Annotated in this window: 44 protein-coding genes and 1 pseudogene (2 of these 45 running past the window's edge); 31 read left to right on the top strand and 14 right to left on the bottom strand. The window is 72.0% G+C overall.

The genetic code is table 11. The features are described 5' to 3' along the window. The 9 genes from WME89_RS06815 to WME89_RS06775 all read left to right on the top strand — a co-directional run. On the top strand, window positions 1-2,224 hold the 3' portion of the coding sequence (locus tag WME89_RS06815) for a TonB-dependent receptor (protein WP_438008425.1). It extends 254 nt beyond the left edge of the window; the window shows 2,224 of its 2,478 coding nt (coding positions 255-2,478); its start codon lies beyond the left edge, outside the window; it ends in the stop codon at window positions 2,222-2,224. 227 nt (window positions 2,225-2,451) lie between these two features. After that, a complete protein-coding gene (locus WME89_RS06810) occupies window positions 2,452-2,961 on the top strand; it encodes a chemotaxis protein CheW (protein ID WP_438008424.1) in 510 nt (169 codons plus the stop codon). Beyond that, window positions 2,958-3,479, top strand: coding sequence for a response regulator (locus WME89_RS06805; protein ID WP_438008423.1), 522 nt, complete (start codon window positions 2,958-2,960; stop codon window positions 3,477-3,479). The genes WME89_RS06810 and WME89_RS06805 overlap by 4 nt, the downstream gene beginning before the upstream one ends. A 1-nt stretch (window position 3,480) precedes the next feature. Further along, window positions 3,481-3,864, top strand: a complete 384-nt coding sequence (locus WME89_RS06800; protein WP_438008422.1) for a hypothetical protein — start codon at window positions 3,481-3,483, stop codon at window positions 3,862-3,864. 53 nt (window positions 3,865-3,917) lie between these two features. Next, entirely contained in the window at window positions 3,918-4,499 is a 582-nt protein-coding gene (locus WME89_RS06795; protein WP_438008421.1) for a YfiR family protein, read from the top strand. Between the two features lie 283 nt (window positions 4,500-4,782). After that, entirely contained in the window at window positions 4,783-6,351 is a 1,569-nt protein-coding gene (locus WME89_RS06790) for a methyl-accepting chemotaxis protein (protein WP_438008420.1), read from the top strand. Beyond that, complete coding sequence (locus tag WME89_RS06785) at window positions 6,335-8,548, top strand: hybrid sensor histidine kinase/response regulator (protein WP_438008419.1); 2,214 nt, start codon at window positions 6,335-6,337, stop codon at window positions 8,546-8,548. The genes WME89_RS06790 and WME89_RS06785 overlap by 17 nt, the downstream gene beginning before the upstream one ends. Further along, a complete protein-coding gene (locus tag WME89_RS06780; RefSeq protein ID WP_438008418.1) occupies window positions 8,545-9,495 on the top strand; it encodes a chemotaxis protein CheB in 951 nt (316 codons plus the stop codon). The genes WME89_RS06785 and WME89_RS06780 overlap by 4 nt, the downstream gene beginning before the upstream one ends. Beyond that, on the top strand, window positions 9,485-10,639 hold the full coding sequence (locus tag WME89_RS06775) for a CheR family methyltransferase (RefSeq protein WP_438008417.1): 1,155 nt from the start codon (window positions 9,485-9,487) through the stop codon (window positions 10,637-10,639). Before WME89_RS06780 ends, WME89_RS06775 begins: the two co-directional genes overlap by 11 nt. Window positions 10,640-11,009: 370 nt before the next feature. Here WME89_RS06775 and WME89_RS06770 read toward each other — a convergent pair whose 3' ends face one another. Further along, entirely contained in the window at window positions 11,010-11,798 is a 789-nt protein-coding gene (locus tag WME89_RS06770) for a hypothetical protein (protein WP_438008416.1), read from the bottom strand. A 10-nt stretch (window positions 11,799-11,808) separates the two neighbouring features. On the opposite strand from WME89_RS06770, the gene WME89_RS06765 reads away from it, so the two are divergent. The 4 genes from WME89_RS06765 to WME89_RS06750 all read left to right on the top strand — a co-directional run bounded on the left by WME89_RS06765 (window position 11,809) and on the right by WME89_RS06750 (window position 17,486). Then, complete coding sequence (locus tag WME89_RS06765; protein WP_438008415.1) at window positions 11,809-12,798, top strand: GYF domain-containing protein; 990 nt, start codon at window positions 11,809-11,811, stop codon at window positions 12,796-12,798. Between the two features lie 945 nt (window positions 12,799-13,743). After that, complete coding sequence (locus tag WME89_RS06760; protein ID WP_438008414.1) at window positions 13,744-14,715, top strand: DUF1566 domain-containing protein; 972 nt, start codon at window positions 13,744-13,746, stop codon at window positions 14,713-14,715. Between the two features lie 206 nt (window positions 14,716-14,921). Beyond that, window positions 14,922-16,406: a serine/threonine-protein kinase gene (locus WME89_RS06755; RefSeq protein ID WP_438008413.1), complete on the top strand. Its 1,485-nt coding sequence runs from the start codon at window positions 14,922-14,924 to the stop codon at window positions 16,404-16,406. Between the two features lie 45 nt (window positions 16,407-16,451). Then, a complete protein-coding gene (locus tag WME89_RS06750; protein ID WP_438008412.1) occupies window positions 16,452-17,486 on the top strand; it encodes a hypothetical protein in 1,035 nt (344 codons plus the stop codon). 9 nt (window positions 17,487-17,495) lie between these two features. Here the strand turns inward: WME89_RS06750 and WME89_RS06745 are convergent, their stop codons facing one another. Then, window positions 17,496-18,515 carry a ricin-type beta-trefoil lectin domain protein gene (locus WME89_RS06745; protein ID WP_438008411.1) on the bottom strand — a complete coding sequence of 340 codons (1,020 nt, stop codon included), beginning with the start codon at window positions 18,513-18,515 and terminating at the stop codon, window positions 17,496-17,498. A gap of 609 nt (window positions 18,516-19,124) precedes the next feature. Here WME89_RS06745 and WME89_RS06740 point away from each other — a divergent pair. Then, window positions 19,125-21,401 carry a LamG-like jellyroll fold domain-containing protein gene (locus tag WME89_RS06740; protein WP_438008410.1) on the top strand — a complete coding sequence of 759 codons (2,277 nt, stop codon included), beginning with the start codon at window positions 19,125-19,127 and terminating at the stop codon, window positions 21,399-21,401. A 45-nt stretch (window positions 21,402-21,446) separates the two neighbouring features. Here WME89_RS06740 and WME89_RS06735 read toward each other — a convergent pair whose 3' ends face one another. Next, a complete protein-coding gene (locus WME89_RS06735; protein ID WP_438008409.1) occupies window positions 21,447-23,282 on the bottom strand; it encodes a sigma 54-interacting transcriptional regulator in 1,836 nt (611 codons plus the stop codon). A gap of 447 nt (window positions 23,283-23,729) precedes the next feature. On the opposite strand from WME89_RS06735, the gene WME89_RS06730 reads away from it, so the two are divergent. Continuing rightward, on the top strand, window positions 23,730-24,863 hold the full coding sequence (locus tag WME89_RS06730) for a hypothetical protein (RefSeq protein WP_438008408.1): 1,134 nt from the start codon (window positions 23,730-23,732) through the stop codon (window positions 24,861-24,863). Between the two features lie 580 nt (window positions 24,864-25,443). Next, window positions 25,444-26,901, top strand: a complete 1,458-nt coding sequence (locus WME89_RS06725; protein ID WP_438008407.1) for a glucose/sorbosone family PQQ-dependent dehydrogenase — start codon at window positions 25,444-25,446, stop codon at window positions 26,899-26,901. A gap of 144 nt (window positions 26,902-27,045) precedes the next feature. On the opposite strand, the gene WME89_RS06720 is transcribed toward WME89_RS06725, so the two are convergent. Further along, complete coding sequence (locus WME89_RS06720) at window positions 27,046-30,081, bottom strand: carboxypeptidase regulatory-like domain-containing protein (RefSeq protein ID WP_438008406.1); 3,036 nt, start codon at window positions 30,079-30,081, stop codon at window positions 27,046-27,048. Between the two features lie 335 nt (window positions 30,082-30,416). On the opposite strand from WME89_RS06720, the gene WME89_RS06715 reads away from it, so the two are divergent. Further along, window positions 30,417-31,772: an endonuclease/exonuclease/phosphatase family protein gene (locus tag WME89_RS06715; protein ID WP_438008405.1), complete on the top strand. Its 1,356-nt coding sequence runs from the start codon at window positions 30,417-30,419 to the stop codon at window positions 31,770-31,772. 62 nt (window positions 31,773-31,834) lie between these two features. Here the strand turns inward: WME89_RS06715 and WME89_RS06710 are convergent, their stop codons facing one another. Next, window positions 31,835-33,037, bottom strand: coding sequence for a lanthionine synthetase C family protein (locus WME89_RS06710; protein ID WP_438008404.1), 1,203 nt, complete (start codon window positions 33,035-33,037; stop codon window positions 31,835-31,837). Between the two features lie 81 nt (window positions 33,038-33,118). After that, window positions 33,119-33,745 carry a TetR/AcrR family transcriptional regulator gene (locus tag WME89_RS06705; RefSeq protein ID WP_438008403.1) on the bottom strand — a complete coding sequence of 209 codons (627 nt, stop codon included), beginning with the start codon at window positions 33,743-33,745 and terminating at the stop codon, window positions 33,119-33,121. 228 nt (window positions 33,746-33,973) lie between these two features. Between WME89_RS06705 and WME89_RS06700 the strand changes: the two genes are divergently transcribed. From WME89_RS06700 to WME89_RS06690, 3 genes and pseudogenes are all read left to right on the top strand, one after another. Then, window positions 33,974-35,173 carry a cytochrome P450 gene (locus WME89_RS06700; RefSeq protein ID WP_438008402.1) on the top strand — a complete coding sequence of 400 codons (1,200 nt, stop codon included), beginning with the start codon at window positions 33,974-33,976 and terminating at the stop codon, window positions 35,171-35,173. 72 nt (window positions 35,174-35,245) lie between these two features. Further along, the gene (locus WME89_RS06695) at window positions 35,246-35,443 is read left to right on the top strand and encodes a ferredoxin (protein WP_437624259.1); all 198 of its coding nucleotides are present in this window, start codon (window positions 35,246-35,248) and stop codon (window positions 35,441-35,443) included. Continuing rightward, window positions 35,440-35,712 (top strand): annotated as a pseudogene (locus WME89_RS06690) (FAD-dependent oxidoreductase); the annotation flags it as partial. The gene WME89_RS06695 and the pseudogene WME89_RS06690, both read left to right, overlap by 4 nt. A 122-nt stretch (window positions 35,713-35,834) precedes the next feature. Here the strand turns inward: WME89_RS06690 and WME89_RS06685 are convergent. Further along, a complete protein-coding gene (locus tag WME89_RS06685) occupies window positions 35,835-37,085 on the bottom strand; it encodes an alginate lyase family protein (RefSeq protein WP_438008401.1) in 1,251 nt (416 codons plus the stop codon). 1,046 nt (window positions 37,086-38,131) lie between these two features. Between WME89_RS06685 and WME89_RS06680 the strand changes: the two genes are divergently transcribed. Both WME89_RS06680 and WME89_RS06675 read left to right on the top strand, forming a co-directional pair. Then, window positions 38,132-39,466, top strand: a complete 1,335-nt coding sequence (locus WME89_RS06680; RefSeq protein WP_438008400.1) for a serine hydrolase domain-containing protein — start codon at window positions 38,132-38,134, stop codon at window positions 39,464-39,466. A 381-nt stretch (window positions 39,467-39,847) separates the two neighbouring features. Further along, complete coding sequence (locus WME89_RS06675) at window positions 39,848-41,344, top strand: serine hydrolase domain-containing protein (RefSeq protein WP_438008399.1); 1,497 nt, start codon at window positions 39,848-39,850, stop codon at window positions 41,342-41,344. Between the two features lie 54 nt (window positions 41,345-41,398). Here the strand turns inward: WME89_RS06675 and WME89_RS06670 are convergent, their stop codons facing one another. Next, window positions 41,399-41,974 carry a YceI family protein gene (locus WME89_RS06670; protein WP_438008398.1) on the bottom strand — a complete coding sequence of 192 codons (576 nt, stop codon included), beginning with the start codon at window positions 41,972-41,974 and terminating at the stop codon, window positions 41,399-41,401. A gap of 155 nt (window positions 41,975-42,129) precedes the next feature. Here WME89_RS06670 and WME89_RS06665 point away from each other — a divergent pair, with 155 nt between their 5' ends. After that, window positions 42,130-43,029, top strand: a complete 900-nt coding sequence (locus WME89_RS06665) for a LysR family transcriptional regulator (protein WP_438008397.1) — start codon at window positions 42,130-42,132, stop codon at window positions 43,027-43,029. Between the two features lie 196 nt (window positions 43,030-43,225). Here WME89_RS06665 and WME89_RS06660 read toward each other — a convergent pair whose 3' ends face one another. Then, window positions 43,226-45,628, bottom strand: a complete 2,403-nt coding sequence (locus WME89_RS06660) for a protein kinase domain-containing protein (protein WP_438008396.1) — start codon at window positions 45,626-45,628, stop codon at window positions 43,226-43,228. Next, window positions 45,625-46,374 (bottom strand): ECF-type sigma factor, encoded by a 750-nt coding sequence (locus tag WME89_RS06655; RefSeq protein WP_438008395.1) that lies wholly within the window; start codon window positions 46,372-46,374, stop codon window positions 45,625-45,627. Before WME89_RS06655 ends, WME89_RS06660 begins: the two co-directional genes overlap by 4 nt. Window positions 46,375-46,594: 220 nt before the next feature. On the opposite strand from WME89_RS06655, the gene WME89_RS06650 reads away from it, so the two are divergent. Together WME89_RS06650 and WME89_RS06645 are read left to right on the top strand one after the other, a co-directional pair. Next, a complete protein-coding gene (locus WME89_RS06650; RefSeq protein ID WP_438008394.1) occupies window positions 46,595-46,864 on the top strand; it encodes a hypothetical protein in 270 nt (89 codons plus the stop codon). Further along, window positions 46,861-48,180, top strand: coding sequence for a hypothetical protein (locus WME89_RS06645; protein ID WP_438008393.1), 1,320 nt, complete (start codon window positions 46,861-46,863; stop codon window positions 48,178-48,180). The genes WME89_RS06650 and WME89_RS06645 overlap by 4 nt, the downstream gene beginning before the upstream one ends. 9 nt (window positions 48,181-48,189) lie before the next feature. On the opposite strand, the gene WME89_RS06640 is transcribed toward WME89_RS06645, so the two are convergent. Then, a complete protein-coding gene (locus WME89_RS06640; protein WP_438008392.1) occupies window positions 48,190-48,408 on the bottom strand; it encodes an ester cyclase in 219 nt (72 codons plus the stop codon). A 290-nt stretch (window positions 48,409-48,698) separates the two neighbouring features. Between WME89_RS06640 and WME89_RS06635 the strand changes: the two genes are divergently transcribed. Continuing rightward, window positions 48,699-49,106, top strand: coding sequence for a hypothetical protein (locus tag WME89_RS06635; RefSeq protein ID WP_438008391.1), 408 nt, complete (start codon window positions 48,699-48,701; stop codon window positions 49,104-49,106). Between the two features lie 142 nt (window positions 49,107-49,248). Here WME89_RS06635 and WME89_RS06630 read toward each other — a convergent pair whose 3' ends face one another. Both WME89_RS06630 and WME89_RS06625 read right to left on the bottom strand, forming a co-directional pair. After that, on the bottom strand, window positions 49,249-51,129 hold the full coding sequence (locus tag WME89_RS06630; RefSeq protein WP_438008390.1) for a vWA domain-containing protein: 1,881 nt from the start codon (window positions 51,127-51,129) through the stop codon (window positions 49,249-49,251). Between the two features lie 183 nt (window positions 51,130-51,312). Continuing rightward, window positions 51,313-51,717, bottom strand: a complete 405-nt coding sequence (locus WME89_RS06625; protein WP_438008389.1) for a VanZ family protein — start codon at window positions 51,715-51,717, stop codon at window positions 51,313-51,315. A gap of 240 nt (window positions 51,718-51,957) precedes the next feature. On the opposite strand from WME89_RS06625, the gene WME89_RS06620 reads away from it, so the two are divergent. Both WME89_RS06620 and gspC read left to right on the top strand, forming a co-directional pair. Next, window positions 51,958-53,349 (top strand): glucuronyl esterase domain-containing protein, encoded by a 1,392-nt coding sequence (locus WME89_RS06620; protein WP_438008388.1) that lies wholly within the window; start codon window positions 51,958-51,960, stop codon window positions 53,347-53,349. 210 nt (window positions 53,350-53,559) lie between these two features. Next, a complete protein-coding gene (gene gspC, locus WME89_RS06615; protein WP_438008387.1) occupies window positions 53,560-54,519 on the top strand; it encodes a type II secretion system protein GspC in 960 nt (319 codons plus the stop codon). On the opposite strand, the gene WME89_RS06610 is transcribed toward gspC, so the two are convergent. Further along, complete coding sequence (locus WME89_RS06610) at window positions 54,473-55,825, bottom strand: DUF418 domain-containing protein (protein WP_438008386.1); 1,353 nt, start codon at window positions 55,823-55,825, stop codon at window positions 54,473-54,475. The two genes, gspC and WME89_RS06610, sit on opposite strands and share 47 nt — an antisense overlap. 189 nt (window positions 55,826-56,014) lie before the next feature. Here WME89_RS06610 and WME89_RS06605 point away from each other — a divergent pair, with 189 nt between their 5' ends. The 3 genes from WME89_RS06605 to WME89_RS06595 form a co-directional block, all read left to right on the top strand. Then, complete coding sequence (locus WME89_RS06605; RefSeq protein WP_438008385.1) at window positions 56,015-56,950, top strand: MarR family transcriptional regulator; 936 nt, start codon at window positions 56,015-56,017, stop codon at window positions 56,948-56,950. A 79-nt stretch (window positions 56,951-57,029) separates the two neighbouring features. Beyond that, a complete protein-coding gene (locus WME89_RS06600; protein WP_438008384.1) occupies window positions 57,030-57,284 on the top strand; it encodes a YdeI/OmpD-associated family protein in 255 nt (84 codons plus the stop codon). Between the two features lie 222 nt (window positions 57,285-57,506). Then, a protein-coding gene (locus tag WME89_RS06595) for a YkgJ family cysteine cluster protein (RefSeq protein ID WP_438008383.1) crosses the window boundary here: on the top strand, window positions 57,507-57,671 show its 5' portion. 765 nt of this gene lie beyond the right edge of the window; 165 of the gene's 930 nt are visible here — the first part of the coding sequence; its start codon is at window positions 57,507-57,509; the stop codon falls past the right edge of the window.

Here is a 57,671-nt window from a genome sequence, read left to right as displayed (position 1 = left end):
CCTCTCGCTGGAGCTCGAGGACCTGCTCAACGTGAAGGTCTCCTCCACCGGCTTCTTCGAGACCGAGAGCAAGACCACCACGGGCCAGGCCCGCGTCTACGACGCGCGCCTCCTCAAGCTCCACGGCGTCCGCTCGCTCGACGATCTCCTGCAGGCCCACCAGCCCGGCGTCGTCATCGGCGAGCACGACCGCACCTCGCGCCTCATCGGCGTGCGCGGGGTCCTCATCGACAACAACGCCAAGACGCTCGTCATGCACGACGGCGTGACGACGAACATGCGCGCCCACTTCGGCGCCATCGGGAGCACGCTCGCCGCGCCGCTCACCGGAGATATCGAGAAGGTCGAGGTGATCCTCGGCCCCGGCGCCATCGTCCACGGCTCCGGCGCGATCAGCGGCTTCGTCAACGTGCTGCGGCCGACCGGCATCACCCGCCCCGGCCTCTGGGGCAAGGCCTCCTACGCCTCCGGCGACACGCGCACCCTCGAGGCCAGCTACGGCGGCCTGCTCAGCGAGAAGCACAACGCCGATTACTTCCTCTACTTCGGTTACGCCGACAACGAGGGAGAGGAGCCCCCCGCCCCCCGGACGAACACCGGCGACATCTACGGCGCGGGCTTCGCCGGCGTCACCACGTCTCCCTTCCTGCACCACACGCGCGTCAACGCCCTCGGAGAGCCCAGCTACAAGGGGTTCGGCCGCTTCCGCTACGGCTCCGAGCGCAGCCCGGTCAGCGTCGATCTGCGGCTGGACTACGCGCAGACATCGATGATGGGCAACGCCCCGAACAAGAAGACGACCCTCGAGGAGTCGAAGGGGCAATGGGCCGACAGCAACAACGGCCACGTGCGGACCAGGATGGCCGCCGTCACGCCCGAGATCCACGTCCGCCTGTCCGAGGCGCACAGGATCGAGCTGACCCCGACCCTCTCGGCCTTCGAGACGACCCTCGTCCCGGCCGACTGGCTCGTCCGCGAGGTGGAGAGGCAGCCCGGCGCGGTCGCCGGCGAGGGCTCGATCTCGACCGCCGGCCTCGGCGAGGAGCACCGGGACCTCAAGGTGGTCTACAAGACGACGGCGCTGCCGCACAGCCAGCTCGCGCTCGGCGCCTCCGCGAGCCACAAGCGCTTCGATGGCCACAGGTCCCGCTGGGGGCGGCTCCACGGGATCGCCTTCGAGTCCCCCGAGCGCTTCTCGTGGACCGAGCTCGCCGTCTTCGGCGAGAACACCGTCACCGTCCGCGATCTCACGCTCTCCGCCGGCCTGCGCTTCGATCACACGACCTTCGGCGAGCTGCGCCTGCACGCGAACAACGAGGACCTCTCGCGCGAGATCGAGCCCGTGAGCAGCCCCTCGTACCGCGTGGCGGCCGCCTACGCGATCAGCGACACGCAGAACGTCAAGCTGTCCTACCAGACGGGGTTCCGCTTCCCGGACGCCGCCTACTTCAACTGGCTCGAGCAGTACAACGCCGCCTTCGAGGACGAGCCGATCGCGCCGCTGCCCTCGCTCCGGCCCGAGTCCTCTCGCCTGGCCGAGATCGACTATTTCATGGGCCTCTTCGACAGGCGCCTCGCCCTCGACGTCTCGGCCTTCTACGCCCGCTACGAGGACACCCTGGGCTGGGTGTCGTGGAGCGACGTGCGGCCGGACGACTACGAGGACCACGTCGCGGGCAACCCCAGGCACCCCTCCAGCGGCGACTGGTGGGGGAGCTTCACGAACAGCACCACCGACGTGAACGCCGTCGGCGGCGAGATCGGCGTGCTCGGCGACCTCGGCGGCGGTTTCGCGGGCGACGTCTGGTACAACGTGACGAAGCCGTTCGGCGCCGAGGGCCTCATCAACCTCCTGACCAGCTGGGACGCCGAGACCTGGGCCAACTACCCCATCCACCTCGTCAAGGGTCACCTGAGCTACACCGCGCTCGGGTTCACCGCGGGGGTCGCGGCGAGCTTCCGGACCGGCATGAACAGCCACGGCACCAGGGAAGCGCCCGCGGACGAGAGCGAGGACCTGTCGCCGAGAGACCGGCTGTACGCGCGCTCGGCGTTCAACCTCGACGCCTCGGTCTCCTTCTCGCCGCTCGAGCACGTCTGGGTCTCCGTGTTCGGCAAGAACCTGACGTTCAACAAGGTCCCTCCCCCCTCCTACGCGTCGCACCGGCTGATCCTCACGACGGGTCGCCCCTACGTGGGCGCCTCGGCCGAGGTGGCCTATTGAAGCCCACCAGAGCGCCCGCGGCAGCAGCGCAGGCGCCGGATCGGGCATGAGCTGCGGGCATGTAGGCCCGCGCGGCAGGCCCTCTGGCGCAACGCAGCAACCGGCCCGATCGAGCACGGCTGAGCGCGGAGCAGCGCGGCTGGTGCGGTGAGCGCTCTCCCGGATCCGCGCCACCGGCCGTGAAAGCACCTCGCCGACCTCAGCCATTGTGATAAATCCAGGCAACCTTGTCCGAAGCGCTCGATCAGGTTCAGGAGCTGCTCGACCTGCGCGGCGACGCCCCGGACAACGGCCCGCGCGAGAGGGCCGTTCTCGACCTCCTGCTCTTCGAGCTCGGGGCGGTGACCTTCGCGCTCCGCGCGCAGCAGGTGGAAGAGGTGATCGGGTGGCGCACCCCCTCGCTGCTGCCGCGCGCCGATGCGCGGGTGATGGGCATCCTCCAGGACCGGGGGAGGATCATCGTGATCGTGTCGGCGCCGCTCGCGGGGCCGGCGGCCGCGCCGCTCCGGATCGTCGTCTGCCGCACGCCGCGCGGCTACCTGGGATTGCCGGCGGGCAAGACGCGGTGTGTGGCCGCGGTCAAGGTGTTCGGGGAGCTCTTGCCGAAAGCTGTGGTCGACACGAGCGAGGGGGTAGTAACCTTCCTCGATGTGACCCACCTGCTCGACGCTTCCGAGGCCGCGCCGCAGCGGGTCGCCGCGCCGCGTGAAGACGAGGGCGCGGGGCCGGGGCGATGAGCGATCAGCCGAGCTCCCGTTCGCCCGCCTCGCCCGCGCCGAGGGGGGGCAAGCCGACGACCGATCCCCAGGTCGACGAGGCGGGAGGGCCGGTGAGCGCGGCGCCGCTGTCGCGGTCGCCGCTGAGCGCCTCGCCCGGCGCCGCGGCGAGCGCGCCTGTGCTGGTCATCGACGACAGCGAGATCGCCCGAGAAGAGGTGTCCCGCGTGCTGCGCTCGGCCGGCTATCAGGTCGTCGCGCTCCCGTCCCCCATCGGGGCGACGCAGGCCATCGTGCGGCACCAGGCGCGCATCGTCGTCGTCGACATCTTCATGCCCACCATCCGCGGGGACCGGCTGCTCACCCTGTTCCGGAAGAACCAGCGGCTCGGGCACCTCAGCGTCATCCTGATGTCCGGGCACTCCGAGCAGGAGCTCGAGCAGCTCCAGCTCGAGGTCCAGGCGGACGCGGTCCTCTCGAAGCGCCACCTCGACCGCCTGCCGGCCCTGATCAAGCGGCTCACCGGCAAGGATCGGTGACATGGGGACCGTGGTCGCCATGCTGCACGCAGGGCTGCGGTGCGCGTTTCCGGCGCGGCAGGTCCTCTCCGCCGAGGGCGGCCCGACGCCCGAGCGCGGCGCCCGCCTCTGGGAAGACGCCGGCCTCGATCGAGCGATGACCCGCGCGATGACCGCGGCGCCCGAGCCGGCCGCGCGGTGCGTGCGCGTGGCGACCGGCGGCGGCCCGAGGGCGATCGCCTGCGCGCACCCGAGGCTCGCGGAGGTCGACCGGGAGCGCGTGTGGCCGCTGCCGCAGCTCCTCGCGGACGTCCTGCGGCTGCCGCACGTCGTCGGGCTCGCCGAGATCGACGGCGCGCTCCACTGGGTGATCGACGCCCGCCGCCTCCCCGCCGACGGCGCCTGATGCGGCGCCCGTCGAGGATGCGGTCGGTGTCGTTCAAGGCTCGCCTGAGAAACATGGTGTCTCCGAGATCCTCGATTCGAGCGCTGCTGGCCCTGGCGCTCCTCACCACGGCGAGCGCCGAGAGCCACTCTGCCCCTTCCGTTCCGTACGAGCTGCGAGGCGCGATCATCCTGCGGTCGGTCGGCTACGAGAGCGGGTTCGCGGGCCGGACGGGCACGGCCGTGCTCGCCGTGGTCGGGGGCGAGTCGGGCGAGAGCGCAGAGGACGCGAGCGCGATGGCGGCCGTGCTCTCGAAGCTGGCGGCGAAGACCACCGTGGCCAGGCGGCAGGCGACGGTGCTGCGCGTGAAGTACAGCTCGAAGGCCCAGCTCGAGGAGGCGCTGCGCGCGGGCGGCGCCGAGGTGGTCTATGTGGCGCGCGGGCTGGCCGCCGCCATCCCGGACATCCCGCCGCGGGAGGGCGCCGTGGTCCGCATCGTCGTGTGCGGCGACGGCGACGACGCGAAGCGCGGCTGCGCCGTGGCCGTGGGGCTGGCCGGCGCCAAGCCCGAGCTCCTGCTCAACGTGAAGCACGCCAATGCCATGGGCCTCCGCTTCGACCCGCAGCTCCTCCGTCTCGCCCACATCGTCGACTGACGCTCTCGAGCCGCCGGTCACGGCTCATCCGCTCGCACATCGCACGTCGCACATCGCGCCCAGGACACCGAACAGGTCGAAATTCCGAGAAAAATGAACCACAGAGGCACAGAGGCACAGAGGGCACAGAGTTCTTCGTTGTTCCTCTGTGTCCTCTGTGCCTCTGTGGTTCAAATCTCCTCATTCCCGGGCGTCTCAAGCTGTTCGGTGCTCTAGGTCCACCTGGATAGCCGTCATTCATCGTCCCCGTCATTCATCGTCCCCGTCAGCCCGTCAGTTCCTCATGCGCAATTTCCGCTCCATCCGCTGGAAGATCGCTGCCCTCGTCGCGTCGGTGGCCATCGTGCTGTCGGCGCTGGATCTGTGGCTGATCCCCGACCGCACCGCGCGGGCGAGCGAGGCCGAGCTGCGCGAGCGCGCCGGGATCCTGGCCACGATGCTCGAGGAGCCCATCGGCGTGGCCATGGACCTCGAGCAGCCGCCGGAGACCTTCCCCGACACCCTGCGCACCGCGATGACCGATCCGCTGGTGAGCTGGGTCGCGGTGTACGACGCGAAGGGCGAGCGCACCGCCGCGATCGGCGCCGCGCAGGCGCCCGGGACCGCGCGAGGGGTCCAGGGCGGGGGCGACTCGAGCGTCGTCGTCAGCGAGGCCCCGATCCGCTCGCGGAGCAGCGATCGCCAGCTCGGGACGCTGGCCGTCGGGCTGCGGAGCGACCGCATCGCGCAGCGCCGCGCCGACTCGCGCCGGACCATGGCCCTTCAGTCGGCGGGGGTCGTGCTGCTCGGCCTGGGGCTCGCCTGGTTCGTCTCGGCGCGCATGACCCGCTCGATGGCGCACATCAAGGAGGCGGCGGATCGCATCGCCCGCGGCGACGTGTCGGCGCGGCTGTCGCTCAGGATCTCCGACGACGAGCTCGGGGACATGGCGAGCGCCTTCGAGCGGATGAACACCCAGCTGCGCGAGCTCCAGGAGACGGCGGCGCGCGTCGCGGGCGGCGATTTCACCTGCAAGATCACCGGCGACGGGGAGCTGTTCGCCGCGTTCCGGGCCATGGTGGCGAGCCTGCAGGAGCTCGCGACCCGCATCGGCAACACCTCGTCCGAGGTCGCGTCCGCCGCCGCCGGGATGTTCTCGTCGGTGCGCGAGCAGGAGACGACCGCCAACCAGCAGAACGCGGCGCTCGAGGAGATCCGGCGCACGGTGGAGGCGCTGACCGCCAGCGCGGATCACATCGCGAAGGACGCGGCCACCGTGCACGAGATGGCGCAGCGGAGCCTCGTCAGCGTCCAGCACACGGCGGAGCAGACGCGCCTCGTCAGCTCCCACTCGGGCCGGATCGGCGAGATCCTGTCGCTCATCCAGAGCATCGCCGACAAGTCGGACCTGCTCGCGCTGAACGCCGCGCTCGAGGGCACGAAGGCCGGCGAGGTCGGGCGCGGGTTCTCGCTGGTGGCGGCGGAGATGCGCCGGCTCTCCGAGCACGTCATGGACTCGGTGCGCGACATCCGCAAGCTGGTGGCCGACATGCACGCGGCCTCGCACGCGTCGGTGCTCGCGACCGAGGACGGCATCAAGCTGGCCCGCGACACGGCGGCCGCCGCCGCGAAGATCTCGGACGCGGTGGACCACCAGCGCGAGGGGACGGCGCAGGTGAAGACGGCGATCGTCGACATCGTCGGGGCGGTGAACGACACGCTGACGAGCAGCGCGGACGCGACCCGCTCGGCCGAGTCGCTGCTCCAGCTGTCGCACGCGCTCAAGACGACGGCGCGGGCGTTCCGCGTCAAGCCGGCCGGCGCGCGGGGCAGCGGGCCGGCGGCCGCGGAGGCGGATGAGGAGCCGGGCTGACCTCGTCGCCGCGTTCCACCGGGCCATGCCGGACCGCGTCGCCCAGGCGACCGACCTCTGGCTCGGCTACGAGCAGGGCCAGGCCGGCAACCTCCCGGTGCTGCGCCGCCTCCTGCACACGCTGAAGGGCGAGGCGCACATGCTGGACCTCCTCGCGTGCGGCGACCTGGCCGAGCTCACGGAGAGCGTCATCGACGCGGCGCGGGGCGGCGGGCGCCCGACGCAGCTCACCGGCGACAGCATCCTCGGCGCCCTGGAGGCGCTCGGGCTCCTGTCGGCGAGCCACGGCGAGGAGGCCGCGCTCGACCTGGAGGGCGTCGAGGCGACGCTCCGGGCCGCCCACGCGGAGCTCCAGGGCGGGGACGCGCGCCGGCCGACAGCCGACGAGCTCGCGCCGCCGCGGCTCGACCGGGCCGCCGAGAGCGTCGCGCCGCCGCGGCTCGACCGGGCCGCCGAGAGCGTCGCGCCGCCGCGGCTCGACGCAGAGCTCCGCGCGCGCAGCGCGCCCCCGGACCAGGCCGCGCCCGCGGCGCTCGACGCGGCGGCCGTCGGGGCGCGCTTGCAGGAGCTCCAGCGGCTGCACGGCGAGCGGGAGGTCCTCCAGCGCCGGCTCCGGGAGGCCCAGCGCATGCTGCGCGCGCTGCTCGTGGAGATCGACCCCCGGGGGGCGGGTGTGGATCGATTCGGGGAGCGCATCACCAAGACGCTCGGCTACGGCGCCGAGATCGAGCGCGCGCTCGGGGCCGTCCGCGCGGACTGGTCGAGCAACGAGTTCGCGGCCGGGCGCGCGCTCGGCGAGCTCGACGAGGTGGTCCGGAAGGCGTCCGTGGTGCGCACCGAGCGCCTGCTGGACCAGGTGTCGCTCGCCGCCCGGAGCGCGGCGCGCATGCTGGGCAAGGACGTCGAGGCGCGGGTCGAGGGGACGGGGCTCCTCGACGCGCAGGTGGAGCGCCGCCTCGAGCCGGCGCTGCTCCACCTCGTGCGCAACGCCATCGACCACGGCATCGAGCCGGCGGACGTCCGCGCGCGCCGCGGCAAGCCCGCGCGCGGGACCGTGGCGGTGACCGTGGTCCAGACCGACGCCGCCGTGCGGGTCGAGGTGAGGGACGACGGCGGCGGGGTCGACTTCGCGCGGCTGCGCGAGGTGCTCGCGCCGTCGGTCGAGGACGTCGCGTCCCTCGACGACGCCGAGCTCGTCCCGTACCTGTTCGCGCACGGGCTCACGACGAGCCGCAGCGTCGGCGCGATCTCGGGCCGGGGCGTCGGGCTCGACGTCGTGGCGCGCGAGATCGGCGCGCTCGGCGGGCAGGTCCGGGTCGACTCGCGGCCCGGGCTCGGGACCACGATCCTGCTCGTGGTGCCGAAGAGCCTCCACGGCGAGGAGGTCGTCCCCATCTCCAGCGGGCGCTTCCGGTGCGCGGTGCCGACGCACGCCGTGCGCTCGGTCGTGCTCCTCGACGAGGTGCTGCACACGTCGGACGGGCCGCGCGTGCGCCTCGCCGGCGAGCCCAGCGCCGAGCTCGTGCCGCTCTTCTCGCTCGCGGCGCTGCTCGGCGACGGGGGCCAGCCCGCGCCGGGGGACGCGGCGCTCGTGCTGCACCACGCCGCCGGCCTCTTCGCGGTGAGCGTGGGCGGCTACGAGAACCCGCGGCTTGTCTCGCTCGTGCGGTCGGAGGAGCTGCCGTTCACCTCGCCGCTCGTGCGCGGCGTGGCGCCGACGGCGGACGGCGAGGCGCTCCTGCTGCTCGACGTGGAGCGGCTGTTCGCGTGCGCCCGGCAGGCGCCCTGGGAGGCGCCCTCCGCCGCGGCCGCCGAGCCGAAGCGCGAGCCGCTCGCGCTCGTCGTCGAGGACGCGCCCGTCGCGCGCGAGCTGCTCTGCGGGATCCTCCGGGCGCTCGGGCTGCGCGTGGAGGAGGCGAGCGACGGGCGGGAGGGGCTGGCGCTGGCGCGGGCGACGCCGCCCGACGTGGTGCTGACCGACCTGGAGATGCCCTACATGGGCGGGCTGGAGATGGTGGCGGAGCTCAGGCGCTCGCCCGCGCTCGCCCGGGTGCCGGTCGTGGTGCTGACGACGGCGGCGGACGAGCCGAACGTGGCCGCGCTGCGCGGGCTCGGCGTGCGGGCGGTGCTGTCGAAGCAGCGGTTCGTCGAGGAGGAGCTGCGCCAGATCATCGCGACGAGCCTCGGGGGCGCGTGACGGCGCGGGTCCTGATCGCCGACGACTCGGACATCGCCGCGGCCCTGCTCGAGGCGATCCTGGAGGAGGACGCGGGGATCCGCGTGGTGGGCCGGGCGCGGACGGGGGCGGAGCTGCTGGCGCACCCGGCGGCGGCGATCGCCGACGTGGCGCTGGTGGACCTGCTGATGCCCGAGCTCGACGGGCTGTCGGTGATCCGGTCGGTCGCGGCGCGCGCGGGGGTCGTCGTGGTCAGCTCGCTGCCGCGCGGCTCGGCGGCGGTCCGCGAGGCGCTGGCGCAGGGCGCGAGCGACAGCCTCGAGAAGCGCGACCTCGCGAGCGCCCCGGCCCGCGCGCGGCTGCGCGCCGCGGTGCTGCGCGCGGCCAGGCGGCCGGCGCCCGCGGGGCGGGGCGGGCCGGTGCTGCTCATCGCGGGCTCGACCGGGGCGATCCCGGCGCTGGAGCAGCTGGCGCGGGGGCTCGGGGACGTCGACGTGCCGGTGCTGATCGTGCAGCACATGCCGGACGGGCGAGAGCGGGACCTGGCGCGCGCGCTCCGCGGCCTCGGGGCGCGGGCGCGGGCGGCGCGGGCCGGGGACGCGCTCGCGCCGGAGTTCCTGCTGGCGCCGTCGGGGAGCCACATGGCCATCGACGCGCGCGAGCGGATCCAGCTGACGGGCGACGGTCCCGTGAGCGGGCACCGGCCGTCGGCGGAGGTCCTGCTCGCGTCGGCGGCGCCGCTCGCCCGGCGGGTCGTCGCGCTGGTGCTGTCGGGGCTCGGGAGCGACGGCGCGCGGGCGCTGCCGGAGCTCTCGGACCGGGGGGCCCGCTGCTTCGCGCAGGAGCCGTCGGAGTGCAGCGCGCCGGACATGCCGCGCGCGGCGCTCCTTGCGTCCACGCGGGTGAGGCCGATCCGCGTCGCGGATTTCGTCGAGCTCGCGCGGAGGTCGGCGCTCCGTGGGGCGTGATCCGCTGCTGGAGCGCGCGCTCGCGCGCCTCCTGTCGCCCAGGCTGGGCCACGCGCCGTCGCGGTGGCCCGAGACGCTCTACCTCCACCTGCGGGAGCGCGCGCTGGCCGCGGGGCAGAGCGAGGCGGAGTACGTGGAGCGCGTGGGACAGGCCGGCGAGGCGGCCCCGCTGGCGATGCTGATCGACGCCGCGACGATCGGGCACACGGCGGCTTACCGGCACCCGGAGCAGTTCGAGCGCCTGCGGCGCGCGATAGCGGGCCTCGCGGGGCGGCGCCCGGGCCCGCTGCGGATCTGGTGCGCGGGGTGCTCCACGGGCGAGGAGGCCTACTGCGCGGCAGAGTGCGCGGAGGCGGCGGGGGTGGACGCGGCGGTGCTGGGCACCGACGTGAACCCGGTGGCGATCGCGGTGGCGCGGAGCGGCCTCTTGCCGCAGCGGAGCGCGGTGGGCGCGCCCTTGCCGGCGGCGTGGGCCGGGCGTGTGCCGGAGGCGCTGCGGCGGCGCGTGCGCTTCGAGGTCGCCTCGCTGACGGCCGCGCAGCCGGCGCTCGGCGCGGGGCCGTTCGACGTCATCTTCTGCCGCAACGTGCTGATCTACTTCGAGCGGGAGCAGGTCCCGCGCCTGCTCGCGCGGCTCGCGGCGGAGCTCGTCCCCGGCGGCTACCTCATCCTCTCGCCGGCGGAGGGGATCTTGCCGCTGCCTCCGGAGCTCGGCCGCGGGCCGGCGCCGGGGTGGCTGCAGCTGGCGGAGGGCGCCGACGCGCCGGCGCCGCCCAGCCGGAGGGCGCCGGGCGCGGCGGTCGCGGAGAGCGCGCCGCCCAGCCGGAGGGCGCCGGGCGCGGCCGCCGCGGAGAGCGCGCCGGCGCAGGCGCCCGGCGTGGAGGAGGCCGCGCGGCTGCTGAGCGCCGGGCGCGCCGCGGACGCGGAGCAGGTTCTGTCGGGGCTGCTCAACGCGGATCCGGACCACCTCGAGGGGTGGTTCCTGCTCGGGGAGGCGCTGCTGGCCAGGGGCGAGCGGGCGCAGGCGCGGGCGGCGTTCCTGCGGGTGCTCCGCTGCTCGACCGGGGGCGCGCGCGGCGTCGATGCGGAAGCGCTGCGGCGCGCGGCGGCCCGGCGCGCGGAGGCGCTGCGCGATCCTCGCTAGCGGCCCGCGCCTGCGCGGCGCGGGCCACAGGGAGGCGACGGCGCAAGCAGAGCGTTGTCCCCTGTCTCGCGCCCTCGCACTCCCGGGCTGAGGCATCCCCTCCAATTCTCCGGAAAATTCACAGGGAGGCGGGGAGACGGGGAGGGAAATCTTCAAAATACTCCCCGTCTCCCCGTCTCCCTGTTCAATTTCTTGCTGAAAATGACTGCAAAGTGAGGGGATTCCTGAGACTCCCGGGCTCACGCCTTCCTGGTGAGCCCGCCAACACCCGATCTCCGGTGTCGCGCCCCTCGCGCCCCTCGCGCCCCTCGCGCCCCTCGCGTCGCCTCGGCGCTCGCTCCTCGCCCGCGCCGAGCTCCCCCGGCTGCCGTCACTTCTCCGCGGGCGCGGCGCCCGGCAGCGCGATCGAGATCTCGACGCGCCCCGGGGGCAGCTTGCTCTCCCCGAGCGCGGCGCCCGCGGGGTCGTGCTCGGCGTGCCCGACCGCGAACAGCCGGGCTCCTGGTATCGAGCACTTCGCCTCGACGGCCTGCGCGACGCTCGCAGCCCGGGCCGCGGAGAGCGCCCACGCCGTCGTATAGGCGCCCTGGAGGGCGGGCGGAACGGAGTCCGGAGGACCGCTGACCGCGCCGACGCGGATCGGCCCCTGGCCGGCCGTCGAGAGGGCGCCCGCGACCTGGCACAGGAGGCCTTGCCCTTGCAGGCTCACGTCGGTCTTGTTGGCGACGAACACCGCGCTCTCCGGGAGCGCGACGAACGCCTGTCCGTCCACGACCGCGAGCGCGGCGACCCCTTTCTTGATCTGCCTGTCGAGCTTCCCCGCGAGCTCGGTCTTGAGCTGCTCCACCCGCTCCAGCCCCGACCTCTTCACGGCCGCGGCCTGCTGCCGCTCCGCCTCGAGCTTCTCGACCTCGGCCGTCTTCGCCTGGAGCTCCCCGCGCACCTGGCTCAGTGTCTGCTCGAGCTCTTTGCCCTTCTGGTTCGCCTTCTGCTGCTCCTGAATCAAGAGCAGGTGAGCGCGGCGAAGCGGAACGTAATATGCCGCCACGAACGTCGCGCTCACGACGAGGAGGAGCGCCGGCAGCACCCGGACCCAGCGCGAGAAGCTGGAGGATCCAGCGCTGCTGCCGGCCGCGATCCTCTCATCCCTCGTGCTCATGAATGCCTCCATGCTCCGCTCCACCGCGGGCGAGGATACCGACACAGCGAGGATCTCGCCAGCGCCACGGATCGCGCGTCACCATCGCAAAAATCCGCACCGCCTCGAAAGAGCGGCGCGTCTCATGTCGGTGTGTACAGGTGCGCTCGTGTCGTGGCATCCTTGCCTTCGCAAGGGAGGACTTTTTATGAAACCGCCGCCCCTTCCGGCCAGGCGCGCTGCGCCGCCCGTTCCGGCGACCGATGAGCGCGAGACCCTCTGGCACGTCGCGATCGCGCCAGACGACATCAAGGTGCTCACGTTGGAAAAGCTCGACGATCTGTTCCGCCTCGACCTCATCGACGAGTCGACGAAGATCTGGCGCCCCGGGATGGCCACCTGGCAGCCGCTCGGCGTGGTGGCCGGGCTCGATGCGACGCCTGCGGAGCCGGCGCGGGCCCCGGGTCGGCCGGCACCGGGTCGGCCGGCACCGGGTCGGCCGGGCCCGGCGTTCCCTCCGGTGCCGCGGGCCATGGATTCCGACGATCCGACGCCGGTGGTGTCGAGCCTGTCGGCCAGCGCGCTGCTCGGGCCGATGGACGGCTTCACGAACATCGTGACGCGCACCGAGGTGGCCGCCCCGCCCGCGTCGATGCTCGCGGCGTCCCGGCCCACCCCGCCGCCGCCGATGGCGATGGATCCGCTGGCGACGATGTCGGCGATGGATCCCATGGCCGCGATGTCGGCGATGGAGCCGATGACCGCGCAGTCGTTCAAGGACACGGTCCGCACGGCGCCGCGCGCGCGCGACGCGGGGCGAGCGCCGCGTCTCATGCTCGCGCTGACGATCGTCGCGGGGCTGATGGTGACGCTCTACCGCAATGACGTCCTCCTCGACGCGGCGCGCTCCGCCGGGCGGGAGAACATGTATCTGAAGGTCGAGTCCGCGCTCGGCGGGCCCGCGTTCGGGACGCCGCGCTCGCTGGAGAAGCTCGGCCTGGCCGCGGCGACGGCGCGGTAGCGCGGGAGACGCAGCGTCTCCCCGCCTCCCCTGCCCTCACCGCCCGCTGTCGCGCGTGACCGTCCGCGAGGGCCCTCACTGGCTCGGACCCGGGCTGCACCCGAGGTGTATCCCCCAGCGCTGGCGGGTCGCCGCGCGCGTGCAGGGGCAGACACGACGGACGCCGCCGGCGCGCCGCAGTGGATCCGACGGATCCAGTCGCGAGCGCCACGGCGGCATCTGCGTTGATTCGCCAGCAGGGCTCCTGAACCCTACAGGTTATCGGGTAACGGCCCTGGCGTACGTGGGTTAGCTGGCGCGAGGCAGCTGTGGGGCCGCACTCCTGCTCTTCCTGCTCCTCGTCTCGAGTGAGGCGACTGCGCGCCATGCTGATCCGGAGTGACGTACATGCCGGCGATCGGGACGACGCGCTCCAGGAAGCCCAGATGCGATCTGAAAGTCGAGCTCGCTCGTGGCGCGCCTCCGCCCTGAGGGACAGGCAGCTGGCGCTCGACCTTCGCTGGCGAGTGGCGCTCGACGTGCTGCGGGTGCTGGCTCCCCGCAGCGTCGAAGCGACTCTGCACGCCTTGGGCGCGTTCCTTGCTGGGCGTATCGCTCGCTGGTAGGATGAAGCTGACTGCGTAGAAGTCGTCAGAGCGCGCTCAGAGGTACATCGAAATGGCTTCAGAAGGAAAAACCGATCGTGCGGGTACGGGGAGAACACCGAAGCTCGCCATCGGGATGGGTAGAGCGGCCTTCTCGATGGGCCTGTGCCTCGGGTGCAATGGGGTCCTCGACATCGATCCGGGTGTGCCTCGAGAGGTCGGAGCGGCGGGTGGAGGGGGCTCCACGAGTACGGCAAGCTCGGCGGGTGGCACGGGCGGAGGGGGCTCCACGAGTACGGCGAGCTCGGCGGGTGGCGTGGACGGAGGGGGCTCCACGAGTACGGCGAGCTCGGCGGGCGGCATGGGCGGTACGGGCGGGGGCTGCGAGGAAGGATCAGCAGGGGCCGGAGGCGCGGAGGTCCGCGTTGACGCCAACTGGGCGCACTGGAGCCCGAACCCTCTCGACGCGAATCGGTGGAACCACGAGGATGCGATCCGGACTGACGACACGGTGGTCGATCCGGTGACGGAGCTACAATGGCAGCTCGACGTGGCCCGGGATCGGGAAAAGAACCCGGAGCCGCGCACCTGGGAAGGTGCGAAGAGCTACTGCGATGAGCTCTCTCTGGAAGGACATTGCGACTGGCGGCTGCCGTCGCGCATCGAGCTCGTCTCGATCGTGGATTATAAAATCGCTTCTCCGGCCATACCGAAGAAGCTGCTCGACAAGGAACTTTTCCATGGTACGGCCAACGATGATTATCTCTGGTCGCTGCCCTTCGCCAACCCCTCACCTCTAGAAGCGTGGCGCGTCCACGTTGAGGATGGCAGCGTTGCGAGCAGCGAGGTCCACAAACTTCATCACGTCCGTTGCGTTCGAGCGGGAAAACTCGCGAGCGGAGGGCGCCGCGAGTACGCCTTCGGCACGGATCAGCTGACCGTGATAGACGAAAAAACGCACTTGGTTTGGCAGCGCGACGGGAAAGGCGACTGCTCTGAAGATAATATAGAGGGCAATTGCTCCCAAAGCATGGCAGACAATTACTGCGAAACCCTTGATTTCGCCGGGTCCACCTCATGGCGGCTCCCGACTGTTCAAGAGTTGCAAACGATCGTGGACCATTCTGAACACCATCCGGCGATCGACCAGATGTGGTTCCGCGAGCCAGATGAGGATGTACCAGGATACTGGTCGTCGACCGTCTACTTCCTGAGGCGCAACTCCCCACCGGCTGACCGCGCAGCATGGTCGGTGAGCTTCCAGCTCGGTTACGCCGGCAAGCAGCAGATTGATACCAACGGCCGCGTTCGCTGTGTTCACGATTGGCCTTGAAGATGTCCCGTGACTCGGCCCGCTCCGGCCCCATCCGCCGGACGCGAGCCCTCGGACAGGCGACCGGACGGAACGCCAGGGGGCCGCCTTGCCTGCCCCTGGCTCCTTTGTCAACCTGGCCCCTTGCTGTCAGGGCGAGGATGCTGTCCCCTGGCAGGGACTCTCTTCTGGTCTCGCGTCTGCCCTCCCCGACCCGCGCCTGCTCGATGGACACTCTCGTCAAGACTGGTGACGTCCTCCTTGGCAAGTACAGGGTCGAGCGCGTGCTCGGAAAAGGCGGCATGGGCCTCGTCGTCGCGGCCCGCCACCTCCAGCTCGGCGAGCTGTTCGCCATCAAGTTCCTCCTCCCTTCCTCGCCCGAGCGGCCCGAGCTAATCGAGCGTTTCGTGCGCGAGGCGCGCGCCGCGGCTCGTCTCCGGAGCGACCACGTGGCCCGGGTCCACGACGTCGGGCGCACGGAGACCGGCGCGCCGTACATGGTCCTGGAGTACCTCCAGGGCAGCGACCTGCGGGACCTCGTCCGCAAGCAGGGGCCGCTGCCGGTCGAGGACGCCGTGCTGTTCGTCCTGCAGGCCTGCGATGCGATCGCCGAGGCGCACGCCGCCGGGATCGTGCATCGCGACATCAAGCCGGCCAATCTCTTCCTGACCCGCCGCCCGAACGGCAGCCCGAGCGTCAAGGTCCTCGATTTCGGGGTCTCCAAGCAAACAGGCCTCGACGAGGTGGAGCTGACCACCACGGGCGCCATGCTGGGGTCACCGATGTACATGGCGCCCGAGCAGGTCGCATGCTCGAAGTCGGTCGACGCGCGGTCCGACATCTGGGCGATGGGGGTCGTGCTGTACGAGCTCGTGACGGGCCGAGGGCCGTTCGACGCCGAGAGCGTCCTCAAGCTGGCCGCGCTGGTGCTGCAGGCCGAGCCGGCGCTGCCGTCCGAGCTGCGGCCGGACCTGCCGCGGGCCGTCGAGGCGGTGATCCTGCGCTGCATGCGCAAGCGGCCCGAGGAGCGATTCCAGAGCATCGGCGAGCTCGCGGCGACGCTGCGCGAGGCCCTGCCTCCGGCCGCGCTGGCGGCGTATTCCGGCGCGACGATCGCACATCCGGTGCGGTCGAGCGTGGCTTCGGCGCCGGACCTGCAGCCGACGAGCGTGCCTTCGCCGGCGCTGGAGCGAGCGTCCGCAGCGCCGCCCGCCCCTTCGCAGGCGGCGACCATCCCGGTGGAGGTGCCTGCCGCGCCCCTCGCGGCCACGCCGGAGGGCGCGACCACGACCGTCGATTCGAGCACGACCACCAGCGAGCCCGCGCCGGCGCTCCACGAGCTCAGCCAGGAGGCGCGGAGAACGACCGGCGGCGCGCCGGCGCCGCGCCGGAAGATGGCCGGCATGGCTGTCGGGGCAGCGGTGGGGCTCGCAGTACTGGGCGGCGGCGCATGGTTCGTCCTCGGTCGCCCCTCCGGGACTGCTGCGGCGCCGGTCGCCGCGGCGCCCGTCGAAGCGGCGGCGCCTGCCGGGGCCGCGGCGCCAGCGCCGCCTCCGAGCAGCACGGCGCCGGTCGTCGCGGGCGAGGCTTCGCCGCAAGGCCCCGCTCCTTCGAGCACGCCCTCCACGCCGGCTGCCCCCGCCGCTCCGAGCCCGCCGCCCGCGCGGCCGCGGGCGCCGGGCTCGACGACCCAGCGTCCCACCCTCTGGTAACCTGGCGCCATGCCAGGTCTCCCTTCACGCCCCTGCACGCTCGCGTTGACGCTGCTGCTCGTCCCCGCAGCCGCGCGTGCGCAGGCAGCCGATCCAAAGGCCATGGCGGCGGCCCAATCCCTCTTCGACCAGGCCGTCGAGGAGATGGACAAGAAAAACTACGCGAGCGCCTGCCCCAGGCTCGAGCAGACGACGCAGATGCTCCCCGAGGCGCTCGGGGCGAAGGAGACGCTGGCGAGGTGCTACGAGGCCCAGGGCCGGCTCGCGAGCGCGTGGGCGCAGTACGGGCTCGTGGAGGCGCTGGCACGCCGCGCCGGTCAGACCCAGCGCGCCGCCGCGGCGGGCAGGAAGGCGGCGGCCCTCAAGCCCAGGCTCGCGACCTTGACGGTGGAGCTACCGGCCGCCGTACGTGGCCTGTCAGGGATCTCGATAACAAGCGATGGGCTCGCGCTCGGCGCTGCGGTCTGGGGGACGGCGCTGGCGGTCGACAAGGGCGAGCACGTGATCGAGGCCAAGGCGCCGGGGTATCGCCCCTGGTCGGGCAAGGTCGTGATCGGCGAGGATGGCGAGCACGCGCGCGTGGAGGTGCCCGTGCTCGAGAAGGAGGAAGCGGCTCCGCCGCCCGTGACCTCCGCGCCCGCGCCCGTGACCTCCGCGCCCGCGCCCGTGACCTCCGCGCCCGTGATCTCCATACCTGCGCCCCCACCCGCGCCCGCGCCCGCGGCGCGCCCCTGGCAGCGGCCTGTCGGCATCGCGGCGATCGTCGCCGGGGCCGCGGGGCTCGGGGCGACCGGGGTGCTCGCGGCGCTCGCCGTCGGCAAGAAGAACGCGAGCAACCAGCAGGGTCATTGCGACGCGCTGAACACGTGCGACGAGACGGGGCTCGACCTGCGCGCTCAGGCGAGGGGGTTCGGGAACGGGGCGACGGCGGCGCTCGTGGTCGGCAGCGTGCTGGCGGCGGGAGGCGTGGTGCTGCTCGTCACCGCACCTTCGCGGAAGGACAGGCCAGAAACGACGGGCGCCATCCGCTGGGGAATCGACGTCTCGCCGGCGCGGGTCGGGGTGCAAGGGGCGTGGTGAAGGACGGCCTCACGGGTTGGCGATCTGGTTATAGTACCACCTCTGGTTGGTACCGGCGTGGCAGTGAAACATCCTTATCGGCGCGCCGCTGTACGAGGTGGCGCCCCAGACGTCCGCGCACATCGCCGGGTTGCCGACCGAGACGAGCCGCCCCAGGAGGTCGCGGTTCCACTTCTGGCTGACGCGGCCGTCGCAGCTCGCGGCGATCAACGCGTCGCCCGGCTGGAGGTTCTGGCCGTCGAGGCACTTGCCGCGGATGAGAAGCTCGCTGTTCACGGTGCGGGTAAAGCGCTGGTTTTCGTTGGCGCCCGAGCAGTCCCAGAGCTGGAGTGACACCCCCGAGTACGAGATGTTGAGGTCGGCGCAGCGGCCGATCTCGCTCTCGATGTTGAAGGTGGCCCCGCCGATCCCCGAGTCGCTGCGGCGCCACTCCTGGTTCTCCCCGCGGTGGCAGTACTGGAGCAGCAGCGGCGCCCCGGGGGCACGGTTCTGGTAGCCGATGTCGATGCACATCGAGCGGCCATACTCGTCCGTGATCCCGCGCAGCATGACCCGGCCCGGGAGGACGATATCCCACTTCTGAGTGCTCTTGCCGAGGCACGGATTCACCACGATCGGGCTCAGTCGCTTTGCCTCCTTGGGCTCGAGGCACATGATGCCGTGAACCTTCAGCTCGCCGGACGCGGTGTTGTAGCTCCAGTGCTGGTTGATGTTCCCCAGGCAGTCCCACATGATCACGCCGGTCCCTTCCTCGCGTTGCGGCGCGTCGAGGCAGCGGCCGTGCATCACGCTCACCAGCGAGAACGCGGACCTGCTGCCGACATCCTCGAATCCGGCGCCTTCCATGGAGCCGGAGCCGTCCACGATCTCGAGCGCCTCGTCCGTGTCGCCGATGCTCTCGGTCTCCGCGCCGTCAGCGTCGTTCGCGCCATGGCCCGACTCCATGTCGGCCTCGACCACGCACCCCGTGGCGACGAGGCTGGCTCCGACCACAAGCAGCGAGAAGTGATGCCCCACAATGCCCTTCATGACGATCGATCTCCTGTCGCATGTCCCTGAGGTGCGTCGGGCTCCGGTGATGAAGCGCCGTTCCCTCGGTTCGCCTGGAGCATCAGAGCATCGACTGTGCCAGCTCGCACAGGTGAGCAGCACACCGCTGGTCGTGCTGTGCAGCGCCACGAGCGCCAGCTGGCGCCCACGCTCGAGGCGGCGGCGTCCGCCAGGGCGAGGCCCCCGTGTCTCGGGACCGGTCCGACGGCGCTCTTGTCCAGCGTGGGGCGCTGCCGGGACGCCGGCAGGATCGAGTCGGCCATCGCGCCGCCTGGAGCCCGGCAACCGTCGCTCAGCAATCCTTGCTCACTCGGCGGGGGAGACGTCGTGAGGCCAGTTTTACGCCGTTTCGCACGCCGAACAACGGGCGGAGGGCGCTGGCGCCGAGCAAGGTTTTGTCGCGGTCAGCAAGGTTTGCGTACGCTCTGCGGCGGGGCGAGCAACGATTGCCTGACCGGCGCTGCGCCCCCGCGCCGCCTCGACGCTGCGACCTGGTCCGCGAGTTGCCAAGCTGCCGGAGAGGGATGCGGCCTGCAGCTCAACACCCCACAGCGAGACAGCGCAATGCGTAATGAACGTGGCTCTTCGATGACAAGCAATATCTGCGACGCGCCGCGCGCGGCACCGCCGGACGCCGCGGGCGTCGACTCTGCCCCCGCACGGCGGACAGGGCTACCGCGCCTGCGCCGGGCCACGGTGGCCCTCGCGGCGGTGGTCGCGGCCGGCTGCGCGGACACGGCCGAGCCGCTCCAGCCCGAGCCGGTCGCCGCGACCTCGGCGCCGCTCGCGGCGCCTGCGCCGTCGCCGGTCGCGTTATGGCACCTGGATGAGGATTGCTCGAGCGCGGCCGTCATCGACGACTCGGGCCACGGCGCGCACGGCGCGCGGCTCAACGGCGCGGGGTGCGGCGCTGGCCGCGTCGATCGGGCCGCCTCCTTCGACGGGGCCGACGATCGCATCGAGATCCCGGACCGCCCGGCCTTTCACTTCACGACCCAGATGACCGCCGCGGCGTGGGTGAACCCGTCGAGCACATCGGGCCTCCGCACCATCGTGAACAAGTGGTACGCGATGGATTCGTACGCGCTGTTCCTGCAAGACGGTCAGTTCCGGTTCAGCGTCGCCTTTCCCGGCGGGACCTGGGGGACGACGGTCGACGTCTCCGCTCCGGCGACCCCGGGGGTGTGGTCGCACGTGGCAGGGGTCTACGACGGGACGCGCGTCTCGCTCTACGTGAACGGCGCCCTGGCCGCGTCGACCACCGTCTCGGCAGAGCCCCGCGCGCTGCACGAGTCCACGCGCCCCATCGTCATCGGAAACCACCCCTCCTCGAACGCGTACGCAGGGGCGATCGACGAGGTGCGCCTCTACGACGTCCCGTTGACCGCCGCGCAGATCAAGGCGCTCACCAGGAACACCTACTATGTCGCGACCAACGGGCTGGACACGAACCCGGGCACGCTGGCCAAGCCCTTCGCGACGCTCGCGAAGGCGGGGCAGATGGCGGACATCGGCGATACGGTCTATGTCCGCGGCGGCACCTACTACGCTGAAGCCCCGGTGAGCCTCGACCACGTCGGCAAAGAGGAAGAGCACATCGTCTTCCAGCCCTATCCCGGCGAGTCGGTCGTGCTCGACGGCAGCCAGGGAGGAGGCAGCCTCCTGCAGATCCGAGGAGAGTATTACGATATCCTCGGGTTCGAGTTACGCGACGCGAAGGGGATCGCGATCGCTTTCAGGAGCTGGGATGGTGATCCGAGGAGCGGAAAGCACATCCGCATCGCAGGGAACACGATCCACGGCTCGTTCAAGGGCGCCGTCTACCCCGGGCTCGATTCGAGCCATATGCGGTTCGAGAACAATGTCGTTCACGACAACGTGAAGATCAACAAGAAGAACGACGAGATCTGCCATCAGGGCACGTGGCCGTCGGCGGTGAACCTGACGCGGCATGACGACGAGGTCGTGGGCAACACGATCTTCGAGAACTTCGGGGAGGGGATCGGCGCCTACGGGAGGCACCACCACGTCGCTGACAACGTGCTGCACGACAACTACAGCGTTGAACTCTACCTCAACAACCTCGCCGACTCCACGATCGAGCGCAATTTCATCTACTCCTCGTCCTCGCCGGGGATGTCGGAGCACCACCGGCTCTACTGCCCGTTCGGCGTGAGCTGCCCCGCTCGACCCGCCGGCGACACGGGCTGCCCGTGGACCGGGGACCTGCGGATTGCCGGCGCGGCGATCGGGATCGCGCTCGCGAACGAGAACCCGAACGACGTCCTCCTGGACAACAACGTCGTCCGTAACAACATCGTCACCGGCAAGCGCCGTACAGGCATCCAGCTCAGCGCGTGGACCGGCTCGGGACCGAGCGACATGGGTAGCACCAAGATCGAGAACAACACGGTGGTTTGCTCCGGAGACGCAGAGCTGTTCGGCATCCGGGGCTCCGCGCCCTCCACCGCGGGCGAGCGAGCGCAGGTCGTCAACAACATCTTCTACCAGATGAGGAGCGACAGGCCACTGACAAGGTTCATGCACGCCGTCAGGATCGACTTCGCCAGCAACAACTGGTTCGGCGGCGACGGGAGCTCCTGGCCGGGAGGCTCGGGGCGGAGCGCGAGCGACGTGCTCGGAAATCCGCTGCTCGTCCACGAGAACGGCACCGAGCCCGACGACTTCCGGCTGCAGGGCGGCTCACCCGCCAGGAACGGGGGGACTCTCCTCGCCGACGTTGAGGAGGACTTCTTCGGCACCCCGCGTCCCCAGGAGAGCACCCACGACATCGGCGCCCACGAGGTGGCGGTAAGCTTGCTGAACGAGCCCGTATCCCTGTCCGACCGGCCGAGCTCTCGGTGAATGGACCGGACGTCGGCGAGGCGGCGCGCTGGGTACCCAGCGCCCTCAGGACGGCCGCTTCGCCGGGCGCACCGCGATCCCATACTGCTTCAGCTTGAACACGAAGGTCCGCGTCGGCATCCCGATGAGCTCCGCCGCGCGCGTCTGCACCCCGCCCGTCGCCTCGAGCGCCTCCTGCATCCGCCGCCGCTCGAGCTCCTTCAGCTCCTCGGCGATCGGCCGGAATCGCGGCGGCGCCCCCGGCGGCGACGACGGCGTGCCCCCACCGGCAGCCGCGCCCCCGCCGGCAGCCGCGCCCCCAGCAGCCGTCGTCGCAGCGCCTCGCCCCACGATGCGGTCCGGCAGGTTCCACAGCTCGACCACCTCGCTCTCCGCGGTCGCCGCCGCGAACTCCATCGCGTTCTTCAGCTCGCGCACGTTGCCCGGGAACGCGTAGGCCGCGAGGGTCGACAGCGCGGCCTCCGAGAGCTCGACCGGCGCCTTGCCGCCCCGGGCGCGCGCCTCGGCCAGGAACAGGCGCGCCAGGATCGGCACCTCGCGCGGGCGGTGCCGGAGCGGCGGCAGCTCGACCACCGCCGTGCTCAGCCGGAAGAGCAGGTCCTCCCGGAAGCGGCCGGCGCGGCTCTCCGCCTCGAGGTCGCGGTTCGTCGCGGCCACGATGCGGAAGTCGACCTCGCGCTCGCGCACGTCGCCGAGGCGCGTGATCCGCTTCGCCTCCAGCGCCCGCAGCAGCTTGGCCTGCGCCCCGAGCGGCAGCTCGCCGATCTCGTCGAGGAACACCGTGCCCCCGTGCGCCCGCTCGAGCAGGCCCGGCTTCGCCGCGCGCGCGTCCGAGAACGCGCCCCGCTCGTACCCGAACAGCTCGCTCTCGACGAGCGCCTCCGGGAGGGCCGCGCAGTTGAGCGTGATCATCGGCTTGCTCGCCCGCGCCGACCAGTGGTGCAGCGCCGCCGCGGCGTTCTCCTTGCCGGCCCCGGTCTCGCCGAGGACGAGCACCGAGAGATCGCTCGCCGCGAGCCGGCGGATGAGCTCGAACACCCGGATCATCGCCGGATCCGCCAGCACGACCTCGCGCTCGCCGACGCGGTGCCGGACGGCGGTGTCCGCGGCGAGGGCCACCGTCCCGGGCCCCGCGATCGCGGCCGCCGCGGCGGCGCCGGAGACGAGCGTCTCCGCGTCGCCGCCGTCGGCCGGGTACGAGGCGACCCCGCCCCGGGTCTCCGGCGCGAGCGGCGCGAGCGCCTCCAGGAGCTCGAGCGTCGCCGCGCGCGCCGCCTCGGCGCCGAGCTCGGGCATCAGGACGACCAGCTGCGCGGCGCCGTTCCACGCGAGGACATCGATGAGCCGCAGCGCCGCCGCGGCCGTGGCCCCCGCGGCCTCCCTGTCCCGCACGCCGCCGGTCGACACGACGGCCACCGCGAGCGGCCTGCCGTAATCGCCTGCGCGCTCGAGCTCTTCCTCGAGGCGCCGGCGCCAGCGGCCCGCGTCGGCGAGGGCTCGATCCGGCGCGCGGGGCTCGCGCCGGAGGATCAGGAGCGCGTCACCGATGGCAACGACGTCGCCCGAGGAGAGGAGGCGCGAGCCCTCCAGGCGCTCGCCGTTGACGAGCGTTCCATTGTGGCTCTTCAGGTCGATGACCTGCACCTCGCCGTCCGCGATGAGGAACTTCGCGTGCCGCCGGGACGCCGCCGCGGCGGTGACGCAGATCTCCGCGTCGGAGGAGCGCCCGACGAACAGCACCCCCTCCCTCGGCAGCGCGCACCGCCGCGACGAGGCGCCGTCGATCACCAGGAGATAGGCGGCGGCGTCCGGGCCACCGCCGGAGAGCTCGACCTGCTGGAGGCTCTCGGTCTGCGCCCGCGAGGTCGACTTACTCGCCATATCGCCCGCCGCGCAGAGCTGCTCCCCGCGCGCGCCGCGTCCGTGAGCCCGCGCTCGCGCGGGCAGGTAGCTCGCCGTGCAACGCTTTTCCCGGAAGAGAGCTCGAGCGCATGAGATGTCCTGTCACCTTCCGGCGCGGCGTTCCACCTCGCGCACGGAGAATGTACGCTCGCCGCGCGCCCCCGCGGCGCTCCCATGACCGGACCCGGCACCCAACCTCGCCGCGAGCGCGCGCGCACGCCGTTCCGTTGTCGCTGGCTCGCTGGCGCGCTCACGGGCCTCGCGCTCGGCGGGGCGCTATGGCTCGCGCTTCATCGAGCGCCGGGCGACGCGCCGCCGGGTGGCATCGCCCCTGCCCCGTCTGGCGCGGCGCTCGCGGATGCGACAGCGCTTCCGCCTTCCGCGTCGACGGCCGCCCCTCTCGGCGCGCGGAGCGGCGCGCCGGTCTTGCCCGACGCAGCGGGCGCCGGCGCCGGGGCGCCCGACGCCCTCGTGGAGACCGCGGAGCGCCTCACCAGGCTCCGCGACGAGCAGGGCGCCGCGGGCGACCTCGGTTGCGCCGTGTTCCAGGACCTCGCCCGCTTCGAGGCCCAGCGCGAGGACGCGCGCGATGACGCCGGTCCGTCGCGCGATGACGCCGGTCCATCGATCGGCGACGCCGGTCCGTCGCGCGATGACGCCGGTCCGTCGATCGGCGACGCCGTCCCCCCGATCGGGGACGACTGCGGCTCGAGCGCGACGCTCGTGCGCTGCCTGGAAGGCCGGAGCGGGCTCTTCGTCCCGGTGCGCGAGCCAGGGTACCCGTGCGCCTGGCGACTCTGGCTCGTCCCCCGGGCGACCACCGCGAAGGTCGCCGAGGCTGGACGCTACGAGGAGTTCGATCTGTCCTTCACGACCGCGTTCTCGCTCGACGACGTCGAGCGCGACGGCGAGCAAGAGCTGCTCCTGGGGCGACGGAGCGAGCACCCGGAGGGCATGGGAGGGCACACCGAGCTTCGCTTCGTTCGAATGAATGGCGCGACGATCTCGACGCCGTTCGACGAGATGCGCGACGTGGACAGGGACGGCCTGGTCGATGGGATTCTGCTGCTCGACGCGGAGCACGATGGCGCGCGGTGCCACGAGGGCGCCGAGCTCGACCCCTGGATTCCGCCGGTCGGCCTCGGCGCCGTGGCGCTCGTGGCGCACCGGCTGCCCGACGGCTCATTCACCTTCTCGGACGACGTCGCTGCGCGGCTTCGCCAGGGCACGTGTCGGCCTCCGCTCGACCCGCTCTCGGCGGTCGACTCGCTCGGCGTCATCCAGGAAGCGGAGCTCGCGCGGCGGCTGGTGTGCAGCTTCGCCGACGACGTCCCGGTGACGCAGCTCGAGCGCGCCCTCGCGACACGCTGCTCCGTGGCGTTCCGCGCGCCGGACGATTGCAAGGCGCGGCGCCCGGGTGTGTGTGCGTTTCGCGAGGGCCTGGAGGAGGCGCTGCGCCGCCTGTCGCAGCTCCCACCATGGCTCGCGCGCCCGCCCAGGGCACCAGGCGACGCTGGCGCCGGCCCACCCGCTCCCGACGCGGGAACGCTCCGGCCGTGACGCCCGGCGGGCTGCCGTGAACGCCGCAACGCCCGTGCCAGTGGGGCGGTTCGTCAGGACTGTGCTCCTCGCCACGTTACCGCTTTCTTGCGCGTCGTCCGCAATACATCCTCCGTACATCGATGGGCGCTCGCCCGAGGTGACCTGATCGCACCGCGGCTGCCTGATCGGGATCTCCCTCGGGCGGTGCGGTGGCGCTCGTGCTGAAAGCTCCCACAGGGCTGCCACGAGCCATCGATTCTGCAGGCGTCTCTCGACAGGGCGCGTGATGCCATGACGCCGTGACGCGTGACGCAACCGCAGCATCATGCGCGCGGCGTGTCATTCCCCTGCTGCACAGATTGATCTTGACAACCCCAAGAGCCTCGGCGCTTGATATCGTGAAGACCTTAAACTAATCGGGGCACCGCTTACGCGAAATCGTGCGATCCCCGATTTCACCTGGAAGCTTTCTCATCACGTCCGCCGCGCCCCGGAGCGGCGGAAGCAGGTAAGCACCATTTCTTGAACGAAACAGTGAGGTAGTTGTATGTCGCTATTCATCTCACGCGGCCCAGCTGTTTTCCTGGCTCAGGTTGGTTTGCTCACCACGGCTTCGTGGAGCTTCATCGGATGCGGCCCGGCGGAGCCTCTGGACGGTCCGCTCGGCGCTGACGACCAGTCCATCGTCGGTGAGCCCGACGACGACTGCGAGGAGGACGTCGCCGGCGAGGCTGCCTTCGCTTCGCGCGAGATCACACGAGACCTCGCGTATCCCATGCGGCTCCTCTGGGGGCCTGACGATTTCCTGTGGTTGACCGAGCGCACCGGAAAGCGCGTCGTGCGCGTGAACCCGGCGGACGGCGCGCGGACGACCGCGATCACCATCGAGGAAGTGTTCCAGTCGGGTGGACAGGACGGGCTCCTGGCCCTCGCCCTTCACCCGGATCTGCTCAGGGGGAAGGGGAAAGACTACGTGTACGTCTCCTTCACCTACGACGTCGATCCAGGTCCAGCGGTGGACCGCAGGACGAAGATCCGCCGCTACACGTACGATCCGGCGACCGAGACCCTGGGGAGCCCTCTCGATATCATCACGGGCCTGCCGGGGAGCGACGATCACAACTCCGCGCGGCTCCTGTTCGGCCCCGATCGCAAGCTCTATTACACCATCGGGGATCAGGGGAACAACCAGTTCGCCAGGAAGTGCCTCCCGATCCGCGCGCAGGAGCTGCCCACGGCGGCCGAGGTCGCGGCGCAGGACTGGTCGACGTACGTCGGCAAGGTCCTGCGGTTGAACCTCGACGGCTCGATCCCGCACGATAACCCGCGGATCGACGGCGTCCGCAGCCATGTCTACTCGTACGGCCACCGCAACCCGCAGGGCCTCACGTTCGGCAAGGACGGCAAGCTGTATGCGAACGAGCATGGGCCGAAGAGCGACGATGAGCTGAACCTCATCAAGCCCGGCAAGAACTACGGCTGGCCCCACGTGGCCGGCTATCAGGACGACCAGGCCTACACGTACGACAACTGGTCGGCCTCGAGCCCGACGCCCTGCGAGGCGCTCGTCTGGGATGACTACGTGCCGCCGCCCTCCGTCCCGCGGCAGCAGGAGAGCGCCTTCAGCCACCCGGACTTCAAGGAGCCGCTCCTCACCTTCTACACCGTCCCGAACGACTACGACTTCTTCGATCCGGCGTGCGGCTTCCTCCAGTACATCTGCTGGCCGACGATCGCGCCCTCCTCGCTCCACTACTACCCCGCCGGGCGACACGGCATCCCCGGGTGGGGGAACTCTCTCCTGATGACCGCCCTCAAGAAGGGCGCCATCTACAAGGTGAAGCTGAGCGCGAACGGGAAGAAAGTGGTCGGCGAGCCCGTCGAGCTCTTCAAGAGCACCAACCGCTACCGCGATCTCGCGTGGAGCCCGGACCGCCGCACGCTCTACGTGATCACGGACACCGCAGGGAACACGAGCGGACCGACCGGAGGGGCCACGACGGCCCTGGAGAACCCCGGAGCGATCCTCGAGTTCAAGTACACGGGATCGCACTGATCCAGCATCGGAGTCGCGGAGCCTGCGTCGTCCCGGCGCAGCTCCGCGATCCAGCGCCGGGCCGGCGCCCAGGTCGCCGCTCGGGCGCGGGCACCGCCGGGCGCGCCGCGCTCCAGGCGCAGCGGCGCCGCTCGGGCGCGACCCTCACCGCGCGGGGTCGCCGACCGGCGGCGCGATCCCGGGCATCTGCAGTTTACCGGCCGTGATGGACACGCTCCCTCCGCGCGAGAGCCCGAGCGTCACCTGGGTCCCCGCCGGCACGGTGGTGAGCGGGCGGTAGAGATACCCCATCTTCCCCCGGACATCGTGGCCTTCGACGGACACGACCACGTCGCCCACCTGGAGCCCCGCGAGCGCGGCCGGCCCGCGCGGGCGCACCTCGATCACCTCGAAGGTCTGCGCGGTCAGATCGACGTCCGGCCCCCCGACCTCCTTGATCGCGAACCCGAGATCGCCAGGCTCGTCCCCCGGCTTGATGCGGCGCCTCGGCAGGACGACGCGCCCCACGTCGGTCACCGCGCCCGGCTGCGCCTCCACCGGGAGCACCGCGGCATGGTAGGGCGAGCTCATCGGATCGGACGGCATGCAGAGGAGCACGACGGGCCCCGAGGGGGTCTGCTTCACCTCGAAGCGCCCCGACGCGTCCGAGAGCTCGTCGTTCCGGAAGCCGTGGCGCGGGGCGGCCATTCCCTTGCGGGGGATCACGTCGATGCGCACGCCGGCGACCGGCGCGCCGTCGTCGAGCGACACCACCTGCCCTTTCACCGAGGCGAGCGGGACGAGCGCGAGCACCACGCCAGTCCGCTGCTCCCCGGGCGCGAGCGAGATCTCCACGGTCGCCGTCCCCTCCGGCGTCGCGGTGGAGACCTCGTATTTTCCCTCCGGGAGATCGCCGATCGTGAACGCGCCTCCGGTGAAGGCGAAGGACTCGGAGCGGAAGAGCATCGACGCCTGGTCAGCCGCGTGGACGGTGAACTGCTCGGGCACCTTCCCGGACGCGACGGTGAGGGTGCCCGAGATCGCGCCGGCCGGCTTCAGGGTGACCGTGACGCTGTCGCCGGGGCTCACGTGCTCGACGAAGGCCTCGCCCCCGCCGTTGCGGTAGGCGTGGACCGTGTACGTGCCCTGGCGCAGGCTCCCGACGGCGAACTTCCCCTCGGGATCGGTGAGCACCGCGGATCGCGAGAGGGCGCCCCACCGCGCCCTGCCCGCTTTGCTCACCCCCGGCGGGGCGGGCCCCTCTGTCTCTCGCTCCGCGTGGACGAAGGCGTCCGTGACCGGCTCGCCGATCTCGTCGACGACGCGCCCGTGGATCTCGCCGTTCCGGCGCGCCACGACCAGGGTGACGCGCGCGCTCTTCCCCGCTTCCACGCGCGCGCCGACCTCCGGAGGCCCCGCGCCGGGCGGGCCTGGTACCGGAACCGGGGGCCCCTCGCTGACGGAGACGCGGTAATCGCCCGGCGGGAGCCCCGCCTGCGCGAAGCTCCCGTCGTCGAGGGAAGTCGCCATCCGGATCGGAGGTGGTCTCATCATCATTCCCACCGCCGCGCCGGGCTGCGTCCCCACGATCGAGATGTCGACGCCCGCGACGAGCTTGCCGTCCTCGTCGGTGACGGTCCCCTCGATCGCGCCCCCGCGGTCGACGACGATCGTCACCTCGGGGGCGTGATCGTCGCGGAGCTCGACCTCGACGGGCTCGGGCTCGGCCTGGCTGACCGGGCGCGCCATGACCACGTACTTCGCGGGCGAGAGCCCCGTCAGCGCGAAGGTCCCGTCGGCCTCGGTCGAGTCGATCGCTCCGGAGGCCCCTCGGGCTCCCATCATCGCGGGCGCGTACGCGTGGACCTGGGCGCGGACCGGGTTCTTGTCGCTGTCGACGACCCGGCCGCGGATCGTCAGCCCGGCGCGCACGGTCCACACGAGGTCCTCGACGTCCGAGTCCCCCACCTCCAGGGCCGGGTAGGTCGGCTCGGACAGGTGCTGCGCGCAGCTCACGAGCACCTCGTAGGAGCCGCGGAGCAGACCTTCGAAGAGCACCGAGCCGTCGGCCTCGATGGCGGCGACCTCGACCCCGTCCTTCGCCTGGCCCAGCAGGCTGACTTGCCCGACCGTGCACGGCGCGCCGTCCGGCGCGATCTCCACGCGGCCTGCCACGACGCGCGCGGGGTGGACCTCGATCACCACCTCGCTCGAGGTCTGGCCCACCCCGAGGAGCACGCTCTCGCGCGCCTGGCCGACCTTGCCGAGCGCGCGGGCGGCCAGCTTGTAGCGCCCCGGCGGGAGCCGATCGAGGCGGAAGCGGCCCTCTGCGTCGCTGCGCGCGACGGGGACGCCGGGCCCGATGTTCCCCCATCCCCCGCCGTCATCGAGGGTGACCTTCGCCCCTTCGACAGGCGTCCCGGTCCCTGCCTCGACGACCCGCCCGACGAGCGCGGACGCCGGCGTCAGCAGGAGCTTGAGCGGGGGCCCCGGCGCCACGCTCTGCGCTGTTCCCTCGGCGTACCCGTCGGCCTCGGCGCGCGCTCCGTAGGGCCCCTCGTCGATCCACGCGGCGTAGGCGCCCTGCGCGTCGGCCCTGGTCACCACCGCGCCCGGGCCTGACGCGAACGAGTTGATCGCGACGAGCGCTCCGGAGACGGCGCCGCCGCCGATGTCCTCGACGTGCCCCCTCACCTCCACCCCGCCGGCCGGGAGGACCAGATCGACGCCGGTGCGCGCCTCGCCGGCGCCGAGCGCGACGAAGGGCGCGCGGGCGCCGTCGGGGGCGGCGTAGTACGCCGGCCGGTGACCCGGCGCCGAGGCGGAGAGCGTCCAGCGCGCTGGCGGCAGGCCGGCGAGCGTGTACCGCCCGTCCCCCGCGGCCTGCGCGCACACAGGCTCGCGCGTCTCCGCGAACGACAGCGGCCCCGGCGCCAGGAGGGCGCACACCATGGCGCCGGCGACAGGCGCGCCCGCCGGCTCGGCGACCCGCCCGGCGATGCTCCCGGGCTGGCGAGAGCGCGGATCCTGCGCGCGCCGGCGCGCCTTTGCCCCGGCCGGCGCGGCGCTCGACGGCGGCGACGCGGCGCTGGCTGCCGGCTCCGTGGCGGGGCGGACGCACCAGGATCGGACGAGGAGCACCAGCAAGGCGAGCCAGAGCACGCCGATCACCCCCATCGTCCTGGTCCACGGTCTCTTCATGACGCTCCCCCTGGTCCCCTCGCGCGAGGGCCGCCACGATAGGGCACCTGGGCGCGCTCGCAGGGCGAGAAGCACGCCGCCGGCGCCGCGGCGCTCCCGGCCAGCGTCGGTCGCCTTCCATCCTTCGTCTCGCTTCTTCGACGGTGGCCACGGTGCGCTCCGACGTCGGGAGGCGGGGCGCGGTGCGATGTGCGCCCGCTCCGCACAGGAGGGCCGCGGGTCCCGGCGATCGAGGCGCGGCTGGCGTTCATGCCTCCTGGCGCGCCCTCGTTCATGCTTTGATGGCAGGGAACGCAGGAAAGGTCCGGTGCAACGAGATGCGTGAGTCGTCCTCCATGCCCCTGAGGCGCCCGCTCCTGCGGCTGTCATGGCTCCTCCTGTCCACGCTCGCGGGCGCTGCGTGCGCGACCGATCCGCCCCCGGGGGGCGTGGAGGATCACGCGTCCTCGACATCGTCCGGCGCCCAGGGCGGCGGCGGGCAGGGAGGCGTCGCGGTGGGCGGCAGTGGCGCCGGTGGCGAGGGCGGCTCTGGTGGCGAGGGCGGCGCCGGTGGCGAGGGCGGCTCTGGCGGCGCCGGTGGCAGCACCAGCGGCGCCGGTGGCATCGGTGGCGAGGGCGGCGCTGGCGGCGCCGGTGGCAGCACCAGCAGCGCCGGTGGCATCGGTGGTGAGGGCGGCTCTGGCGGCGCCGGTGGCAGCACCAGCAGCGCCGGCGGCGCCGGTGGCGCCGGTGGCGCCGGTGGCGAGAGCGGCTCTGGCGGCGCCGGTGGCAGCACCAGCAGCGCCGGTGGCGAGGGCGGCGCCGGTGGCGCTGGCGGCGCTGGCGGCGCTGGCGGTGGCGACGGCGAGACGCCCTCGACGGTGCGCGTCCGGCTCATGGCCGCGAACCTCACGAGCGGTACGCGTCAGAGCTACGACCCCGGCCACGGCCAGCGCATCATGCAGGGCCTCGAGCCGGATATCGTCCTGATCCAGGAGTTCAACTACGGCGACAACGGCGCTGCCGAGATCCGCGCCTTCGTGGACGAGACGTTCGGCGGCACGTTCAGCTACTACCGCGAGGATGGCGCGCAGATCCCGAACGGGATCGTGAGCCGGTATCCCATCCTCGAGTCCGGCGAGTGGGACGACAGCTCGGTGAGCAACAGGGACTTCGCCTGGGCGCGCATCGACATCCCCGGTCCGATCGACCTCTGGGCCGTCAGCGTCCATCTCCTGACCTCCGGCTCGGGCGTGCGCCGCACCGAGGCGCAGCAGCTCGTCGCGATCATCCAGGACACCTTCCCCGAGGGCGATTACCTCGTCATCGGCGGCGACTTCAACACCGACAACCGGAGCGAGCCCTGCATCTCGACCCTGTCGCAGGTCGTCGTCACGTCGGGCCCCTACCCCGCCGACAGGAGCGGAAACACGGGTACCAATGCCAGCAGGGGCAAGCCGTATGACTGGGTGCTCGTCGACGACGATCTGGACCCGCTCGAGACAGCGGTCGTGATCGGCGGGAGCACCTTCGCGAGCGGCCTCGTGGCGGACACGCGCGTCTATTCGCCGATCGACGAGCTCAGCCCCGCCCTCGCGACGGACAGCGGCGCCACCTCGATGCAGCACATGGGCGTCGTGCGCGACTTCCTGCTCCCGGCCGACCCGACGCCCCCCGTCGACCCGGCGCGCGCGGACGGGCCGCCGCGCTGAGCCGCGGTGGTGCCGTCACGCGCCCGCGCCCCGCGCTGATCCGGCCCCACGGCCGGCGCCCTTCACCACAAGCTGTCGAGCCCCGGCATGCCGTGGCTGCGCCCATCGAGGCAGTCGAGCAGGAAGCAGGCCAGCCCGGCGTCCCCGGTCCACAGGCTGTAGCGCCATTGTCCAGTTCGATCGAGCTCGGCCTCGGACTGCGCGAGGGCCCACATCGCGAGCTCACGGGCGCGCTCGAGCCAGAACGCGTCCTGCGTGCGCCGGTACACCTCGAGCAGGGCGGCCCCGTTGCCGCCGGTGCCGTGGCACAGGCCCGCCCCCTTCACGAGCGGCCCGGCGGCCACGATCAACCGCGCGCCCTGGAGCAGCAGCGGCAGCGCCTCGGGCAGCTCCGCGTGGCGCAGCGACGTGATCATCCCCGGCGCGCCGTGGCACCACTGCACCAGCGGCTTCGGCGGCGGCTCCGTCTGCGCGGGCCAGTTGGCCAGGTCCCCGTCGATCACCGCCAGGCGGTCGAGCCCCTGCAGCGTCCGCGCGCGCAGCTCGGCCTGCTGCTCCTGGCTCAGCAGGGCCCTGGCGCGCCAGAGCGGGTAGAGATTGCCCGCCCAGCCATGGCCGGCGCCGACATGGTGGACCCGGCGCCCGTACATGTCCTGTTCCCACAGCCACACGTCGCGGGCCTCGTCGTGAGCCCAGCTCTCCCACAGCGCCGCTGCGCTGTCGCGGATCAGCTCCGCCCAGCGCTCGTCCCCGGTCGCCTCGTGCAGGAACAGCGCCCCGAGCATCGTCCCGGGCGCGCCCCACAGCGCCTCGCGCGTCGGGTTCGCGCGGTTTGCGCGGATCATCTCGGCCAGGCGATCGGCCCTTTGCGCGTCCGGTCGGGCCAGACAGCAGACCGTCAGCAGCGCGCTGTCGCCGAGGAACCATGAAGGTACGCGCTCGCCGGTCCCGGGTGAGCGCGAGTGATCCTCCAGCACCTGCGCGAAGATGTCTGGCAGGCTCGCCGGCAGCTCGCAGAAGCCCGCCGCCGCGACGCGGGCGAGGGCGAGCCAGACGCCGCACGCGCCGAGGTACAGGCACTGGAGCAGCCCGGGCGGGTCCGCTTCGCCGGAGTCTTCGGCGTCGCGCGGGTGCATCGGCCAACCCTGCCGATCCCGGGCCGCCAGCGCGTCCGCGGCCCATCGCTCCAGCCAGGTTCGCACCCGCCCGGGGTCCCAGGCCTCGGGCGGCAGCGCGACGTGCCGTGTCGGGGAGAAGAGGATCATGCCGGCCCTCGGGCGCCGTGACCGCGCGGCGACCCGGCGCAGGATAGCCGATCACGCTCGACGGGAGCGGAGGGCTCGCCCTCACACCCCGGGCGATCGCCGAGGGGCGGGCTCGGCCAGGCGCTTGCCTGGGCCCTTTCCGCGGGGGCGGCCCAGCAGACGCCTGGCCGTGTCGAGGAGGTGCTGGCGCAGGGTGTCGTCGTCGATGCCCGTGTACTCGGGCGCGCCGCCGACCATCGCGATCCCCGTGAACACGACGTGCACCGTGATCGTGTCGGCGAGGCTCGGGTCCTTGCCGGCGAGGACCAGCCTCATCCTGGTCTTGATGTCCTCGCCTCGCGGCGCCTGGAACGTCCTGTTGACGACCCGCTGGATCCCGGGGTCGCTGTTGTACAGGCCGAGCAGCAGGCGATGGCGGACGATGACCTCGACGAACCCGGCCAGCGCGTGATCGATCTGCGCGCCCCGGGTCCGCCTCGCGCGCGCCGCTTCGATGACCTGGTCGAGCTCCTGCACCGCGGGCGCCGCGACCGCCTCCGCGATCTCGTCCTTGGTCTTGAAGTGGTAGTACACGGCGGCCTTGGTGACGCCGAGCTCGTCGGCGATCATCTGCAGCGACGTACCCTCCACCCCGTGCACGCTGAACAGCTTCAGCGCGGTGTCGAGCAGTCGCGATCTGGTGTCGTTGGCGGCGGTGCCGGCAGTCATACGCCCTCCTCGCGGGACGCGAGACAGTATCCGCCCCTCGCCGTCCTGCACGCGCTCCGGCCGGCTGGCGGGACAGACGCACCAGGCTAGCCGATCGGCTTGCGCGTTGCTAGCCGATCGGCTTGCGCGTGCTAGCCGATCGGCTTGCGCGTGCTAGCCGATCGGCTAGCCTGGAAGAGGCTCGCGGGAAGGACACCTTCCGCAAATACCCCGAAACAAGGTGGAACCATGTCAGCCGATCCCGTTCCGACGCTTCCCATGACCCGCACCTGTCCGTACGCGCCGCCTGCGGAGCATCGCCGGCTCCGCGAGGAGGCGCCCATCGCCAAGGTGAGGTTGCCCAACGGCAGGACGGTGTGGGCCGTTACCAGCCACGCGCATATCCGGACGATCCTGTCCGACCCCCGGTTCAGCTCCAACCGGCGCGACGCGAACTTCCCCACGCTGGCCGACGAGCGCCCGCCCTCGACCGCTCTCAAGCCGCTGCTGATCGAGCTGGATCCGCCCGAGCACGGGCTTGCGCGCCGGGCCGTGCTCGGGGAGTTCACGGTCCAGCGGATGAACGCGCTCGGGCCGCGCATCCAGGAGATCGTGGACCAGCACATCGACGCCATGCTGTCCGGGCCGCGTCCTGTCGATCTCGTGCAGGCGCTCTCCCTGCCTGTGCCTTCTCTCGTGATCTGCGAGCTGCTCGGCGTGCCCTACGCCGACCACGAGTTCTTCCAGACGCGCTCCTCGCAGATCGTGAGTCACAGGACGCCGGCCGATGTGGTCCAGCGCTCGGTCGGCGAGCTCATGGTGTATCTGGGCCAGCTCGTGGCGTCCCGGGTGGAGAACCCCACCGACGACCTGCTCGGCCGCCAGATCCAGAAGCAGCGCGAGAGCGGCGGCGTCGATTTCGAGGGCCTGATCGGCATGGCGTTCCTGCTCCTCATCGCCGGGCACGAGACCACCGCGAACATGATCTCGCTGAGCACGCTGGTGCTGCTGCAACATCCGGAGAAGCTGGCCGCCCTCCGGCAGGATCCCTCGAAGACCCTGGGGGCCGTCGAGGAGCTGCTGCGGTACTTCACGATCGCGGAGTCCGCGCTCGGTCGGGTCGCCCTGGAAGACGTGGAGATCGGCGGTGTGCTCATCCGGGCCGGCGAGGGCGTCCTCGCGCTGGCCAACACGGCCAACCGTGATCCGACGGTGTTCGAGCGCGCCGACGAGCTCGACCTCGAGCGCGGCTCCCGGCAGCACCTCGCGTTCGGCTTCGGCCCGCACCAGTGCCTCGGCCAGAACCTCGCCCGGCTGGAGCTGCAGATCGTCATCGACACGCTGTTCCGGCGGATCCCCGGGCTGCGGCCCGCCGTGCCCGTGGAGGAGCTCTCGTTCAAGGACGACGCCACCGTGTACGGCGTCCGCGAGTTCCCGGTCACCTGGTGAGAGCGCGGCGGCGAGGCCGCTCCGCTCGACGGAGCGGAACGCGAGGCCAATGGCCATGGAAGGAGAGCGATGATGCGGGTGCGTGTTGACGAGGTGAAGTGCTGCGGGGCCGGCCAGTGCGTGCTTGTCGCGCCCAGGGTGTTCGACCAGCGGGACGACGGCATCGTGGTCCTGCTCGACGAGGCGCCCCCGGAGGAGCTCCACGCCGCCGTCCGCGAGGCGGCCAGCGTGTGCCCCGCCGCCGCCATCCTGCTGGAAGAGCGCGAATGAACGCTCCGGCGAGCGTGCTCATCGTCGGCGCCTCCGCGGGCGGCCTCGCCGTCGCGGAGGCGCTGCGGCGCGAAGGGTACGCGGGCAGGCTGACGCTGCTCGGCGCGGAGCGGCACCTGCCCTACGACCGGCCGCCGCTGTCGAAGAAGGTGCTGTCCGGGGCCATGCAACCGGAAGGGACCCTGCTCCGCCCCGCGACGGCGCTCGCCAGCCTCGAGGCGGAGCTCGTCCTGGGCGACCCTGCGGTCCGCCTCGACGCCGGCGCGCGCGAGAGGTGCATGGTGAAGCCAGCCCGCCTGCGCCGGCAGCACGTGGTCGATGGGACGCCGTGGGCCGAGGTGGTGCCCACCGGCGCGCACGTGGGCCAGGTCGGGATCGCCTCCGCCGCGCGCTACGGGTAACCCGCGCTGCCTGTGTCGCCGTGGGTCAGCGCCTCCCAGGTGATCTGCACGTTGGTCACGTCCCTGCTGTTGCCGGATTGAGCCCGGATGCGATCGCGCACCTTGCGGCTCTGGGGCATCGACTGGCCTTTGCGCCCCGCATAATGGTTGTAGGCGAGCTCCCAGACCGGGACGTCGTGCACCTCGATCAGGCCACCACACATCGCGTCTTCCACCTCGACCTCGAGCTCGGTCGTCGACGGGAACTGGTTCAGGTACTTTCCGACATACTCGAAGGACGCCTTGATTCGCTCCTGCTGCTCGCCATAGAGGTCCACGCCCTGGAGGCCCGCCGTCTCCGCCGCGTAGACGGTCGACGCGAGCCCCATCTGCGTGTGCGAGAGATCCCGGCACGTCTCCTGCGTGTGGCCCGATCGCCCGGTGAAGCTCGACTGGCCGTACCACAGATCGATCAGCTTGGCGTCGGTGCTGTAGCCCGGCGGGCGCCTCGGCAGCAGGCCGTCGCTCGACAGATAGACGTTGTACGGGACGCGCTCGCGCCACATGGCGACGCCGCGATCGAACAGCGCCCTGTCGTCCGTGTAAACGCCGATGTTGATCATCCCGTCCGCCATCGACAGGTTCCAGTTCGCCTGATACCCCCACCCGTCGCGGATCCTGGGGACGAGGACCTCGGTGAGCATCCGCCCGAGCTGCTCGGCCTGGCTCTCCGGCCACCCGGCGCCGGCGTGACGGAGCAGCTCGGCCGAGCGCGGGAACAGCTCCGCCAGCCAGGCAGCCTGCAGGGGACCATTGTTCTGGCCCGGATCGGTGCGGACGTTGGCCGGGTCGAAGACGATCTCCTTCAAGGTCGACGACCAGGCGTTCAGGATGGCGATGGCGCTGTCCGCGTACGCCCTGTTCCCGGTGTGATACCAGATCAGGGCCTGCGTGTACGCCGCCACCGCGTCGTCGCGCGACGCGGTGCAGCCCTGATCGAGCGGATTCGATCCGTTGCCGCACTTCATGATCTCGACCGGTCGTGCCGTGTACGGGAGCCGCCCGTACCTGGTGCCCTTGGCCTTGTCGAAATCGCCCTTCCAGGGCTGCTGGCCAGCAGCGATCTTGGCCTTCACGAAATCGAGCTGACCACGCGACACGAGGACGCCGGGATGCCGGAAGGCCGGGGCTTCGCCGGCGTCTGCCGGCGCCTCGGCGCTGGCGTCTGCCAGGCCAACCCCCGGCTCCGACTCGGCGGCCATCTCGGCGGAGTCCGCGCAAGCCTCCCCCAGACAAGCGCCTTCTGACGCTGGCTCGACGGTGCTCGAGCACGAGACGGAAGCAGCGGTAACAGCGAACAAGCCAATCAAAGTATGACGCATCCAATGAGTATATGAACAGCGCGGATCGACGCCAGCTGCAATGAACGCGCTGCGTAATTTTTCCTGCGATTCCAGTGTAAAGTTTCGCGACAGGCGAGCGGCGCGACTGGCGTGATGACGATGGCGCGCTCGTGAGCACAAGCGCGCCTTGTCGCCCACACGTGTCGCTGTTGGCCGAGATCGCCTGTTCATGGTGACAGGCGTCTTCCTCTCGCTCGCCTCGGATGTCACGCTGCGTGGCCAGCTCGTATCGCGCCGACGATGGCTCACCTGTCGCGCGGATGGAGGTGGCCGTGACCTCGATGAAGTGAGGAGCTCTCGAGCAGCCCGGTGGACGGCGAGCTCCTCCACGAGACCGACGCTCCAGGACACTTCGAGCTCAACGGGAATTTTCGCGCGTCACGGCGCGCGACGGATCCGCGACAGCACCCCGCGCCAGGCCGCCAGACGCGCGCCGCGGGCACCGCCGCAAAATAGTTCGAAGGGATCGCCCCCGCGGCGGCATCAAGTCCGTGAGCTGCCCGGATCCGGGCGGTGAGCGGTCACTCGTGTGCTCCGGGTGAGGCGCGCTCCCCTGGTGTCTGCTGACGACACGCGGGACGCCGTTTCGTCCCTCTTCGTCACGGCGTGGCCACCTCGCGATCGGCAGCCGCGGAGGTCCGAAGCGACGCGCCATGGTCGCGTTTCGAAGAGAATTTCGTCTCGGGGCATGAACGATCCTCGCGAGTCCGGGAACAGAGCCTTGAAACCCAGCGGCGCTCTCCTGTCGACGTGACGATGGCTGGTGGCGCGAGTCGCCGGCTCGCGGTGGTGATCGGAGAGGGCCGCTCAACAAGCAGGAGCCGATCTTGAAATCTCTACACCGTCCTTTCACTTCTCCGAGAACGCGGGGCGCCGGCGCCGCGGCGACGAGCTTGCGAAGCGTCTTGTTGATCGCCCTCGTCTCGGCCCTGCTCGCAGGCTGCTCCGACGACGGCGGGCCGTCGGCGAGCACGGACGCCGGCAGCGGCGGGGGTGGCGTCGGCGCCGGTAGCGGCGGGGGCGACGGCGATGGCGGCAGCGGGGGCGACGGCGGCGGCGCGGGTGAAGGCGGCGGCGATGGCGGCAGCGGGGGCGAAGAAGCCGGCGGCGGCGGCGGCGCTCCTCCGGGAGAGTGCGTCGGGGGTTCCACGGAGGAGGCCAACACCGATCCTGACGACCCCGTGCAGCAGGCCGTCGACCACCTGGTGCGCGACGACAAGTTCCCGGCCGTCCTGGCCGCCGTCAGCGATCTCGACGGGCAGACGCGCCATTACATCGCCGGCGTCGCCGACCTGGAGACCCGGGCGAAGGTGCCGGTCGACGGGCAGGTGCGCATCGGGAGCAACAGCAAGCCTTTCACCGCCGTGGTCGTCTTGCAGCTCGTCGGCGAGGGCAAGGTCGAGCTCGACGCGCCGATCGAGACGTACCTGCCGGGCCTGGTCCGCGGCGAGGGCATCGACGGCCACGACATCACGGTGCGGCAGCTCCTGCAGCACAACAGCGGGCTGCCCGATTTCGTGAACGAGCTCTTCGTCGGCGGGCTCGCCAAGGTCCGGCACACCTATTTCGACCCCCGCGCGCTGCTCGATCTGGCGCTCGCGCAGGGGGTGAGTTTCCCCCCCGGCGAACGGTGGGAGTACAGCAACACCAACTACATCCTCGCCGGCTTGCTCGTCGAGAAGGTCACCGGCCGCCCGCTGGCCGAGGAGATCACGAGGCGCGTCATCGAGCGCATCGGGCTGCGCCACACCTACGTGCCCGGCGTCGGCGACGAGAGCATCCGGGAGTGCCATCCCAGGGGCTATCACGCGGACGGCTTCGGCGAGCCGCTGTACGACGTCACCGAGCTGGACCCCTCCATGGCCGGGGCCTCCGGCAACATGATCTCCACCCCGGGCGACCTCAACCGCTTCTTCACCGCCCTGCTCGGCGGCGAGCTCCTCGAGCCGGCGCAGCTCGAGGAGATGCGCGCCACCATCGACGCTTCCAGCATGTGGCCCGGCACCGAGTACGGGCTCGGCCTGAGCAGCACCCCGCTGAGCTGCGGCGGGCTCGCCTGGGGACACGGCGGCGACATCTTCGGCTACGAGACGGCCGGCGGTGTCACCGACGACGGCCGCGCCGTCACCGTCGCCGTCACGGCGCTGCCCTCCGCCGTGCCCGGCGTGGAGACCCGCGAGCAGGCCTACGCCGCCTACGCCGACGTCCTCGCCCTCGTCGACACTGCCCTGTGCGAGTGAGCCCCGGGCGCTTCCTCGCGCCGGCGGTCACGACAGCCGTGCTGTCACGATCCCGAGGGATCGGCTCATTTTGCACCCATTTTCAGCGGGGAAGTTGAACAGGGAGGCGGGGAGACAGGGAGTATCTCGTAGATTTCCCTCCCCGTCTCCCCGCCTCCCTGTGAACTTTCCGAAGAGTTTGAGGCGATGCCTCAGGTCACGATCCACAGGAGGCGTTTCGAAGAGAAAATCGCCTCGATGCATGAACGAACCTCACGAGTCCGGGAACCTAGTCACGAAGCCGAGCGGCGCTCTCCAGTCCACGCGGCGATGCCTGACGGCGCGAGCCGCCGGCCCACGGCGATGAACCAGGGACGCCCCACACACCATCAGGAGCCGATCATGAAGTCTCTGCACCAGCGTTTCACCTCTCCGAGAACACGGGCCGCCAGCGCCGCAGCGGCGGGCTTGCGAAGCGTCGTCTCGGTCGCCCTCGTCTCGGCGCTGCTCGGCTCGTCAGCCCTGCTCGCGGGCTGCTCCGACGGCGGGCCGTCGGCGAGCACGGACGCCGGCAGCGGCGGCGGGGGTGATGGCGGCAGCGGCGTTGGAGGCGACGGCGGAACCGGCGGCGGGGGCGACGGCGGAACCGGCGGCGGGGGCGACGGCGGAACCGGCGGCGGGGGCGACGGCGGAACCGGCGGCGGGGGCGACGGCGGAACCGGCAGCGGCGTCGGGGGCGATGGCGGAACCGGCGGCGGGGGCGATGGTGGCGGCGGGGGCGATACCACCCCGCCGGGAGCGTGCGTCGGGGGTTCCACGGAGGAGGCCAACACCGACCCTGACGACCCCGTGCAGCAGGCCGCCGACCAGCTGGTGCGCGAGGACAGGTTCCCCGCCGTCCTCGCCGCCGTCCGTGATCTCGACGGGAAGACGCGCCACTACACGGCCGGCTTCGGCGACCTGGAGACCAAGGCGGCCGTGCCCGTCGACGGGATGGTGCGCATCGGAAGCAACAGCAAGGCCTTCACCGCCGTCGTCGTTCTGCAGCTCGTCGGCGAGGGCAAGGTCGAGCTCGACGCGCCGATCGAGACCTACCTGCCGGACCTGGTCCGAGGCGAGGGCATCGACGGCCACGACATCACCGTGCGGCAGCTCCTGCAGCACCAGAGCGGGCTGGCGGATTACGACGGCTTGATCCTGACGAAGGGCTTCCGCCCGATCCAGCACACCTACTTCAACCCCCGCGATCTGCTCGACATCGCGCTGGCGGAGGGGGAGCAGTTCCCCCCCGGCGATCGGTGGGATTACAGCAACACCAACTACACGCTCGCCGGCATGCTCATCGAGAAGGTCACCGGCCGCCCCCTGAACGAGGAGATCACGAGACGCATCATCGATCGAATCGGGCTGCGCCACACCTATCTCCCCGACGTCGGCGAGGAGGGCATCCGGGAATGCCACCCCAGGGGCTATCACGCGGACGCGCCCGATCAGCCGGTGTACGACGCCACCGAGCTGGACCCGTCCTGGGGATGGGCCGCCGGGCAGATCATCGCGACCCCGACCGATCTCAACCGCTTCTTCCTCGCCCTCTTCGGCGGCGAGCTCCTCGAGCCGGAGCAGCTCGAGGAGATGCGCACCACCGTCGAGGCCCCCGGCATGTGGCCAGGCGCCGAGTACGGGCTCGGCCTGTTCACCACCCCGCTGAGCTGCGGCGGCCTCGTCTGGGGCCACGGCGGCGACATCTTCGGCTACCACACCCGCGGCGGCGTCTCCGACGACGGCCGGGCCGTCACCGTCGCCATCACGGTCCTGCCGGGCGCCATCCACGGCGAAGAGACGGCCGAGAAGGCGTACATGGACGTCCTCGATTTCGTCGACACCGCCCTGTGCCAGTGAGCCCCTGGGGCGCGCGCGCCGGCCGTCGCCGCCCGTCGCCGCTCGTCGCCGCGCTCACCCCTGCTTGATCAGCTGGATATCGAGGTGGATGGAGATCTCGTCGCCCACGAGGACACCGCCCGTCTCGAGGATGGCGTTGAAGTTCATCCCGAAATCGCTGCGGCGGATCTTCGTCGTCGCGGTCGCGCCCAGCCGGCGGTTGCCGTAAGGGTCCGTGTGCTCGCCCGAGAGCTCGCTGACCGCGAGCGTCACCTCGCGCGAGACGCCGCGGATCGTCAGGTCACCCACGATGTCGAGCCCGTCGCCGCGACGGCGGACGCTCGTGGCGACGAAGGCGATCGTCGGGTGCGTCGCGGCGTCGAAGAAATCGGCGCTCCGGAGGTGCTCGTCGCGCTTCTCCTCGCGCGTGTGGATCGACGCCACCTCGATGGTGGCGGAGATCTTCGACGCCTCGGGGCGCCGCGGGTCGTAGGTGACCTCGCCGGCGACGCGCTCGAACTCGCCGCGAACGTTCGAGATCATCATGTGACGGACGGAGAAAGAGACGCTCGAGTGCGCCGCGTCGATCGTCCACCGGGCAGCCTGGGAGGGGGTCGCGCTCGGGGCGGTGGTGCTGGTCGTGGTGTCCATGTGCGTTGTCCTTCGTTGAAGAGGTGGGTGGCTCGCCGCCCCCCCGGGTCATCCGGGAGCGCGCGGGGCCGTGCGTCACAGGAGAGAGGATGCATCGTTCCTCGAAGACGCACTAGACAGGCGCCGGAGAACGGGCTGTTCTCCTGGGACGAACAATGGACCTCAACCGCATCGCCGTCTTCGTGCGCGTCGTCGACGAGCAGGGCTTCACCGCCGCGGCCAGGGTGCTGGGGCTGCCCAAGTCCTCGGTCAGCCGCTCGGTCGCGCTCCTCGAGGAGGCGCTCGGCGCGCGGCTCCTGCACCGCTCGACGCGCAGCGTGCGGCTCACGGAGGCCGGCGCGGCGTTCTACGAGCGGGCGTCGCGCGGCGTCGCGAGCCTGGAGGAGGCCGCCGCGATGGTCGCCGATCTCCAGGCCACGGTGCGCGGCCCCATCCGCATCACCGCGCCCGTCGACGCCGGCATCTCGCTGCTCGGGCCGCCTGTCGCGCGGTTCGTGCGGCGTCACCCGGACGTCCGCATCGACGTCGTGCTCACCGGGCGCGTCGTGGATCTGGTGGAGGAGGGCTTCGACCTGGCGCTGCGGGCCGGGCAGGTCCGCGACGGCTCGCTCATCGCGCGAAAGATCGGGCAGGTGGAGGACGCGCTGTACGCCTCGCCCCGGTACCTCGAGCGCGCCGGAGCCCCCCGGAGCCTCGGGGACCTGGCGGCGCACCGGTGCGTCCTCTTCCGCGCGACGCGCCACCGCGCCGCGTGGACGCTGCAGGGCCCCGCGGGGGACGAGACGGTGGAGGTCGAGGGGCCGGTCGCCGTCGACGATCTCAGCTTCGTGCGGCGCGCGTTGCTGGCGGGCGTCGGCATCGGCCTCCTCCCGGGCTTCCTGTGCGCCCGCGACGTCGCGCGAGGTCGCCTCGTGCGCGTGCTGCCGTCGCACGTGTCCAGGGGGGCGCCCGTGAACCTCATCTATCCCTCCGCGCGGTACCTGCCCCACCGCGTCGCGGCGTTTCGTGACTTCCTCGTCGAGGCGCTCACGCGGCAGCTCCAGCGCTCGCATTGATCGCGGGAGAGCGCGCTGCCGGTGGAAGCGCGCCGGGCGCCGGAGATAGAGCACCGTTCAGCTTGAAAAGGCCCGGAACGAAGAGATTTGAACCACAGAGGCACAGAGGACACAGAGGAACAACAAAGAAACTCTGTGCCCTCTGTTCCCTCTGTGCCCTCTGTGGTTCATTTTCTCGGGGTTTCAACTGTCCTAGCTACCGGTTGATCAGCGCCGGGTTCATCGGATCCACGGCGTCGCCGGGAGGCGGCTTGCCGGCCGGGCGCGCGCGCTCGGCCGCGGGCGCCGCAGGGGCGTTGCCCTGGCGCGGCGGCGCGGGGTCCCGGGCGCGGGCGCTGGACGGCGCACGCGGAGGCGGGATCGACGACGGCGCCCCGGGCGCGGCCCCGGCGCTCCGCGAGGGCGGGGCGCCCTGCGGAGGATGGGGCGCGCCCGCCGAGGCCCCGGCGGCCGGCAAGGGCGCCGCGCTCACCGCCGGCGAGGGCGCCGCTGCGCTGCCCGCGAGGGCCCCGCTCGGCGCCGCCTCCGACAGCGCCGGCGCGGTCGAGGCAGGCGCCGCGGGCGCGCCGTCCGCGACCGCCGGAGCGCGCTGCGTGGCGAGCAGCGCGGCGCCGAGCGCGACCGCCGCGGCCACGCCGAGGACGAGCACCCCGCGCCGTGCCCTGGGGGCGGCCGGCGCGTTCCACGTGCGCGCGGTGGTCGCGCGGTCCGCGGCAGCGGCCTCCGGGCGCGCGTCCGGCTCGTCCGCGGCCGCCGCGCCGGCCCCGGCGATGCGCGCGATGCGATCGATCGAGAGCCGGGACCCCTCCGGCGCGTACGGCCCGAGCGCCTGCGCGAGCTCGGCGACGCTCCGGAAGCGCCGCGCGGGGTCCTTCTCCAGGCAGCGGAGCACGACCGACGCCAGGCCCTCCGGCGCCTCGGGGCAGCCGTCGCGGAGCCTGGCGGGGGCGCCGGCGGCGATCTTCGCGCCCATGGCCATGAAGCTGTCCGCCTCGAACGGCGGGCGCCCGGTGAGGAGCTCGTGCAGGACGACGCCGAGCGACCAGATGTCCGCGCGGGCGTCGACGCGCTTCGCGCTCTCGAGCTGCTCCGGCGACATGTACAGCGGAGAGCCCATGACCGCGTCGGGCGCGGTGATGCTCGCGTCGGCCGAGCGCGTCTCGGACGCCGCGAAGTCGCTCGCGCGCGAGATCTTCGAGATGCCGAAATCGAGCACCTTGACGAGCGGCGAGCCGTCCCGCCGGGCGGTGAGGAACAGGTTCGACGGCTTCAGATCCCGGTGGACGATGCCGAGCGCGTGCGCCTCGGCGATCGCCTCCCCCGCCTGGAGCACGTGGTCCACGGCCACCTCCACCGGCAGCCGCTTCCTGTCGTGCAGCACCTGCGCGAGGTCCTTGCCGCTCAGGAACTCCATCACGATGAACGGCGTGCCGTCGTCGAGCGTGCCGACGTCCATCACCCGCGCGACGTGCTCGCTCTCGAGGCGCGATACGGCGCGCGCCTCGCGGAGGAAGCGCGCCACGTCCCCGCCGCTCTGCTTGCCGCGCAGGTTCCCGCGCAGGAGCTTGATGGCCACGTTCCGGTCGAGCGCCTCGTGCCGCACGAGCAGCACGACGCCCATCCCGCCGCGCCCCAGCGTCCGGATCACCCGGTATTTGCCCGCGATCAGCGTCCCTGGCGCCGCGGCCTCCGCGGGGTCGCCGGCCGCCGCGGCCGGGGCGGCGCCGAGGTCCCTGTCGGCGAGCAGCGCGGCGAGCTCGCGCGCGACCTCGGCGGCGCTCGCCGGGCGACCCGCCGGGTCCTTGGAGAGCATCCGCGCGACGAGCGCCTCGAGGGCCGGCGGGGCGAGCGGACGGAGCTCCCGGACCGCGGGAGGCCGCTCGACGAGGATCTTGACCAGCACCGCCTCGGTGTCCGCGCCCGTGAACGGCGCCCGGCCGGTCAGGCACTCGAAGAGCACCGCGCCGAGCGCGAACAGGTCGGTGCGCGCGTCGGGGGTGCCCGCGCCGCGCACCTGCTCGGGCGCCATGTAGCTCGGCGTGCCGACGAGCGACCCGGCGCCCGTGACGGCGGGCGCGTCCTTGCCGCGCGCGAGCCCGAAATCGAGGAGCTTGACGCGCTCGACGCTGCCGTTCTCCAGGAAGATGTTGCTCGGCTTGATGTCCCGGTGGACGAGGTCCTTCTCGTGCGCGGCGGCGAGGGCCGCGGCGACGCCGTGCCCGACGCGCGCCGCGTCGCGGACGCCGAGCGGGCCCTCGGCGAGCCGCGCCGCGAGCGTCACGCCGACGAGCCGCTCCATCGCGAGGTACCGCTCGCCCAGCGCGGTGGTGCCGTGGGCGACATAGCCGACGATCCCCGGGTGGGAGAGGGCGGCGAGCGCCTCGGCCTCCCGGTCGAAGCGCGCGCTCGTCGCCTCGTCGACGTCGCGCAGGAGCTTGAGCGCGACGCTCCGGCGCGCCTCGCGGTCCCACGCCTCGAAGACGACGCCCATGCCGCCCTCGCCGAGCAGCGTGTCGATCTCGAACCTGTCCGCGACGACCTCGGGCTCCGCCGCGAGCGAGACGAGGCGACCGACCCCCGCGTCGTCGACGAAGGTCACCTGGCGCCCCCGAGCAGGGCGCGGGCCTCGGCCTCGAACTCGGCCTCGGAGCCGGTGATCTCCCGGAGCTTCTCGAGGAGCAAACGGCGGAACTCGCGCCGCGCGAAGGCGAGGTAATTGGTCACGTCGGTGACCTTGATCCCGAGCTCCGTGGCGAGCTCAGCATAGGTGGGGCGCTCCGCCGGTCCGTCGTCGAGCACGTAGCGCTCGAAGACACGGAAGGTGAGCTGCTTGCCGCCCTGCTCGCAGCGCTCGCGGAGCGCGTCGACCGCCATCCCGACGAGGTGCCGCGTCCACTCGCGGTCGAAGTAGGTGTCGAGCGAGTCGGGCGCTGGCACGGCGAGCGCACCAATCTCCCGCTCGGCAGAGGTGAAGTCAAGGCTGAGCGTCACCGCATGTCCGCCGCGCTTCTGTCGCCCGCTGCTCTCGGCCTCCTTCATCACGTGGCGGTCGAGGCACATCTTCATATAGGTGCGGAAGAGGGCCCGCGAAGGGTCGTACGCGGAGAACGTGCGCTGCTCGAGCGCTCGGGCGAAGAAGCCCTGCGTCAGATCGGCGGCGCGCTCGTCGGAGAGGCGCCAGCGGACGCGCAGGTGCTTGTAGACCGGCTTCCAGTAGGCGCGCACCAGGACCTCGAAGGAGCGCGCCCGCTCCGCCGGATCGTCGCTGCCCACCGCGACGACGGCCGACCTGTGGGTCGTCGGAAACCTGCCTCGCCGGGGCGCGTCCGAGAAATCGTCCGCCATGTCTAAAGGAACGCGATGGGGACGCGGAACAGGGGCATTGACGAGGCGAAGCTACCACAGGCCGACCCCGGGCGGGAGCTCCGGCGGACCGCCGGCGCAGGGCGCACCACCGCGCCTGCAGGCGGTCCGCGCTGCGGAGCGCTCGTCACGGGTACGCCGCGGCGCGGCCTCGGGTATCGCCGGTGTCTCTTCGAGCTTTGCGTGGAATGGAGAACAGAACATGACAGGAGCCTCTCTCCTGGCCGTCGCCCTGCCGCTCACTGCGTGTGACGAGGAACCAAAGAAGCTCGGGCTCGCCGCCCGCGAGCCCACCCCTGCTCATCGCGCCGAGCTCTGCTCTCCGCCAGGGCACGGAGACGGCACTGGCAGCCTCACGGTGTGCACGGGCGCGCAGCTGCCACGGATCGAGGTCGACATCGTCGACATCGACCCGGAGACCGACGCGCTGGTCTACCATGTGCTTTCAGCGCCCATCCCGAGGACCACGTGAACCCCCTCCGTCCGCTTCGCCAGAACCTCTGCGCTCCCCTTGCGGGGGCGCTCCTCGGCGCGTCGGCGCTGCTCTCGGTCCGGCAGGTCGTCGCCGAGGAGAGCGCCGCTGAGAGGCTGTTTCGGGAGGGCCGCGCGCTCCTCGTCGAGCAGCGCTTCGCCGAGGCCTGCCCCAAGCTCGAGGAGAGCCAGCGGCTGGAGCCGAGCCTGGGGACGAAGCTCAATGTCGCCTTCTGCCACGAGCGGCTCGGCGACGTGGCCACGGCCTGGGTCGGCTTCCACGAGGCGTTGATCACGGCGCGGACGGCGGGCGACGCGGCGCGGGAGGCGTTTGCGAGGGCCCGGCTCGACGCGCTCGCGCCGCGCGTGCCCTGGCTCCGGGTGCGCGTCTCGGCGGGGGACGCCGGCGCGGACCAGGTGGCGATCCTGCTCGACGGGGCGGCGCTCGATCCGGTCGCGTGGGACAAGGAGCTGCCGGTGGATCCTGGCGAGCACGTCGTGGCCGCGGCGCACCAGGGCGAGGTCTTCTGGCAGACGACGGTGGCGCTGAGGGAGTCGGAGCGCGTGGACGTCGCCGTCCCGGCGCCCGCGCCCGCGGAGGCGGAGGCGGCCCCGGCGCCCGCGCCGGCCGAGCGGACCCCGGCGGCCGCGCCGTGGCCGGCGCGGCGGCCCACGGCGCGGCTGCCCACGGCGCCCGCAGCGCGGCTGCCCGCAGCGCGGCTGCTGCCCGACGCGCCGCGCGATGGAGCGCGCGAGGAGAGGAGCGCGCGGTCCGCCGCGCCGGGCGCGGCGGACCGCATGGTCTACGAGGTAGGCGGGTTCATGGGCTATCTCTGGCTGGATGCAGACACGACGGGTGGTTGCACCACCAGCTACGGGCAATGCTACTTCTCTCTCTCGGCCGGTAGCTTCCTCGCCGGGGCGACGGGGTTCATCGGATACACGGCGACGGAGCGCCTGGACCTCGGCCTTCGCGCGCAGATCAGCCTTCACTCGAGCGCGGGCGTCCTCATCGCGCTCGGCCCCTCGGTGTCGTACCCGCTCGGTGAGCAGTTCAGGGTGGGATCATCGCTGCTCTTCGGCACGGCGACGCAAACCGGGCAGGCCTACGAGCAGGGCACCAGTTACTTCACTGACATGACGGTCGAGGCCAGCGTGCCGCTGGGGTTCTCGCTGGGCCTGGGCGCCGAGCTCGGCATGAAGCTCATGGACGGCCCGTCGGGCGCGCTCTTCTTGCAGACCACGCCGCTGTTCCTCGTCGGCGTGGACGGCGTGGCGGCGTCGCTGCCGCTCGGCGTGATCTACCGCTGGGATTGACCGCGCGGGTCAGGAAGCGTGGTCGCCGAGCGCCCTCCGCCGGTAATCGGGCACGGCGTCGTAGATCGCTCGATCCGCCGCCCTCGTCGCGTCGCGGCCCTGCTTGACCAGCTTCCCGTTCACGTGCTCGCGGTAGTCCTCGTGCAGGAGGCCATACACGGTGTCCAGGTCGTGCTTGTTCCACGCCTGGCCCAGCTTTCGTACCACGTCGACAGGTTTCACATGCATTGGATATCTCCTCGGGCGCAGGGCGCCGTCGCGCCGCGGCCGGGGTCTGAGCACCGCGCGTGCCACCCGCGAACAGCGCTGTTCTCCGGGATCTTGCGCTGCGCGGTGCGGGCCCTGGCCTCCGCCTGCTGGAGGTTACAACCGCCAGGAGTGTGGCCCGGCCGCCTGCACGGCAATCCGTGGGGTCGACCACCGATCAGGTGCAGCGGCCGAAATGCGCAGCGCGCGCGTCCAGTCGCGCGCCGCCGCTCGGCTCGGAAAGGGATCCACGCTACAATCGCTCAGCGCTCATGCTCGAGGTCCTGCGCAACGCTCATTTCGTCGTGACCGTCGATCACACGGCGAAGTTTGTGAGGGTCACGCGGACCGCAGAGCCGTTCGATTCCCTCGAGCAGATCGAGCAGAAGTGCCTGGAGCTCATCGCGGCGCTCGCCCTGCTCGACCGGCGCACGATGTCTCTGTTCCTGGACATTCGAGCAGCCCCGGCGCGAAACGATCCGAAGTTCGAGGAAGCGACGAGGCGGCTTCGGATCGCGGCGGTGCGCGGCTTCGCGCGCATCGCCGTCCTCGTGCAGACCAGCGCCGGGGCGCTGCAGGTCCAGCGCCATAGCCGCGAGGACGGCATCGACCGCCTGATCAGCGATAACGAGCACGAGCTGCTCGCCTACCTTGCCGCCGCGCCGCCGCGACACCGGTGAGCGCGGTCGAGCGGCCGAGCGGTCGCGCACCTTGTCCCGCGCGCGGTCCATACTCGCGCCGTGCCGACCGCCGAAGAGATCTCGAAGCACCGCTCGTCGCCCCCGCGCCTCACGCCCGGACGGCCCGCCTCGGCGGGAGGCCTCAGGGGCTCGATGCCTGGTTGTCGATCATCCTCTGAAGGGTCGCCGCGATCTCGAGGAGATCCGCGTCCGTGCCGGTGGGATTCGCGGCGAGCACCGCCTCGCGGGCGGCCGTGAGCGCGCTCACGCGCCCTGCGGCGTCGAGATCGACGAGCTGCTTGAGGGCCTCGGCATAGGCGATGATCGCCGCCGCCTTCGTGAGGTTGCCGTCGTCGATCCCGAGCCCTCCGAGCGTGGTTTGCTGCACGGCCTCCCTCGCCTCGCCGGTCGCCGCGTCGCGCCAGGTGACCCGGACCCGGTAGGGGTCGTTCGCGCTCGGCAGCGCCGGGTCGCACGGGCGGAGGATCTGGTACAGCATCATCGAGTCGTCCGGGGCGAGGTGCTGGGTGCGCACCTTGGCCGGGTCAGGCGAGTACTCCTCGCCAAAGAACTTCTGGATCCCGAAGTACGGCGGCAGCGTCAGCTCGATCCGCACGTCGCGCGCGGCGACGAGGAGGGTCTCGGCGAAGCGGTCGACGAAGACGCGGTTCGCCTCGTCGGCGCTGTCGAGATAGACGTACGCGCCGCGGCCGGCGTCGGTGACGACGTCCATGAGCGTGTCGTTCACGCCGTCGCCGACGCCCACGCCGACGAGGTAGATCCCCTCGCCGTCCGCGTCATTGGCGTTCTCCCCGATGAGCTCCTCCTCGATCACACCGACGTTCGCGATTCCATCGCTGATCAGCACGACGCGGTTGATGCCGTCCTCGGTCCTGTGCTCGTTGGCGAGCGCGTACCCCGCGATGAGGCCGCTGTTCAGGTCGGTGCCTCCGTCGGCGTGGATCGCGCTCGCGAGCCCGAGCAGGACGGGGTCGTCGGGGCCCGAAACGACGTGGCCTTCGAGCGCCGGGCTCTGCCCGGTGTTCCACGTGACGGCGTTCACGACGTCGCCCGCGATGAGCGTCGACGCGATGGCCCGCACGGCCGCCCTCTCGAGCTCGATCGGCTGTCCATCCATCGAGCCTGACGTGTCGAGCACGAGGGTGATCGTCATCGGCCTGCGCGCGGCGGGCGCCCGGCTCGACTGCACCGCGATCTGGAGCGCCAGGTCGCCGGTGAGCACGCACGAGCCGAGCTGCGACACGATCGAGAGCTCTCCCTCGTCGGCCGGGGCGAACGAGTACCGGTAGTAGTTGAGGAACTCGTGGGTCCGGACGACGAACGGGTCGACCTGCGCCATGCCGAGCTCGATCTGGCGGCGGACGATGACGGGCGAAGCCATCGAGTTCGAGTCGTCGGACGAGAGGTACAGCGTGAGCGGCGTCGCGAGATCGACCCCCGGGCACGAGCCGGCGCTGGCCTGCGGCGCGAGCCGGGGCCCGGCCTCCCCCGAGCTCCTCGCGCCGCCGTCCGTCGTCACGCCCCCGCCAGCGCCGCCGCCGGCCGAGCCGCTGCTGGCGCTCCCGGCGCCGCAGCCACCTGCGCCGCCGCCGGCCCCGCCCTCGCCGCCGCCGCCCTCGCCGCACCCGCTCTCCTCGCCGCCGCTGCCCCCGACACCGCCGCTGCCCCCGACGCCGCCGCTGCCCCCGGCGCCGCCGCTGCCCTCCTCCACGGGCGGGCCGCCTCCGCCCTGGTCCCCGGGCGGCTCGCCGAAGGAGCCGCCGCCCGCGCCCACGGACGCGCCCGTGCCCACGGCCGCGCCCGTGCCCAGGCTATCGCCCGGCACGGGGTCCCGGCCGGAGCCGTCCCCCTCGCGGGTCGCGCCGCCGCCGCAGATCGCCGCCGGCGCCTCGCCCAGCTGGAGCGGCGCGTACGGAGGCGACGAGCCGCTCGGCGACGAGCAGGCGATCGACAAGGAAACGGGGATGATGAGAGCGAGCGCTGTACGCCGAACCTGTGCCATGAGCACCTCCACGGGCGCGCTCTCGCACAAGGGATGCCGGGAGGATCGTGAATCATTCCGGATGCCGGAAACCGCCTTGTGCCGTGAGCGGCGGCCCACCCCGGCGCAATGTGGTCCGTCATGCGCCGGCGGGCGCTGGTTCACGCGGCGGCGCACCGGCGCTGGCCGGGCGTCGCTGTGACCTCACCGCGGCCGCTGCGGCGCCTCGGCCGCGCGCGGCGGGCGCCGGCGGGCGAGCAGGATCAAGAGCCCTGCGCCCGCGAGCGCGCCCACGGTGTCGGCCAGCAGATCCAGCCATTCCGCCGAGCGGTACGGCAGCGCGGCCTGCACCAGCTCGAGCAGCCCGCCGACGCCGGCGCTCGCCGCGACCGCCGCCCGCCGCCGCGCCGCCGCCGCTGTCTCGACGAGCGCGAGCTCGAGCAGCCACTCCAGCCCCAGGAAGGCCGCGAAGTGGGTGATCTTGTCGACCGGCACCTCCGACGCCCTCGGCAGGCCGATGTCCGCGCAGCCTGCGTAGAAGAGCGCGCTCGTGTAGAGCGCCGCCGGCGCCCGGCGCGCCCACGCCGGCCATGAAAGGATCGAGCTCACCTGGGATCTGCTGCCTCCTCGAGCCGAGGAGCCTACCTCAACGAGCGGAGGCGCCCACCCCGACCGACTTTACCGGTTAAGTCAATCGCGTCCCGGCGCGCCGGATCTCCTCTCGGCGAGAATTTTCCCGCCGGGCGATTATGATCTTCGGGTGCGATCAGCCCCGCAGCGGGCGGGAATTATCGCGCGGGAACTCGGCAGGAAGAGAAAGCCTGTTCGTCCCTGGAAAGGTGTTTATTGATGATCAGCCGCGCGTTCGTCGGTTGCCTGGTGCTCGTCCATCTCGCTGCGTGTTCGAGCTCGAGCTCCGAGGAGCCGGAGGGTACCGGCGGCGCTGGCTCCTCGTCCACGCAGGTGGGGAGCGCGAGCGGAACCGGCGGGGCTCCTGCGGGCTCCACGTCCACGTCGAGCGCTGGTTCCACGTCCGCGAGCGCCGGCTCGACGGCGAGCGCCGGCTCGACGGCGGCCAGCAGCGGCTCCGCGGGCGGCGGCGGCTCGTCCGGGGAGGGTTGTTCGAGGGAGATCCGTATCCCGACCACGGCCGAGCTGATGACGAACCCGAAGATGCCGGATCCGTTCACGTTCCTGGACGGCACCAAGGTGACCTCGAAGGCCGACTGGGCCTGTCGCCGCGAGGAGATCAGCCTGCTCGCTCAGGAGTTCATCTATGGTAAGAACCCTGGGGCGCCCGAGTCCATCGAGGCCACCTACAGCGGGGGGACACTCGACATCACCGTCTCGAACGGCGGGAGGTCGATCGAGTTCTCGGTGACCATCCGGGCGGCGAGCGGCGGGGGCGGCGGCCCCACGCCGGCGATCTTCAGCATCGGCGCGTCGGCGCCGGCCGGCGTGGCGACGATCGACTACGGGAGCGTCGGTGAGAAGCTCGCCAAGTCGACAGGGAGCCAGGGGCGCCGCGCGCCTTCCGGGTTGTTCTACGATCTCTACCCTGACCACAGGGCGACCGGCTCGCTCATGGCGTGGGCCTGGGGGGCGAGCCGCGTCATCGATGCCCTGGAGAAGACGACGGGTCACGACATCGACACGACGAGGCTCTCGGCGCTCGGCTGCTCGCGGAACGGCAAGGAGGCCGGCGTCATCGGCCTCTTCGACGAGCGGATCGCGCTCGTCGCCGCGCAGTCGCCCGGCTCCGGGCTGGTGAGCGGCTGGCGCCCGGCCGAGGCGGAGAAGAGCGCCGGGGCCAACGTCCAGACCGCCTCGCAGATCCATGGTGAAGAGAACTGGATGGGAGACGCCTTCGAGGCGTTCGGCAACAGCAACGTGAGCAAGCTGCCCATCGACCAGCACGAGGTGCTCGCGCTGGCCTGGCCGAGGCCGCTCATCATCATGGAGGGCACGAACGACGGCTGGAACTGCCCGAAGTGCGTCTACACGACGATGAAGTACACCCAGCTGATCTACGAGGCGCTGGGCTCCAAGGACTACCTGGGCTTCCCCCACCCGAACCATGGTCACTGCCAGCAGTCGGGGACCTTCGCGACGCAGTACTACGACGCGTTCGTCAACCGGTTCCTCAAGGGACAGGACGTGGAGACGGCGGACCTGTTCACGGACAGCTTCACCTTCGACGCCGCCAGGTGGCAGGACGGGGACATTCCCACCCTGGATTGAGGCCGTGTCCCGCCGCGGGCCGCCATGTCGAGGCGGCCCCGCGCGCCGGCCCGAGGTCACCGCCGTGCCGCTCTGGCAAGACCGGGCGGCGATCCCCCCTGCCCGACTGCCAGACTGACACGCGAGCCCGCTGCATCCGCTCGACGCCGCGGCGATCGAGGCGATCGCCGCCTGGCACGAAGCTAGCTCTGGCTGGCGTGGCGGTGACGTATGAGCTTTGACACGTTCCTGAAGCGGTACCTGGGCGTGGCCCTGTGCCTGATGATCGCGCTGGCCGCCTGTTTCCAGGCGGCGGGCATCGGGCACCTCGTCGCGTCGAGCATCGCCGCCCCGCCGCCGCTCCCTCCGATCCCGCGCGGAGCGTCGCCCGCGGCGAGCCTCGCGCACGATCACGCCACGAGCGCGGCGCTCATCCTGTCGCGCAACCCGTTCGATTCGGCCTCCGGGCCGCTCGACGGCAGGACGGCGAGCCCGGTCGGGCCCGGAGCGCCGCCAGAGAACGGGGACCCCTACGAGGACCCGGCGTGCGACAGCGCCCGGGCGCTGCTCATCGCTCGGGCGGACGACGCGGCGTGGTCGTTCGCCGCCATGACCGGCTCGGGCGGCGAGGCGGTCCTGCGCCGTCAGGGGGACACCTTCGGTGGAATGACGATACACCACGTGGGGTGGGATCGGGTCTGGCTGACGACCGGCGGCGCGCGATGCCAGGCTGTCCTCGGTAGCATGCCGGCGCGGGCCGGCGCCCCGGGCGCTTCGCCGACGACCGGGCCGGCGGCGACCGGGCCGGCGGCGGCCGCACCGGCGCGGAGGCCGGCCGCGTCGGCGGTTCCGCCGGAGATCGCGTCGAAGATCCGCAAGATCAGCGATACAGAGTTCCGCGTGGAGCGCAGCGCCATCGGCGCCATCCTGGAGCAGCAGTCCGAGCTGATGCGCTCGGTGCGCATCGCGCCGGAGCCCGGGGGCATCAAGCTCGCCCGCCTTCGCAGCGGCTCGCTGCTCGAGATGCTCGGCCTCAGGACCGGCGACAAGCTGGCCAGCATCAACGGGCTCGACATCAGCGACGCGTCGAGGGCCCTCGAGGCCTATGCGCGGCTCACCACCGCGAACCACATCGCGCTGAGCGTCACCCGCGAGGGGAAGCCGATGACGATCGACGTCCATATCGACTGATGATCGGCGCGGCGCGGCGGGTGGACAGCCACCGCAGCAGCACCTCTGCCGGGCCGCGGTGATCGGCGCGGCGCATCCCCTCGGCCAGCAGCAGCGAGACGAGCCAGAGGGCGACGGCGACAGCGCAGCTGGCGGCGAAGCCCATGTCGTCCCTCAGGTCGAGGGTGAAGGGATAGAACAGCGCCACCCACACCGCCGACTGGAACAGGTAGAACGTCAGCGACCGCTGGCCCAGCGCGGCGAGGGCCGCGGTGAGGCGCCCGCTGTCGCGGCCGATCCTGATCGCGACGAGCCCCGCGGCGGCGGCCATGCCGAGCCCGCCGGCGTATCCGGCCAGCGCGTGCGCGCCGGCGACCGTCCAGGTCCAGGACGTCGTCCACGCGCCGGCCAGCAGCAGGGCCATGGGGAGCCTGCCGAGGAAGGACACCGCCATGCAGATCAGGGCCACGCGCAGCAGCCATGGCGCATGGCGCTCCGGTTCGTCGAGGATGCGGCGCCTGGCGGCCCAGAGGCCCGGCAGCATGCCCGGCACCACGACGATCGTGGAGACGGCCGTCTTCAACGGCCAGAACGGGAGTCCGGCGAGGACGTGGGCACCGTAATCGGGGGCCATGTCCTGCGCCAGGGTGATGGGGTTGCCCATGGCGGCGGCGGTCAGCGCCGTCACGCTCTGCCATGAGAGCAGGAGTGTCGCGGGGACGAGGGTCAGGGCGCTGATCCACCCCAGGACCGAGTCCCGGGTCCGGACCAGCGGCGCGACAAGGAGCAGTGTCAGCCCATAGACAGCGAGGATGTCGAGCGGCACGAGCAGGGCCGAGTGCGCGAGGCCGATGACGATCAGCCAGAGCCCCCGGCGCCGCAGCAGCCCGCGGATCGAGCTCCAGTCGCTGCCCCGCGCGAGCTCCCGCTGGGTCAGCTGCCCCAGCGCGTAGCCGAAGAGGAACACGAACAGGGCGCGGGCCTGGTTCTCGGCGAAGAGGGCTCTGACGAGCGCGGCGAAGGTGTCGAGCGCGGCTGGCCCGAGCTCCCAGCGGCTGACGAACGCCGGCGCGTGCGCCACGGCGATCAGCAACAGCATGAAGCCACGGGCCAGGTCGGGCGCCAGCGACCGATGGGTCACGTCGGCAGGAGCCTGAGGGTCGATGGAAGGGACCATGAACGTCGCCCGCACGCTGGAAGGGGCCATGAACGTCGCCCGCACGCTGGAAAGGGCCATGAAGGTCGCCCGCACGGCGGGGCCCGGCTGCGCCGCCTCCGGGAGCGGCGAATCACGCCGGCTCCGCGCCGTGGCCGTTTGAACGTTCACGAAAGCTACGTTGCGTTTCAGGTAGGGTCAACCGGAGATCAACGAACCTGTCGCCCTGCACTGGGGATTCACGGCAGATATTGCAATGACGTTGTCGATGAATGCAATGAAGAGGCGTCCGGCCGTTGCAATGAGCTGATCGCGAATGCACACTGGACCGGACCATCGAGCAAAGGAGGCGGGGCGAGGATGCCGGGAGGCAGGCTGACCAGCGAGGACCGCCGGCACATCGCGTCAGGGCTGGCCGGAGGGCTCGGGTACGCGGAGATCGCGAGGCGCCTGGGCAGGCCCACGTCGACGATCAGCCGGGAGGTGGCCCGCAACGGCGGGTCCGGCGGCTACCGGGCGGAGCGCGCCCACGAGGCCACCCGGGGGCGCGCCCGCCGGCGCCGGCCGGTCCCGCCCCCGGAGCGACAGGCCGCCGCCGGTGCCGGCGGGCGGGACCCGGAGGCGGCGCGCGGCTTCGTCGAGCAGTTCGCGGCGCTGATGGTCCAGACAGGGCTTCCACGGATGGCGGCCCGCGTGCTCGCCGCCCTGTTCACCACCGACGCGGGCGCCCTCACCGCCGCCGATCTGGTCGAGCGCCTGCGGGTCAGCCCTGCGTCGGTGTCCAAGGCCATCGGCTATCTCCAGGGGCTGGAGCTGGTCCGGCGCGAGCGCGGCCCCCGGCGGGGCGAGCGCTACGTCATCGACGACGACGTCTGGATCCGGGCGTGGATGACGAGCGCCCGCGCGAACGCGATGTGGGGAGACACCGCCCGGCAGGGCGCCGAGATCTTCGGCGCCGTCACCCCCGCCGGAGCCCGGCTGGAGCACATGGGCCGGTTCTTCGCGCGCCTCAGCGACGACATGGCCGGCGGCCCTACCGAGGCCGCCGTCGGTGACGCGCTGACGGTGCTCGCCGCGCTCGTGCACGCGGGCGCGCCGCTCACCGTGCAGCAGCTGGCCACCGCGCTGGGCTGGCCCTCGGACCGCGTCACGAGCGCCCTCCGCGACGCCGAGCGATACCCGGACGTCGCCGATCCCGTCGCGCTCCGGTGCCCCGCGCCCGGCACGTACACCGTCGTCGCCAGGCTCGACCGCCTCACCGCCACACAGCGCGAGGCCCTCGGCCAACCCCGATAAAAGACCTCGCCCCTGTCGCCCCCTCCTGCGCCCGGGCGCACCTTGCCCCCGCGTCGAGCGGCGGTATAACGAGCGATCGATGAGCGACGACTTTTCAGGCCTGAAGCGACCCAGGTATCCGATGCCCGACTTCGTCAAGACCGCGCTGGACGAGCGAGGCTTGATGGATGCTTACAAGCAACGTCCCGCTTACCAGCAGAACGATTACATCGGCTGGATCATGCGCGCCAAGCGCCAGGAGACGAAGGAGAGTCGACTCCTCCAGATGCTGGACGAGCTCGAGAGCGGCGGCATTTACATGAACATGGAGCACGCAGCGTCGGCAAAGAAATAGAGTCGCGGCGGTCGAGGTCCGGACCGCAGTGGGAGCGCTATTTTCGCGCGGCGGAGCAACGTCGAGCAACGTCGAGCAACGTCGAGCAACGTGAAGCAACGCTGTCGAGCGCTCCCGTGCGGGTCGCCCCTGGCGCTGGAGGTCTGGTAGGCGGCTCGGCGGTGTGATATTCAGCTGTCTCCTCGAGCGCTCGGCAGTGGCCACCTTCAGGGACGGGCGATCATGAATCAGAGGAACAGCAAGGCGCGCCCGTCGTCCGGGAAGAAGGGCCGGCGACTCGCCCACAAGGACGTCGCGGGCCGCGTGCACCTCGCGGTCCATCGCGACCCCGCGAGCGGGAACGAGCGCGTGGTGCTCAGGAGCCCGGTGTTCCGGGAGGCGTGGCAG

It is taken from the genome of Sorangium sp. So ce321 (assembly GCF_051530195.1).
Taxonomy (GTDB): domain Bacteria; phylum Myxococcota_A; class Polyangia; order Polyangiales; family Polyangiaceae; genus Sorangium.
This window is presented reverse-complemented; position numbering and strand designations above follow the sequence as displayed.

Bases quoted from the DNA above. Each gene is read 5' to 3' on its own strand.
- WME89_RS06700 (WP_438008402.1), top strand. From the start codon at position 33,974: ATGTCAGCCGATCCCGTTCCGACGCTTCCCATGACCCGCACCTGTCCG.
- WME89_RS06675 (WP_438008399.1), top strand. From the start codon at position 39,848: ATGAAGTCTCTGCACCAGCGTTTCACCTCTCCGAGAACACGGGCCGCC.
- WME89_RS06665 (WP_438008397.1), top strand. From the start codon at position 42,130: ATGGACCTCAACCGCATCGCCGTCTTCGTGCGCGTCGTCGACGAGCAG.
- WME89_RS06800 (WP_438008422.1), top strand. From the start codon at position 3,481: ATGGGGACCGTGGTCGCCATGCTGCACGCAGGGCTGCGGTGCGCGTTT.
- WME89_RS06630 (WP_438008390.1), bottom strand. From the start codon at position 51,129: ATGGCACAGGTTCGGCGTACAGCGCTCGCTCTCATCATCCCCGTTTCC.
- WME89_RS06805 (WP_438008423.1), top strand. From the start codon at position 2,958: ATGAGCGATCAGCCGAGCTCCCGTTCGCCCGCCTCGCCCGCGCCGAGG.
- WME89_RS06705 (WP_438008403.1), bottom strand. From the start codon at position 33,745: ATGACTGCCGGCACCGCCGCCAACGACACCAGATCGCGACTGCTCGAC.
- WME89_RS06795 (WP_438008421.1), top strand. From the start codon at position 3,918: ATGGTGTCTCCGAGATCCTCGATTCGAGCGCTGCTGGCCCTGGCGCTC.
- WME89_RS06670 (WP_438008398.1), bottom strand. From the start codon at position 41,974: ATGGACACCACGACCAGCACCACCGCCCCGAGCGCGACCCCCTCCCAG.
- WME89_RS06635 (WP_438008391.1), top strand. From the start codon at position 48,699: ATGCTCGAGGTCCTGCGCAACGCTCATTTCGTCGTGACCGTCGATCAC.
- WME89_RS06710 (WP_438008404.1), bottom strand. From the start codon at position 33,037: ATGATCCTCTTCTCCCCGACACGGCACGTCGCGCTGCCGCCCGAGGCC.
- WME89_RS06740 (WP_438008410.1), top strand. From the start codon at position 19,125: ATGACAAGCAATATCTGCGACGCGCCGCGCGCGGCACCGCCGGACGCC.
- WME89_RS06760 (WP_438008414.1), top strand. From the start codon at position 13,744: ATGGGCGGTACGGGCGGGGGCTGCGAGGAAGGATCAGCAGGGGCCGGA.
- WME89_RS06720 (WP_438008406.1), bottom strand. From the start codon at position 30,081: ATGAAGAGACCGTGGACCAGGACGATGGGGGTGATCGGCGTGCTCTGG.
- WME89_RS06685 (WP_438008401.1), bottom strand. From the start codon at position 37,085: ATGGCCGCCGAGTCGGAGCCGGGGGTTGGCCTGGCAGACGCCAGCGCC.
- gspC (WP_438008387.1), top strand. From the start codon at position 53,560: ATGAGCTTTGACACGTTCCTGAAGCGGTACCTGGGCGTGGCCCTGTGC.
- WME89_RS06655 (WP_438008395.1), bottom strand. From the start codon at position 46,374: ATGGCGGACGATTTCTCGGACGCGCCCCGGCGAGGCAGGTTTCCGACG.
- WME89_RS06765 (WP_438008415.1), top strand. From the start codon at position 11,809: ATGCTCCGCTCCACCGCGGGCGAGGATACCGACACAGCGAGGATCTCG.
- WME89_RS06650 (WP_438008394.1), top strand. From the start codon at position 46,595: ATGACAGGAGCCTCTCTCCTGGCCGTCGCCCTGCCGCTCACTGCGTGT.
- WME89_RS06785 (WP_438008419.1), top strand. From the start codon at position 6,335: ATGAGGAGCCGGGCTGACCTCGTCGCCGCGTTCCACCGGGCCATGCCG.
- WME89_RS06755 (WP_438008413.1), top strand. From the start codon at position 14,922: ATGGACACTCTCGTCAAGACTGGTGACGTCCTCCTTGGCAAGTACAGG.
- WME89_RS06735 (WP_438008409.1), bottom strand. From the start codon at position 23,282: ATGGCGAGTAAGTCGACCTCGCGGGCGCAGACCGAGAGCCTCCAGCAG.
- WME89_RS06605 (WP_438008385.1), top strand. From the start codon at position 56,015: ATGCCGGGAGGCAGGCTGACCAGCGAGGACCGCCGGCACATCGCGTCA.
- WME89_RS06620 (WP_438008388.1), top strand. From the start codon at position 51,958: ATGATCAGCCGCGCGTTCGTCGGTTGCCTGGTGCTCGTCCATCTCGCT.
- WME89_RS06770 (WP_438008416.1), bottom strand. From the start codon at position 11,798: ATGAGCACGAGGGATGAGAGGATCGCGGCCGGCAGCAGCGCTGGATCC.
- WME89_RS06640 (WP_438008392.1), bottom strand. From the start codon at position 48,408: ATGCATGTGAAACCTGTCGACGTGGTACGAAAGCTGGGCCAGGCGTGG.
- WME89_RS06695 (WP_437624259.1), top strand. From the start codon at position 35,246: ATGCGGGTGCGTGTTGACGAGGTGAAGTGCTGCGGGGCCGGCCAGTGC.
- WME89_RS06600 (WP_438008384.1), top strand. From the start codon at position 57,030: ATGAGCGACGACTTTTCAGGCCTGAAGCGACCCAGGTATCCGATGCCC.
- WME89_RS06790 (WP_438008420.1), top strand. From the start codon at position 4,783: ATGCGCAATTTCCGCTCCATCCGCTGGAAGATCGCTGCCCTCGTCGCG.
- WME89_RS06745 (WP_438008411.1), bottom strand. From the start codon at position 18,515: ATGAAGGGCATTGTGGGGCATCACTTCTCGCTGCTTGTGGTCGGAGCC.
- WME89_RS06715 (WP_438008405.1), top strand. From the start codon at position 30,417: ATGCCCCTGAGGCGCCCGCTCCTGCGGCTGTCATGGCTCCTCCTGTCC.